Consider the following 55,123-nt stretch of genomic DNA (forward strand, 5'->3'; position numbering starts at 1 on the left):
CGCCGTCTGGAAGGCGAACGCCCCGAACGGGTCGGCCTCCCCCATCAGCACATCCGCCGGCACCTGGAGCTGCCCGGCCCACGGCAACGCCCGGACCACGTCGCCGAGCGCGTCGGGGAAGGCGTTCAGGGGCAGTGTCATGCCCGAGCAGAAGATGCCCGTGACCATCAGGGCCTGCATGACGCCCCTGGCGTCCATGAGCCAGAACACGCTCAAGGCCACCAGATAGCGGATCCCGAAGCTGACGACCGCCGCCAGCAACAGCGCGACCAGGAACGCCGCCCAGGTGCCGACGTCCCTGGGCAGGGCCATCGGGAAGAACAGCGCACCGAAGACGAACGGGATCACACCCCGCCCCGCCAACTGGAACAGCATCCGCCCCAAGTCGCTCGCCAGCCACCACAGTTGGAGATCGGCCGGCCGGTACAGATCGACCGCGATCTCACCGGTGCGGATGCGTTCCATGAGCTCGGTCTCGAAGCCTCCGCCCTGGATGGCCAGCGCCGCGAACAGGGCCTGCCCCAGCCACACATAGGTCACGGCCTGCGCCTGGTCGTACCCGCCCAGATCCGGCCGCTCGTCCCACAGCGCCAGATACGTGTACACGAGGATCAGCCCGAACACGGTATTGGTGAACACCCCGGCCGCCGTGGCCACCCGATACGTCGCGTACCGTCGAAAACTCCCCGCCGCCACGGCCACGTACAACCGCACCGAGCCCACACCCACAGCCCTCCTCGCCCGCGCCCGGCACCGAAGCGCAGGAGCCTAGTGCGCCGGCGACGTGGACTGCCACGTATTTTCCGGGCCAGACGCGTGCCGAGGTCGGGGAACTGATCGGTGAGTGCGACAGTCTTCAACAGGGGGACACAGAAGGCGTACGAGGCGTACGGGAACGTACGACGTAAAACAGGAGTCCGTGCACAACATGAACGACGAGCCGCAGCCGCACCAGCCGGGCCCTGGCAAGAAGCGGCCCAAGCGCACCGGTTGGCGCCGGCTGATCCCGACCTGGCGCATGGTGCTCAGCACCTGCGTCATCGGGACGCTGGTGCTGTTCGGCCTGTTCTTCCTCGGCTACTCCCTGGTCAAGATCCCGCCCGCGAACGCGCTCGCGACCAAGCAGAGCAACATCTACCTCTACGCGGACGGCAGTCAGCTCGCCCGTGACGGCGAGGTCAACCGGGAGAACGTCACCCTCGCGCAGATCTCCAAGGCCGCCCAGCATTCCGTACTGGCCGCCGAGGACCGCGACTTCTACTCCGAGTCCGCGATCGACCCCACGGCCATGGTCCGCGCCGCCTGGAACACGGCGACCGGAAAGGGCAAGCAGTCCGGCTCGACGATCACTCAGCAGTATGTGAAGAACTACTACCTGGCCCAGGAACAGACCGTCACCCGCAAGGTGAAGGAGTTCTTCATCTCGATCAAGCTGGACCAGGAGCAGAGCAAGGACGACATCCTCCAGGGCTACCTCAACACCAGCTACTTCGGCCGCAACGCCTACGGCATCCAGGCCGCCGCCCAGGCCTACTACGGCATGGACGCCGTCGACCTGGACGCCGCCCACGGCGCCTACCTCGCCGCCCTGCTGAACGCGCCCAGCGAGTACGACGTCGTCGCCCACCCCGAGAACAAGGCCGCCGCCGAGGCCCGTTGGAGTTACGTCCTCGACGGCATGGTCAAGGAGGGCTGGCTGAGCAAGGCCGACCGGGCGGGCCTGAAGTTCCCGATGCCGAAGGAACAGACCGTCTCGACCGGCATGTCCGGGCAGCGCGGTTACATCGTCGCCGCGATCAAGGACTACCTCACCCAGAACAAGATCGTCACCGCGGAGGAACTGGACGCCGGCGGCTACCGGATCACGACCACCCTGCAGAAGGGCCGGCAGAACGCCTTCGTGAAGGCCGTCGACGACCAGTTGATGTCCAAGCTCGACAAGAAGAACAACAAGGTCGACACCTACGTCCGCGCGGGCGGCGCCGCCGTCGAGCCCAAGACCGGCAAGGTCGTCGCCATGTACGGCGGCATCGACTACGTGAAGCAGTACACGAACAACGCCACCCGCCGCGACTTCCAGGTCGGCTCCACCTTCAAGCCGTTCGTGTTCACCTCCGCCGTCGAGAACGAGTCCGTCACCCAGGACGGCCGCCTCATCACCCCGAACACGGTCTACGACGGCACCAGCGAACGCCCCGTCCAGGGCTGGAACGGCTCCTACGCCCCCGAGAACGAGGACAAGCACAACTACGGCGACATCACCGTCCGCACCGCCACCGACAAGTCCGTCAACTCGGTGTACGCGCAGATGGCCGTCGACGTAGGCCCCGACAAGGTCCGCCAGACCGCGGTCGACCTCGGCATCCCGGGCACCACCCCCGACCTGACCGCCACCCCGTCCATCGCCCTCGGCCCGGCCACCGCCAGCGTCCTCGACATGGCGGAGGCGTACGCGACCCTCGCCAACCACGGCAAGCACGGCACGTACACCCTGATCGACAAGATCACCAAGGACGGCGCGGACGTCGTGGACCTGCCCAAGCGGTCCACCCGGCAGGTCGTCACCCGCGAGGCCGCCGACACCACGACGTCGATGCTGCAGAGCGTCGTCGACAACGGCACCGCCACCGCCGCCCAGGCCGCCGGCCGGCCGGCGGCGGGCAAGACCGGCACCGCGGAGGAGGACACGGCCGCCTGGTTCGCGGGCTACACCCCCGACCTGGCGACGGTCGTCTCCGTCATGGGCCAGGACCCGGTCACGGCCGCGCACAAGTCCCTGTACGACGCGATGGGCGAGCCCCGTATCAACGGCGGCGGAGCGCCCGCCGACATCTGGGCCCAGTTCACCAAGGACGCCCTGAAGGGCACCCCGGTCAGCGAATTCGACCTCCAGCTCCAGGAGGGCGCGGACGAGCCGCAACAGCCGACGACCGCGCCGTCCGCCGACCCGGACACGGACGCCCCGACCGACGACGCGACCACCGGACAGCCCACGGACGGCACCACCACCGGCGGCCAGAACACCCAGGGCCAGACCGACGGCGGCACGACCACCACGGGCGGCACGACGACCGGTGGCACGACGACCGACGGGGGCACCACCGGAGACACCACCACCGGCGGCGCCACCACCGACGGCGGAACGACGGGCGAGCCGACCACGGGCGGTACGACGGGAGGCGACACGTCGACCGGCGGGACGACCGGCGACACGACGGGCGGCGACACCGGCGGCGATACGACAGAGGGGACGTCGGCGGGCGGAGACCCACCGCTCTTTCAGTGACCGGATAAGCACAGCAAGGTAGCAAGGGGAACGGAAAAGGGGCTGGTGACGATGGTCACCGGCCCCTTTCTCCCTCTGATCTACAGATACAGCCCCGTGGAGTCCTCGGATCCCTCGAAGCGGTCCGCGGCCACGGCATGCAGATCGCGCTCGCGCATGAGCACGTAGGGGATGCCCCGCACCTCCACCTCGGCCCGGTCCTCCGGGTCGTAAAGGACCCGGTCGCCCGGCTCCACGGTCCGTACGTTCTGCCCCACCGCGACGACCTCGGCCCAGGCCAGTCGCCGCCCGACCGCCGCGGTGGCGGGAATCAGGATGCCCCCGCCCGACCGCCGCTCACCCTCACCGGTCTCCTGCCGCACGAGTACACGGTCGTGCAGCATCCGGATCGGCAGCTTGTCGTGCTGGGTGCTGTGCTCGTTTCTGTTGGCGCTCACGCCACGAACCTACCTGCCTTTGACCCGTCCGTAAGCCGCTGGGTCAGCCCTTACGGCGCCGGGTGCCCAGGGCCAGCAGCCCCACGAGCCCGACGGCGACGAGAGCGACGGGCACGATGCGCTCGAGCCGAGGCGCGCCCTCGCCGTCGACGAACTGCCCCTTCACATCGCTCACGACCCGATTGACGCCCACATAGGCCCGGCCGAGGGTCCGGTCCACATTGGAGACGACCTTGGCCTTGGCGTCCCCGACGATCGTCTTCGGATGCACTCGCACCCCGATCTCGTCGAGCGTCTCGGCCAGCACGTCACGGCGATGCTTGATGTCCGCCTCGATCTGCGCCGGGGTTCTGGTGTCCGAGGTGTCCGCCACCGTACGGCCTCCGAAGTCTGGTGCTGCGCTGTTCCGGACAGTCTGTCAGCTCTTACGCCGACCGCACTGTCAGGACCCCCCGTTACTCTGGCGGAATGAGTGAGCGACTGCAGCCCGGGGACACCGCCCCCGCCTTCACCCTCCCCGACGCCGACGGCACCGAGGTCTCCCTGTCCGACCACAAGGGCCGCAAGGTCATCGTCTACTTCTACCCGGCCGCCCTGACCCCCGGCTGCACGAAGCAGGCCTGCGACTTCACGGACAACCTGGAGGTGCTGGCGGGCGCGGGGTACGACGTCATCGGCATTTCCCCCGACGCCCCGGAAAAGCTGGCCAAGTTCCGCGAGAAGGAAAACCTCAAGGTCACGCTGGTCGGGGACCCCGAGAAGACCGTCATCGAGGCGTACGGCGCGTACGGCGAGAAGAAGAACTACGGCAAGACCTACATGGGCGTCATCCGGTCGACGGTGGTCGTGGACGAGGAGGGGAAGGTGGAGCGGGCGCTGTACAACGTGCGGGCCACCGGGCACGTGGCCAAGATCATCAAGGATCTGGGGATCTGAGGGCACGCTTTTCTTGAGCGTGAGCGGCTCGTACCGGGTGATCCGGTACGGGCCGTTCCGCATTTCGGGCGTGACTGTCCGATAAGCGGTTCGTTACTCCGTGCGAGGCCACGAACGGGTGGTCGGGAACGGAGGAACGAACAGGTATGCAGACCGCACCAGTCCCGGCGATGCCGCCTGCGGACCCGTACAGCAAGGAACGGCTCGCACCCGTCGTCGCCGAAGCGCGCAACTGGACGGACCTGATGCGGCGGCTCGGACTCCGGTCCAGTGGAGGGCAACGGCGCGTGCTCCAGGAGAAAGTTGCCGGTCACGGGCTCGACACCAGCCACTTCGTCAAGCGCAGCCCATGGCGCAAGTACCCGGACTCCGCCATCGCCGAGGCTGCCGCCTCGTCGCCCTCGCTGCGCGAAGTAGCGCTGAAGCTGGGTGCCACGCCAGCCACCGGCACCCTGTCACACATTCGCCGCCGCATTCACGCTGCGGGCATCGATATCAGCCACTTCCCCGGCATCAACCTGCCTGACCTGGACCTTCCCTTCACCGCCGAGCAACTCACGGCAGCTGCAGCAGTGGCAACCAGTGTGCGGGGGGTGGCTCGCATCTTGGGAGTACCAGACGACAGCCGCTCGCGCGCAACTCTGAGCCGCATGCTGCGCGCCCAGTGCATCGACACGGGGCACTTCTCACATCGTCGTATGTCGATCCCCGAGGACAGGCTCCGCGACCTCGTACAACACTCCACGAGCTACGCCGACGTGATGCGCGGCCTCGGTCTGGAGGCAAACGACACCAATCACCGGCGTATCCGACGTGTGGCAGCTCGACTCGGCTTGGACACGAGCCACTTCAAGCGCCGGACATGGGGCCGGCCCGAGCGCCCCGCGCCCGCGCCCAGCGCTGACCGAGTACTGATTGTCCTGCCCTCCGACGCCGGACGGACCAACAGATCTCAGCTTCACCGCGCCCTGACCGAGATCGGCGTGCCATACGCATGCGAGGCCTGTGGCAACCTGGGCGAGTGGCTGGGCCAGCCAATCACGTTGCAGATCGACCACGTCAACGGAGATTGGCGCGACAACCGCCGAGAAAATCTGCGGTATCTGTGCCCTAACTGCCACACGTTGACGGAGACCTGGTGTCGCCAGAAGGTGAGGACACCTATCGCCGCCTGACTTGCTCTACCCGTACACTGAACGCTGCCGGTCGAGCATGATGACCGTTTTTGAGCGGCCGTGGCGAAATTTGGTAGCACGCGCGGGCCTTAGAAGCCCGTGGGCGAAAGCCCGTGTGGGTTCGAGTCCCACCGGCCGCACACGCAGAGGGGCCGTCCGGCTGGGCGGCCCCTCTCCCGTGCCTCAGTCCAACAACTCCCGAACCACCGGCACCAACGCCCGAAACGCCTTCCCCCTATGACTGATCGCGTTCTTCTCCTCCGCGCTCAGCTCAGCGCACGTCCGCGTCTCCCCCTCCGGCTGCAGAATCGGGTCGTACCCGAACCCGTTCGTGCCGACCGGCGTATGCCGGAGCACGCCCCGCAGCTGCCCCTCGACCACCCGCTCCGTCCCGTCCGGCAACGCAAGCGCCGCCGCGCACGCGAAGTGGGCGCCTCGGTGTTCGTCGGGGATGTCGGAGAGCTGGGCGAGCAGCAGCTCAAGGTTGGCGCGGTCGTCGCCGTGCTTGCCCGCCCAGCGGGCGGAGAAGATGCCCGGCGCGCCGTTCAGGACGTCGACGCAGAGGCCGGAGTCGTCGGCTACGGCGGGCAAGCCGGTTGCCTGGGCGAGGGCGTGGGCCTTCAGCAGGGCGTTCTCGGCGAACGTGACGCCCGTTTCCTTGACGTCGGGGATGTCGGGGTAGGCGTCCGCGCCGACGAGGTCGTGGGGCAGGCCTGCGTCGGCGAGGATCGCCTTCAGCTCGGTGATTTTTCCGGCGTTGCGGGTGGCGAGGATCAGGCGGGTCATGGCGTCCAGTATCCCGGCCCCGCCGACCGTGTCTTACGGCGTGCAGACCTTCGTCAGTTCGCCGGCCGCGTCGGTGACCGGGCTGATGTCGGGGGTCTCGTCACCGCTCTTGACGGCGTCACGGACGTTGGTGACGGCCTGCTGGAGGTCGTCCACCGCCTTGTTGACGTCGGCGTTGTCCGTCTTGTCGCCGATCTTGTCGAGGTTCTTGTCGATGGAGTCGAGGGACTCCTCGAGCTGGGTCGGGTCGTTGGCGGCGCTCTCCACGGCCTGCTGGAGGTCGGTGACGCTGTCGGCGATGGCATCGGCGGTCTGGACGCAGTCCAGTGCCTTGTTGACGGCGTCGCAGCCGGTGGTCAGTCCGACTGTCAGCCCGACAGCCGCGATGGTGGCGACGATGGCTATGCGCGGACGACGGCTACGGCTCACGGCCATGGTTCGTTTCCTCCCTGGCGCAGGCCTCGGAAGGCCCCCCGTTACTTGGCCGGGCGCACAGTGGCAAACCGTGCGCCCGTACCCCTAGTGACGCGAGGCCGGGCTGTGTGGTTGCCCGCGGCTGCCTGCTGTCTTGGTGCGTCCTTTACTTTTCGAGGACGGTATCAAGTGCCTTGCGCTGGAGGACAGCGAGTTCTGTGCAGCCGGAAACGGCCAGGTCGAGCAGGGCGTTGAGCTCGTCGCGGGCGAAGGGTTCGGCTTCGGCGGTGCCCTGGACCTCGACGAAGCGGCCGTCGCCGGTGCAGACGACGTTCATGTCGGTCTCGGCCTTGACGTCCTCTTCGTAGCAGAGGTCGAGGAGCGGGATGCCGCCGACGATGCCGACGGAGACCGCCGACACCGTACCCGTGAGGGGCTGGCGGCCGGCCTTGATCAGCTTCTTGCCCTGGGCCCAGGAGACCGCGTCGGCCAGGGCCACGTAGGCGCCGGTGATCGCCGCGGTGCGTGTGCCGCCGTCCGCTTGGAGGACGTCGCAGTCGAGGACGATGGTGTTCTCGCCGAGTGCCTTGTAGTCGATGACCGCGCGCAGTGAGCGGCCGATGAGGCGGCTGATCTCGTGCGTACGGCCGCCGATCTTGCCCTTGACGGATTCGCGGTCGCCGCGGGTGTTGGTGGCGCGGGGCAGCATGGAGTATTCGGCGGTGACCCAGCCCTCGCCGCTGCCCTTGCGCCAGCGCGGGACCCCTTCGGTGACGGAGGCGGTGCAGAAGACCTTGGTGTCGCCGAAGGAGACGAGGACGGAGCCCTCGGCGTGCTTGCTCCAGCCACGTTCGATGGTGACGGGGCGGAGCTGTTCAGGGGTGCGGCCGTCGATTCGAGACATGGCGTTGAGCCTAGCCGTACATGCGGAAGGGGCTCCTCCCGCGTCGGGAAGAGCCCCTCGTCAGTGAGCGGGTGTGCGCACACCGGTGAGGGGCGTGCGCACATCGTGTCTTCTCACATCATGTCTTCGATGTCCGCCGCGATCGGGTCCGCGTCGGTGCCGATGACGACCTGGATCGCCGAGCCCATCTTGACGACGCCGTGTGCGCCGGCCGCCTTGAGGGCTGCCTCGTCCACGAGGGAGGGGTCGTTGACCTCGGTGCGCAGGCGGGTGATGCAGCCCTCGACCTCTTCGATGTTGTCGATGCCGCCCAGCCCGGCAACGATCTTCTCAGCCTTGGTGGCCATGTTGTTTCTCCCTGATCCGAACCGGTTTGTCGCAGTAACCCACAGTTGGCCCATCTTTGCGAGCGGTCGTGTCGTAAGTGCCGAATGATGGCGACCACAACAGCGGAACCGTCCGTCAACTGGTCTACACCACCTTACCGAGGGGCGTCCATGAGTTCCGACAGCGCCGCCGTCGGCAGTCCCGTCCGCGCTCGCTGGAACAGTCTGTTCCAGGGGCTGCAGAAGATGGGCCGCAGTCTTCAGTTGCCCATCGCGGTCCTGCCGGCCGCGGGCATCCTCAACCGCCTTGGGCAGCCTGATGTGTTCGGCAAGGGCGGGCTCGGCTGGGACAACGTCTCCAAGGTGATGGGCGGTGCGGGCGGCGCGCTGCTGGACGGCTCGCTGGGGCTGCCGATGCTGTTCTGCGTCGGTGTCGCGATCGGTATGGCGAAGAAGGCGGACGGGTCGACGGCGCTCGCGGCCGTCGTCGGGTTCCTCGTCTACTACAACGTGCTGCGGCAGTTCCCGGAGGGGTGCGGGGACGGGGCGACGAAGGTGGCGACCGGCTGCCAGGCGGCGGACGGGACGGTGACCGCGTTCACGTACCAGAATCCGGGGGTCTTCGGCGGCATCATCATCGGCCTGTTGTCGGCCTACTTCTGGCAGCGCTACCACCGCACCAGGCTGGTCGACTGGCTGGGCTTCTTCAACGGCCGCCGGCTGGTGCCGATCATCATGGCGTTCGTGGCGATCGCGTTCGCGGCGCTGTGTCTGTGGATCTGGCCGCCGATCGGTGACGCGCTGGAGGACTTCAGCGACTGGATGAGCGATCTGGGCGCGTGGGGCGCGGGTATGTTCGGTGTCGCCAACCGGGCGCTGCTGGTGATCGGTCTGCATCAGTTCCTGAACGTGCCCATCTGGTTCCAGTTCGGCACGTACACCAAGCCGGACGGCACGGTGGTGCACGGCGACATCAACATGTTCCTGGCGGGCGACCCGGACGCGGGCCAGTTCACCTCGGGCTTCTTCCCGATCATGATGTTCGCCCTGCCGGCCGCGGCTCTCGCCATCACGCACTGCGCGAGGCCGAGCCGCCGCAAGGAGGTGGGCGGCCTGATGCTGTCGGTGGCGCTGACCTCCTTCGTCACCGGCATCACCGAGCCGATCGAGTACTCGTTCCTCTTCATCGCGCCTCTGCTGTACGTGGTCCACGCCGTGCTGACCGGCGTCTCGATGGCGGTGACCTGGGGCCTGGGCGTCCACGACGGCTTCAGCTTCTCGGCCGGCCTGATCGACTACGTGATCAACTGGAACCTCGCGACGAGACCCTGGGCGATCATTCCGATCGGTTTGTGCTTCGCCCTCGTCTATTACGTCATCTTCCGCTTCGCGATCACGAGGTTCGATTTGAAGACTCCGGGCAGGGAACCGGAGGAGGAGGTGGAAGACGTCACCAAGGTCTGACGCCACCAAGATCTGGCGTCACCAAGGTCTGACGTCACCAAGGTCCGGCGAGAATCGCGGGTTCCTTATGCGCCCTTCACCGTGCTAAAACAGGTCTACACCACTGAGTGGTGTAGACCATGCGGTATTTCCGCGTGGCATCGAGACGCCGCCGTCCCCCTTCCCATGTCCCTGGGCGGCGCCATGCCCAATGGAGGAAGTTGTGACCACGGCCAGCGCCGCTCCTGCGGCCGACAAGAAGAAGGGCGCCGGCGTGATGGCTGTCATGCAGCGCATCGGCCGCAGCCTGATGCTGCCGGTGGCGGTCCTGCCCGCAGCCGCTCTCCTGGTCCGCCTCGGCAACACCGACATGCTGGGGCGCGAGTCCTTCCCGGCGTTCATCACGAAGATCGCCGGCTTCATGGCAGCCGGCGGCAACGCGATCCTCGACAACATGGCACTGCTGTTCGCCGTGGGCATCGCGATCGGCTTCGCCAAGAAGTCGGACGGCTCGACGGCTCTCGCGGCCGTGGTCGGCTACCTGGTCTTCAAGAACGTGCTCGCCACCTTCACCGACAAGAACCTGCCGCAGGTGGCGCAGGCCGTCGACGGCAAGGTCGTCATGGTCGACGCGCCGGTGGACGCCAAGGTCCTCGGCGGTGTGGTGATGGGCATAGTCGTCGCCCTGCTGTACCAGAAGTTCTACCGGACCAAGCTGCCCGACTGGGCGGGCTTCTTCGGCGGCCGGCGCCTCGTCCCGATCCTTTCGGCCTTCGCGGGTCTGCTCATCGGCATCGTCTTCGGCTACATCTGGCCGGTGCTCGGCACGGGTCTGCACAACTTCGGTGAGTGGCTGGTCGGTTCGGGCGCGGTCGGCGCCGGTATCTTCGGTGTCGCCAACCGAGCGCTGATCCCGATCGGCATGCACCACCTGCTGAACTCGTTCCCGTGGTTCCAGGCGGGCGAGTACGAGGGCAAGAGCGGTGACATCGCCCGCTTCCTGGCCGGTGACCCGAGCGCCGGACAGTTCATGACCGGCTTCTTCCCGATCATGATGTTCGCGCTGCCCGCCGCCTGTCTGGCGATCGTGCACTGTGCCCGCCCCGAGCGGCGCAAGGTCGTCGGCGGCATGATGCTCTCTCTCGCGCTGACGTCCTTCGTCACCGGCGTGACCGAGCCCATCGAGTTCACGTTCATGTTCATCGCGCCGGTCCTGTACGCCATCCACGCCGTCCTCACCGGTGTCTCCATGGCGCTGACCTGGGCGCTGGGCATGAAGGACGGCTTCGGCTTCTCGGCCGGCGCGGTCGACTTCTTCCTGAACCTGGGCATCGCGACCAACCCGTGGGGCCTCGCCCTGGTGGGTCTGTGCTTCGCGGCGGTCTACTACGTCGTCTTCCGCTTCGCGATCACCAAGTTCAACCTGCCGACGCCGGGCCGCGAGTCCGACGAGGAACTGGCGGAACTGCAGAAGGCGGAGGCCAAATAGGCCCCTCCAGCCCATGAGAAGGCTCCCGGAGCATCGCGCTCCGGGAGCCTTCTCATGTATCGGAACTCAGATCTCGTACGTCACCCTCGGCGCCGCCAGTTCCACCGGGCCGTCGTACACCGCGCGGGCGTCGGCCAGGTTGATCTGGGGGTCGGTCCACGGGGGGATGTGGGTGAGGACGAGGCGGCGGGCGCCTGCCCGGGCCGCCGTCTCACCCGCCTCGCGGCCGTTGAGGTGCAGGTCGGGGATGTTTTCCTTGCCGTGCGTGAACGCGGCCTCGCACAGGAACAGGTCGGTGTCGCGGGCGAGTTCGTCGAGCGTCGGGGTGACGCCCGTGTCGCCGGAGTACGTCAGGGACTTCCCGTCGTGCTCGACGCGGATGCCGTACGCCTCCACCGGATGGGCCACGCGTTCCGTGTGCACCGTGAACGGGCCGATGTCGAAGGTGGACGGCTTGACCGTGTGGAAGTCGAAGACCTCGCTCATCGAGGAGGCCGAGGGGGTGTCCGCGTAGGCGGTGGTCAGCCGGTGTTCCGTGCCCTCGGGTCCGTAGACGGGGAGCGGGTCGCAGCGGCCACCGTCGTGGCGGTAGTAGCGCGCGACGAAGTACGCGCACATGTCGATGCAGTGGTCGGCGTGCAGATGGCTGAGGAAGATCGCGTCAAGGTCGTAGAGACCGCAGTGGCGCTGCAGCTCGCCCAGGGCACCGTTGCCCAGGTCGAGAAGCAGCCGGAAGCCGTCGGCCTCGACGAGGTAGCTCGAGCAGGCCGATTCCGCGGACGGGAACGACCCCGAGCAGCCGACGACGGTGAGCTTCATGAAGCAGAAACCTCCGCTGGCGGGAATTGACATTTGGGTGCGTCGGGAGTCGTGCGGTCCGTCGAGCGTAAGGCGCAAAACCTCCGGTCGCTCCTCCGCCAAGGGCTGTTGTGGGCGAACTCACCTGCGGTGTCACCGGTTCGGCTCGACGTGGGGAGCGTGTGCCGGGTGAGAAGGGCGCGCGGGTGCGGGTGCGCGCCGGTACCGTCTGTCGTATGGATACGTCCTGGTGGCTCGCGCTCGCGGCGGTGGTACTGCTCGCGCTGGTCGCTGCGCTGGTGGACGGCTGGGGGCGGCGTGGGCCGCGGGGGCGCAGGACGCGGCCGCCGGGGCGGCCCGGCGAGCGGGTGGTGGCGCGGCCGCAGCCCGCGGAGATCTGGTGGGCGAGCGTGCCCTTCGAGGACGGGCCGGGGGGTAAGGACCGGCCGTGCCTGGTGCTCTCGGTGCGGGGGCGGCGGGCGACCGTCGCGAAGATCACCAGCAAGTATCACGATGAGCGGGCCGGGGTGATTCCGTTGCCGCCGGGGGCCGTCGGCGATGCGCAGGGGCGCGCGAGCTTCTTGGAGACGGACGAGTTGCGTGACGTGCCGATGGGGGACTTCCGGCGACGGGTGGGGGTGGTGGACCCGGTCCTTTGGGACCAGGTCCGTCACTTGGCTACGTGAGCAAGCCTTACGCCCAGAGCTGGCCCTGCAACGTCTCGATCGCCGCTTCCGTCGTCGTCGCCGTGTACACGCCCGTCGACAGGTACTTCCAGCCGCCGTCGGCCACGATGAACACGATGTCCGCGCTCTCGCCCGCCTTGACCGCCTTGTTGCCGACGCCGATGGCGGCGTGGAGGGCGGCGCCGGTGGAGACGCCCGCGAAGATGCCCTCCTGCTGGAGGAGTTCGCGGGTGCGGGTGACCGCGTCGGCGGAGCCGACCGAGAAGCGGGTGGTGAGGACGGAGGCGTCGTAGAGCTCGGGTACGAAGCCCTCGTCGAGGTTGCGCAGGCCGTACACGAGGTCGTCGTAGCGCGGTTCGGCGGCGACGATCTTGATGTCCGGCTTGTTCTCGCGGAGGTAGCGGCCGACACCCATCAGGGTGCCGGTGGTGCCGAGGCCCGCGACGAAGTGGGTGATGGAGGGGAGGTCCGTGAGGATCTCGGGCCCGGTCGTCGCGTAGTGCGCGCCCGCGTTGTCCGGGTTGCCGTACTGGTAGAGCATCACCCAGTCGGGGTGCTCGGCCGAGAGTTCCTTGGCGACGCGTACGGCGGTGTTGGAGCCGCCCGCGGCGGGGGACGAGATGATCTCGGCGCCCCACATGCCGAGCAGGTCCCGGCGTTCCTGCGAGGTGTTCTCCGGCATGACGCACACCATGCGGTAGCCCTTGAGCTTGGCGGCCATGGCGAGGGAGATGCCGGTGTTGCCGGAGGTGGGCTCGAGGATGGTGCAGCCCGGGGTGAGGCGGCCGTCCTTCTCCGCCTGCTCGATCATGTGCAGGGCGGGGCGGTCCTTGACGGAGCCGGTGGGGTTGCGGTCCTCCAGCTTGGCCCAGATGCGGACGTCGGCTGACGGCGACAGCCGCGGCAGGCGCACCAACGGGGTGTTGCCCACCGCGGCCAGCGGGGAGTCGTAGCGCATGAGGGATCAGACCATGCCGCCGGCCACGGCCGGCAGGATCGTGACGTTGTCGCCGTCGGTGAGCTTGGTGTTGATGCCGTCGAGGAAGCGGACGTCCTCGTCGTTGAGGTAGACGTTGACGAAGCGGCGCAGCTGGTCGCCGTCCACGATGCGGGCCTGGATGCCGTTGTGCCGGGTCTCGAGGTCGGCGAACAGCGCGGCGAGGGTGTCACCGCTGCCCTCCACCGCCTTCTGACCGTCGGTGTACTGGCGGAGGATGGTCGGGATGCGGACCTCGATGGCCATGGCTCAGGGCTCCTGTCGGGAGAAAGTCTGTCGTTGGACGCGCGGCAGCGCAGATACGGCGTGGTGTGGTGCGTGTGCGGCGCCGCGGCTCACGGCCGTACGGCGGCAGGGGTCGGCGTCAACAGATGGCGCTGGCGAGCCTGCACAGGTCGACGTGCAGCCGCGCCACGAGCAGCGTGCCCGGCGTCTTTTCGCTCACGTCGTGGAAAACCATGGGGTCATCGTATCGATTCCCGGTCCGGCTCCTGGAATGTGATCTCGCATTTCGGACACATTTCATCCGCAGTACGAGATCAGTACGACTCCACCACCTTGACCTCCTCCTCCGTCACCTCGCCCTCGACGATCCGGAACGAGCGGAACTGGAACGGGCCGAGGTCGTCCGTGTCCGCCGTCGAGACGAGGACGTAGTGCGCGCCGGGCTCGTTGGCGTACGAGATGTCCGTGCGGGAGGGGTGGGCCTCGGTCGCCGTGTGGGAGTGGTAGATGACCACCGGCTCCTCGTCGCGGTCGTCCATCTCGCGGTAGAGCTTGAGCAGATCGCCGGAGTCGAACTCGTAGAACGTGGGCGACATGGCTGCGTTCAGCATGGGGATGAAGCGCTCGGGGCGGTCCGAGCCCGCCGGGCCCGCGATCACGCCGCACGCCTCGTCGGGGTGGTCCTTGCGCGCGTGGGCGACGATCCGGTCGACGAGGTCCTGGGTGATGGTCAGCATGTTCAGCAGGATAAGCAGAAGACAGCCCCGTACCGGTGGGTGGTACGGGGCTGCCCATATGCCGGACGTCCGGCGCCGTCAGCCGACCTTCTGCAGGTCCGGCTCGCGGCGCTGCGTGACCTCCGGGTTCCGCGACCTGAGCACGACCCAGCCGATGGCCAGCGCGGCGGCCCAGCCGGCCATCACGTACAGGCAGACGCGGGAGTCGGCGTCGTACGCGATCAGGCCGGTGACGAAGAGCAGGAACGCGATGGCCACGTAGGAGAACACCGCGCCGCCCGGGGCCGGGAAGGAGGAGGCGGGAAGACGGCCCGCGACCACCGCGCGGCGGTAGAGGACGTGGCTGATCAGGATCATCAGCCAGGTCCAGATGCCGGCCGCGGTCGCCACCGAGGTGACGTAGCCGAAGGCCTTCTCCGGGACGATGTAGTTGAGGATCACGCCGATGCCCATGAAGAGCACGGAGATGACGATGCCGAAGGCGGGGGTCTTGGTCGACGACAGCTTGCTGAAGACCTTGGGGGCCTCACCGCTGTCGGCGAGGTTCCGCAGCATACGGCCGGTGGAGTACATGCCGGAGTTGCAGGACGACAGGGCAGCGGTCAGTACGACGAAGTTGACGATGCCGGCGGCGGCCGGGATGCCGATCACCGCGAAGGCCTTCACGAACGGGCTGACGCCCTCCGCGAACTCGGTCCACTTCACCACGCACAGGATGACGGTGAGCGCACCGACGTAGAACAGCGCGATACGCCAGGGCAGGGTGTTGATCGCCTTGGGGAGGGTCTTCTCCGGGTTCTCGGACTCGCCGGCCGTGACACCGACCAGCTCGACCGCGAGGTAGGCGAACATGACGCCCTGCAGGGTCATCAGGGACGAGCCGACGCCCTTGGGGAAGAAGCCGTCGAAGGCCCAGAGGTTGGAGACCGCGGCGGTGTCACCGGCGGCGCTGAAACCGAAGGTGAGCACGCCGAGACCGATCACGATCATGCCGATCAGTGCGGTCACCTTGACCATCGAGAACCAGAACTCGATCTCACCGAACAGCTTGACCGAGATCAGATTGGCCGCGAACAGAACGATCAGGAAGACCAGCGCCGTGACCCATTGCGGGATCGACGGGAACCAGTAGTTCACGTAGATCGCGGCGGCCGTCAGTTCGGCCATGCCGGTGACGACCCACATCAGCCAGTACGTCCAGCCGGTGAAGTAGCCGAAGAACGGGCCGAGGAATTCGCGGGAGTACTCCGCGAAGGAGCCCGAGACCGGGCGGTAGAGCAGGAGCTCGCCGAGCGCCCGCATGATGAAGAAGATGATGACGCCGGCGATGGCGTACATGAGGATGAGGCTGGGTCCGGCCTTGGCGATGTTCGCCCCGGCTCCCAGGAACAGGCCGACGCCGATGGCGCCGCCGATCGCGATCATCTGGACCTGGCGACTGCCGAGCCCGCGCTCGTACCCCTCTTCAGGGGTCTCCGTGCCGACCTGGGCGGAGGTCATGTGTGGTGCGCCTTTCTCCATGCCGACCCGGGCCTTCGTCGGCCTCGGATCGGGTCTCGATCCCCCCGGACTGCTGGAGCGTGGTGCCTGACCGGCGGTCTGCCGATCGGTGGCGCACCCGGCGGAACAATGGGTGGTGTTCGCCGGGCGGTCGTGAAGATCTATCACGGCCGCCATGCTGATCAGCCGTGCGGGATGTGGCACACAGCACAGAGAAAAGCGGACAAAGAGCACTCAGAGGTGCATACAACACCGCTGCGGTGACGGGATCGTTATTCGGATTTGAGCGTCCGATTACCGAACACAACACCGTCACAATCAGGGCATAAGTGTGGAGACAAGCGTCTCCTGGAGCCCGCCCAGCCACAGATACGCCATCACCATCGGCTTGCGCGGATCCTCGTCCGGCAGCCGGTAGAGGAGGTCGGTGTCCTCTTCGTCCGTGATGTCGAGCCGGGAGCCGATCGCCAGGCGCAGGTCGTTGAGGGCGCCGAGCCACTGCCGGGACTCTCCGTCCGACAGCTTGAGGACCGCCCCGCCCTCGTCGACCGGGCGCAGCGCGTCCAGGGAGCGGATCACCGCGAGGGCGTTCTCACGCTTCCCGGCGCGCAGGTCGTTCTCGGTGTAGCGGCGGAACTCGGCGGAGTACGCCTTCTGCTCCGCGGCCTCCTCGGTCTGCGGCGTGCCCTCCGGGTCGCTGTAGGCGTCCGGGAAGAGCCGCTTGAGGACCGGGTCGGCGGGCGGTTCGCTCGGGCCCTCGGCGAACAGCTCGGCCAGCGGGTCCTCAGGGCCGTCCTCGCCGGGACCGGGGCCGATGAGTTCCAGGAGCTGGACGGCCAGCGACCGGATGATGGAGATCTCGACGTCGTCGAGTGCGACGGCCGCGCCGCCGCCGGGGAGCGGTTCGAATTGACCTGGCATGAAGTGAGTTCGCTACTTCCGGTCCTGCGAGCGGGTTCGGATTACTTCCGGTCCTGCCTACGAGTTCGGGTCATTTCCGGTCGTGCTGGAGGGTGGCCCACAGACCGTAGCCGTGCATCGCCTGCACGTCGCGCTCCATCTCCTCGCGGGTCCCGCTGGAGACGACCGCCCGGCCCTTGTGGTGGACGTCGAGCATGAGCTTGGTGGCCTTGTCCTTCGAGTAGCCGAAGTACGTCTGGAAGACATAGGTCACATAGCTCATGAGGTTGACCGGGTCGTTGTGCACGATCGTGACCCAGGGGACGTCCGGCTCGGGTACGGCGAAGACCTCCTCCGCCGACTGGGGGCGTTCGATCTCTACGGGCGCGGGTGACGTCACATGGCCCATGCTGCCACCGGAGGGGGGTGGTCGCACAAATGCGCACCGCGATCGACCCCGATCGACCCCAAATCGTCAGACTGACGAGATGGGGGGTATCATCCTTAGTCATGAACACAGCGGACCTTGGGCTGCCGGTGGATGTTCCCTCGACGGCGCTCTTCACGGACCAGTACGAGCTGACGATGCTGCAGGCCGCGCTGAGGGCGGGCACCGCCGAGCGGCGGAGCGTGTTCGAGGTCTTCACCCGGCGGCTGCCCGACGGGCGGCGCTACGGCGTCGTCGCGGGCACCGGACGGGTGCTGGACGCCGTGGAGAACTTCCGTTTCGACGCGGACGTCCTCGGCTTTCTGCGCGAGCGCGGCATCGTCGACGAGGAGACCCTGACGTGGCTCGCCGGCTACCGCTTCAGCGGTGACATCTGGGGCTACCCCGAGGGCGAGGTGTACTTCCCGGGCTCGCCGATCATGCGGGTCGAGGGCTCCTTCGCCGAGTGCGTACTGCTGGAGACCGTGATCCTGTCCATCCTCAACCACGACTCCGCGGTGGCCGCGGCGGCGTCCCGGATGTCGGCGGCGGCCGGAGACCGGCCCCTGATCGAGATGGGCGCCCGCCGCACCCACGAGCTGTCGGCCGTCGCCGCCGCCCGCGCCGCGTACGTCGGCGGCTTCGCGACCACCTCGGACCTGGCCGCCGGCTTCCGCTACGGCATCCCGACCGTCGGCACGTCCGCGCACGCCTTCACCCTGCTCCACGACCGCGAGCGGGACGCCTTCCAGGCCCAGGTGAACTCGCTGGGCCGGAACACGACGCTGCTGGTGGACACGTACGACGTCGCCGAAGCCGTCCGTACGGCGGTGGAGGTCGCCGGGCCCGAGCTGGGTGCCGTGCGGATCGACTCCGGGGACCTGCTGCTGGTCGCGCACCGGGTGCGGCAGCAGCTGGACGAGCTGGGCGCGAGCGCCACGAAGATCGTCGTCACCTCGGACCTGGACGAGTACGCGATCGCCTCGCTGGCGGCGGCGCCGGTGGACGCGTACGGCGTGGGCACCCAGCTGGTGACGGGATCCGGCCATCCCACGTGCTCGATGGTCTACAAACTGGTCGCCCGCGCCGAGTCCGCCGACCCGAAGGAACCGCTGGTCCCGGTCGCGAAGAAGTCCACCGGCGGTAAAACGTCCATCGGCGGCCGCAAGTGGGCCGCTCGACGGCTGGACGAGGACGGGGTCGCCGAGGCCGAGGTCGTCGGCACCGGACCGGTCCCCGGCGAGCTGGCCGACCGGCAACTGCTCGTGGAGCTGGTCAAGGGCGGTGACGTGGTCGCACGTGAACCGCTGGACGTTCCGCGCGACCGGCACATAGCCGCCCGCGCGAATCTGCCGCTGTCCGCTACGCAGCTGTCCCGGGGGGAACCCGTGATTCCGACCGAGTACGTCCACGGGCGCTCGGGTAGCTAAAGGCGGCGCTCCGGCGCAAGCCCTGAAATGCCCCCTCCCCTAGGGCCCTCCCAGTCTCTAGGCTCGTAACTTCACACCGGCGGGCCCGCACCCTGATCCACCCCGACCCCATAGTCGAAGGACACCGACCATGCGCCGCGCCTTGATCGTCGTAGACGTGCAGAACGATTTCTGCGAGGGGGGCAGCCTCGCGGTGGCCGGGGGTGCCGATGTGGCCGCCGCCATCACCGAGCTGATCGGGCAGGCGCCCGCCGGCTACCGGCATGTGGTGGCCACGCGCGACCACCACATCGCGCCCGGCGGACACTTCGCCAGCAACCCCGACTACGTCCACTCCTGGCCGGCGCACTGTGTCGCCGGCACCGAGGGCGTGGGCTTCCACCCCAACTTCGCGCCCGCCGTCGCCTCGGGCGCCGTCGACGCCGTGTTCGACAAGGGGGCGTACTCGGCGGCGTACAGCGGCTTCGAGGGCGCCGACGAGAACGGCGTCCCGCTGGCCGACTGGCTGCGCGCCCGCGAGGTCACCGAGGTGGACGTGGTCGGGATCGCGACCGACCACTGCGTGCGCGCCACCGCGCTGGATGCGGCGCGTGAGGGGTTCCGTACACAGGTGCTGCTGGACCTGACCGCCGGGGTGGCCGAGGAGACCACCGAGCGGGCACTGGAGGAGATGCGGGAGGCGGGGGTCGAACTTTCGGGCAAGCCGGTCGTCTAGTGCCCCGAAGGGGCGCGGGGAACTGCGCGACCAGCCACGACCAGGCCCGCAGACGATCGACGGCCCCTCGCGGCCCTTCCGGCGGAGCGCTACGCAGGCGTCGCCGGACGCCTTCGCAGTGCCCTGATCGGGTGCCACAGCTCCTGCGACAGGGCCGGTACGCCGTCGTCCGGGGCCGTACGCCATATCAGGCCGTCGGGGTGGTGGAGGACCGCGGTGATCTCGTCCGGGGTCGGCGGGGCCGCGTTGCCGCGGAGGTAGACCGCGCGCATGCCCAGGTTGCGGAGCCTGGTCAGGGCTCGCGCCCGGTTCTGGGCGTGCACCAGGACACGTACACAGCCCGTGCCGTCGACGGTGGGGCTGGGCAGGTTCAACGCCACCACCACGCTGCCCGACGGCAGCCTGCAGAAGCCTCCTACGGCCATTCAGTCACTTCCCCGTTCCCAGTGGTGTCAATAAGAGAATCACAGGACGCACCTAAACACGATCGGCGGCAACCCGCCAGGGGCTACCGCCGAATCGCGCTCTGACCTGCGGAAACGTTGACTACTTCACCGCGGGGCCGACTTCGAGCGAGATCGTCGAGCCGTCCTTGGCCTCCTTGACGATCTTGATCTTGGTGTTGGTGTCAGTGATCTTGAGGCCCGCGAGCGGGGTGCTCTCGTCGTAGTAGGTGCGCCGCCGTCGGAGTAGTAGCGGAAGCGGAGTTGGACGCTCTTGCCCGCGTCCGGGCACGCGGAAGGGGTTCCTGGGTGGGGCCTTACTAACGGGCGCGTGGGTCCGTCCACTTGCTGGACGGTGTGACTCGATGCGCCCCCCATGCACCGATACTGTTGGTTAGGTCACGCTTACCGTTCGTTCCACTCGGGCATCCCTGCGATTAGAGTCGGTTGGCGGCTCGCCCGGAAGCCGACGCAATGCCAGGCCGGCGCCCCTTCTCACCCCCATTTCCGAGGACACGATTGCCATGCCTCGTCCGACTGCGCCTCGACCGACCGCCGCACAGCTCGCCTACGGTTCATGCACCGTGATCTTCTCGACCCTCGCCATGCTGCTGCTGTCACAAACGAGTTCAGGTGTGGGGATCGCGGTCATCGCCGTCGCGGCGCTCGCTCTCGGGCTCCTGGTCGCCATGACGGTTCCCCTGCCGAAGCCGAGCGCGGCCACCGCGCCAACGGCTGAGGCCCCCACCACGCCGGAGCGCGTACCGGTGAATTCCGGCAAGGCTGCCTGAATCTCGCAGCCTGATCTCGTACGTACGACCGGCGGGCCCGCGATGTCGCGGGCCCGCCGGTCGTTCGTCGTGCCCGTCAGGTGGTGACCACGACCGTCTTGGCCGCCTTGTCGTGCAGGCCCTGCTTGTACGGCTTGTCGAAGTAGCTCACGCCGCCCGAGATCGCGGTCCAGATGCAGGCGCAGCAGAAGGCGAACGGGATCCACAGCACCAACGACCGCACCAGCGCCGTCTGCACCGAGGGCGTGGAGCCGTTGTCGAGGTTGGCCACCCGCATCTTCAGCCACTTCTTGCCCAGGGTCTGCCCGGTCTTGGCCATCAGGAAGGTGTCGTAGGCGATGTAGAGCACGGCGGCGACCGCGGACTGCGCGAACGACTTGCCGTACTCGACCTCGTCGGCGCCGACGTCGTACTCGCTGACACCGAAGCCCCAGGTGAGCAGCCAGACGACGATCCCGACGAGGATCATGTCGATGATGCGGGCGAGCGTGCGTTTGCCGCTGTCGGCGAGCGGGGGCATACCGGCGAGCGGATCGCTCGGGTACGAGCCGCCGCCGTAGGGGTCACCGCCGTAGGGCGGGGGCTGGGCGCCGCCGTACGGGGCGCCGTACGGCGAGCCCGATCCCTGTTCTGGCGGGGGCTGCTTCCTGAACGGGTCGTCTTCCGGCGGCTGCTGACCGGAGCCGGGGGGCGGTTCGCTGCTCATGGCCCGAGTCGACCGCGAACCTTCCGGCTCCGCATCCGGCGAGCGGCCGTCCGGAGTACGAAATCAACTGGTCCTTCTGGAGTACACCGTCACCCGGCGACGAACGTATGCGCCGCCTTGTCGTGCCAGCACTGGCGCCAGGGCCGGTCGAACAGGCACCACATGACGCCCACCACACCGACGACGAGCAGCCCGGGCACGCTGTAGACGAGCCAGCGGCGGACGGCCGCGCCGAACGACGGGGGCTCGTGGCCCTCGATGTCGCGCACGTCCAGACCGAGCAGCTTCTTGCCGAGGGTGCGGCCCCATTTGTGGGTGGGCAGCGCCTCGTAGGCGACGCCGAAGAGAAGCAGGACGGCCAGGACGATGCCGAGATACGTCGATGTCGTGCCGTCGAGCAGCCAGACGGTGACGGTCTCGCCGGACAGCTTGGCCGCGTCGATCTTCTCGTTGACGTGGTCCATCGCCTTGGTGCCGAGAGGGACGGCGGCGACGGAGGTGACGGCGGCGAGGACGAGGGTGTCGACGAGCCGGGCGGCGAGCCGCTTGCCGAGCGCGGCCGGACGGGCCGAAGCCTGACGCATGGCAGCCGCCTGGAAGATGTCCTCCACCGGCGGCTTCCAGGGCGCCACGGGCTGGTCCTCGCCGGGCCCTCCGGCGAGCCGGTGCACCTGCTGCGCCCAGGAGGGCTGCCCGCCACCGGGGCCGCTCGTCACGGGCGTGGCGGACTGGGGGGCGCCGGACTGCTGGGGGACGGCGGGGGACGGTTGCTGGGGGGCGGTGGGGGCGGGCGTGGCGGAGGCGGGCGTGGCGGACTGCTGCACGGCGGCGGCACGGGCGGCGGCGGCCTTTCCGGCGCCGAAGCCGGGGCTTCCAGGGGTGCCGGAGGAAGACTCGGCGCCACCACTCGGCGCCCCCGTCCCGGCAGAACCGGTTCCGCTTGGGGTCGTTCCGGCTGTGCTCCCGCTCTGCGCCCCCGCTCCCCTGGTCTGCTGTGGGGTGCGCGGGGAGAGCGCGCGGAACTTCATCGTGCCGTCGGGGGCCTCGTCGGTGCCGGGGCTCGCGGACGCGGGCGACGCGCCGGGCCCGGGTGTCGGCCGGCGGAAGACGAACGTGTTGCCGGAGGCGACGCCGTCCGACTCGGTGGGCGGGATGCTCGCCGTGCCGTCCGTGCGGGCGGTGGCCTGGCCGTCCGGCTGGGCCTGGGGGTCCGCGGGCACCCTCGGGTCGGCGTCCTGCGCGGCGCCCCAGGAGACACGGCGGTCCTGGTCGCCGCCGAAGCCGGTCTGCCGGGAACGGTCGGCGCCCCACGCGGACGCGGGCTCGGGCCGGCTGCCGTACTGGGCGTCGGCCGGGCTGGGGGCGCCCGACGCACCCGCCGGGTCCTCGTCGAAGAAGTGCGGGCCCGTCTCCTCGACCTGCGCCGGAGCCGGGTCGGTGCCGGGCGGCGGGGCGAGCGGCTCGCCGTCCGTCGGGGCCGGACGGCTGGTGCCCGGAACCCAGGAGGCGCCGTTCCAGTACCGGACATATCCGGGAATGGAGGGGTCCGGGTAGTAGCCCTCGCGGGGCCTGTCGTCACCTGGGGCCGGGGTTGGGGCGCTCATGTCCGTCGTCCCGTATCTGCTCGGGGGTCATCTGGGGGCCTCCACATCTACCAGACCGGCGCAACAACCACCGCCAGTCCCGTAGGACCCACCCCTTTCCGGGCAACCTCGTACACGTACTTCACACGACCCGGAGCCAAGCGACACCCGCTCGGCGAAAAAAGTTACGGGAACCCGCGTAATGGTTCCGGCCCCTCCCCTCTCTCCACTCGTACGGGCCCACGCCAGGGCCCACGAGAGCGACATGAGAGAGGAAACACGCCCTATGTACAGCGTGGTAGAGCGGGAGCTGGAGCTGAGGCTCATCCTGTCGCCCGAGCGGAGCATCGCGGTCCCGGCCCGGCTCGGCTTCCGCAGCGACGACCCGTACGCCGTCCACATCTCCTTCCACATCAACTCCGATGCCCCAGTGCACTGGACCTTCGCCCGTGACCTGCTCGTCGAGGGCGTGTTCCGGCCCTGCGGCAACGGGGACGTACGGGTGTGGCCGACGAAGGCCGAGGGGCGCAGCGTCGTCCTGATGGCGCTGAGTTCACCCGACGGGGACGCCCTGCTGGAGGCTCCCGCGGCCCAGGTGTCGGCCTGGCTCGAGCGCACGCTGCGGGTGGTGCCCCCGGGGACTGAGGGCGAGCAGCTGGGGATCGACGACGCGCTCGACCAGCTGCTCGCCCAGTGAGTCATAGAAGACCGCGGTCAGAAGAGCTTGCCCGGGTTCAGGATGCCCAGCGGGTCGAAGACGGACTTCACCGCCCGCTGCATCTCCACCCCCACCGGGCCGATCTCGCGGGCCAGCCACTCCTTCTTCAGCACGCCCACGCCGTGTTCGCCGGTGATCGTGCCGCCGAGTTCCAGGCCGAGGGCCATGATCTCGTCGAAGGACTCGCGGGCGCGCCGGGACTCGTCGGGGTCCTGGGCGTCGAAGCAGACGGTCGGGTGCGTGTTGCCGTCGCCGGCGTGGGCGACGACGCCGATGGTGAGCTGGTACTTCTCGGCGATCCGCTCGGTCCCTTCGAGCATGTCGCCGAGGCGCGAGCGGGGCACGCACACGTCGTCGATCATCGTCGTGCCCTTGACCGCCTCCAGCGCGGTGAGCGACAACCGCCGTGCCTGGAGGAGGAGTTCCGACTCGGCCAAGTCGTCCGCCGGTACGACCTGGGTGGCGCCTGCCGCCTCGCAGAGCGCACCGAGGGCGGCGAGGTCGGCGGCGGGGTCCGGGGTGTCGAAGGCCGCCAGCAGCAGCGCCTCCGTCGACTCGGGCAGTCCCATGTGCGCCAGGTCGTTGACGGCCTTCACCGTCGTACGGTCCATCAGTTCGAGGAGGGACGGCACGTGTCCTCCCTCCATGATCCGGCACACCGCATCGCACGCGGCGGTCCCGGACGCGAACTCGGCGGCCAGCACCAACTGCTGCGGCGGCTGCGGCCTCAGCCCCAGAATCGCCCGTACGACGATGCCCAGCGAGCCCTCCGAACCCACGAACAGGCGGGTCATGTCGTACCCGGCGACACCCTTCGCCGTGCGGCGGCCGGTGGTCATGAGCCGCCCGTCGGCCAGGACGACGTCCAGGCCGAGGACGTACTCGGCGGTGACCCCGTACTTCACACAGCACAGGCCGCCCGACGCCGTCCCGATGTTGCCGCCGATCGTGCACATCTCCCAGCTGGAGGGGTCCGGCGGGTAGTACAGACCGTGTTCGCCGACCGCGCGGGACAGGGCGGCGTTGATGACGCCGGGTTCGACGACGGCGATACGGTCGACCGGGTTGATCTCGAGGATGCGGTCCATCTTGGTGAGGGACAGCACGATGCAGCCGTCGGAGGCGTTCGCCGCGCCCGACAGGCCGGTGCGGGCGCCCTGCGGGACGACCGGGACGCGCAGCTCGGTGGCGATGCGCATGACGTGCTGCACCTCTTCGACCGTGCGCGGCAGTACGACCACGGCGGGGACGCCGGCCGGGCAGAAGCTGGCCATGTCGTTGGCGTAGGACGCCGTGACGCCGGGGTCGGTGAGGACGGCCTCGGCGGGCAGGCCGCTGAGCAGGCGGTCGACGAGGTTGGACGTTACTTCGTCGCGAGGCGCTTCGATACGGCTCATGATCACAGGTTCGCACCCGGGGCCATCGGTGTGAACCCCGTCCGCACAAGGCTTCGGGTGCGGGAATGCGGTCGTCGTGTTGACGCACAGTGAGCGCCATGGGGAACCAAGAGGAAGCGCCGGCCGAGGTGCGCAAGCCTGTTGCCCGGTGGGTGCCGATCGCGGCCGTCGCCGCATGCGCCGTACTCGGCGTGGTGCTGATGCTGCTGCCCTCGGAACGGCCGGAGTCGCGGGCGCCCGCTCCGGCGCCGGGGGCGCAGGCGCTGACGGCGGTCGGTTCCGGGGTGCCGGCCGCGCTGCCCGACCTGGCGGCGCTGATCGGCGAGCGCGAGGCACGGGTGCGGGCGCATCCCCAGGACGCGCGGTCGTGGGCGGTGCTCGGGACGGCGTACGTCGAACAGGGGCGGCGGATCGCGGATCCGTCCTACTTCCCGCGGGCCGAGCAGGCGCTGCGCACCTCGCTGCGGACGCGGGCGCAGGGGAATGTGCGGGCGCTGACCGGGATGGCGGCGCTGGCGAACGCCCGACGTGACTTTCCGGCGGCCCGGAAGTGGGGGCAGGACGCGCTGCGGCTGGACGCGAAGCGCTGGACGACGTACCCGGTGCTCATCGACGCCTATACAGGGCTGGGCGATCACAAGGCGGCCAAGCGGACGCTGGACCGGATGCTGGAGCTGCACTCCGGGCCTGCCGCCCTCGCGCGGGCCGGGGCCGTCTACCGCGACCACGGCTGGCGCGAGGACGCCGCCGCCGCGCTGGCCGACGCGGCGGCCGGAGCCGAGGCGCCCGCCGAGAAGGCCGCGTATCTGGAGCGGGGCGGGCAGCTGGCGTTCGAGCGCGGGGACCTCGACGTCGCGCTGCGGCACTTCCAGGAGGCGGTCCGTATCGACCCCGACCAGCGGGCCGCGCAGGCCGGGCAGGGGCGGGCGCTGGCGGCGCTGGGGCGGACGTCGGAGGCGCTGAACTCGTACCGGATGGCCCTCGCCAAGCAGACGCTGCCGCAATACGCCCTGGAACTGGGCGAGTTGTACGAGTCGCTGGGGCTCGATCAGGCGGCGCGTGTGCAGTACGGCCTGCTGCGGGAGCGGGTGCGCGGTGCGGCGGCGGGCGGGGCCGACGAGGAGCTGGTCCTCGGGCAGTTCGAGGCGGACCACGGGGACCCGGAGGCGGCGGTACGGCGACTGCGCGCCGAGTGGCAACGCCAGCCCGGGATCGCCGTGGCCGACGCGCTGGGGTGGGCGCTGCACCGGGCCGGGCAGCACGAGGAGGCGCTGAAGTTCGCGGCACGGGCGACGGACAAGGAGCATGGGGGCGGGGTGCGCAGTGCCCTGTACGCGTTTCACCGGGGCATGATCGAGGGCGAGTTGGAGCTGTACGGGCTCGCCCGGCGGCACCTTCAGGAGGCGCTGCGGATCAACCCGCACTTCTCGCCGTGGCGGGCTCCCACGGCACGGGAGGCGTTGCGGGGACTCGGCGACCTGCCGGCCGACGAGCCCCTCCCTGGCGAGTCTTCCTAGCTGTTCTTCCTGGCTACAGGGTGCCCTGGCTACAGGTTGCCGCGCTTGGCCTGCTCCCGCTCGATCGCCTCGAACAGGGCCTTGAAGTTGCCCTTTCCGAAGCCCATGGAGCCGTGGCGTTCGATCAGCTCGAAGAAGACGGTCGGGCGGTCCTGGACCGGCTTGGTGAAGATCTGCAGCAGGTAGCCGTCCTCGTCGCGGTCGGCGAGGATCTTCAGTTCGCGGAGGGTCTCGACGGGGACGCGGGTGTCGCCGACCCACTCGCCGAGGGTGTCGTAGTACGAGTCGGGGGTGTCGAGGAACTGCACGCCGGCCGCCCGCATCGTCCGTACCGTCGCCACGATGTCGTTGGTGTTGAGCGCGATGTGCTGGACGCCCGCGCCGCCGTAGAACTCCAGGTACTCATCGATCTGGGACTTCTTCTTGGCGAGGGCGGGCTCGTTGATCGGGAACTTGACCTTCAGCGTGCCGTCCGCGACCACCTTGGACATGAGCGCGCTGTACTCGGTGGCGATGTCGTCGCCCACGAACTCCTTCATGTTCGTGAAGCCCATGACCTTGTTGTAGAAGCCGACCCATTCGTTCATGCGGCCGAGTTCGACGTTGCCGACGCAGTGGTCGATGGCCTGGAAGGTGCGCTGCGCGGGCGGCTGGACGAGCGGGGCGGCGGCGGTGAAGCCGGGGAGGTGCGGGCCGTCGTAGCCACCGCGTTCGACGAGGGTGTGGCGGGTCTGGCCGTACGTGGCGATGGCGGCGAGTACGACCGTGCCGTGCTCGTCCTTCAGCTCGTACGGCTCGGTGATCGAGCGCGCGCCGTGCTCGACGGCGTACGTGTACGCGGCGCGGGCGTCCGGGACCTCGATGGCGAGGTCGATGACACCGTCGCCGTGCTCGGCCACGTGCTCGGCGAGGAAGTGGCCCCAGGTGGTCGCGGGCTTGATCACCGAGGTGAGGACGAAGCGGGCGGAGCCGTTGGTGAGGACGTAGCTCGCGGTCTCGCGGCTGCCGGTCTCCGGTCCGGAGTAGGCGACGAGCCGCATGCCGAAGGCGGTGGAGTAGTAGTGCGCCGCCTGCTTGGCGTTGCCCACGGCGAAGACGACCGCGTCCATTCCCTTGACCGGGAAGGGGTCACCTTCGGTTCCGGTGTGTCGGGGTTTGTGAGTCAGGGTTTCTGCCATACCGGCAGCCTGCAACGCATCGATCAGCGGATGCAATAGCAGAGCGGCCGCGAAATCCTTCAAAGTTACAGAGGATTCACTCGATCAGGTGCTCTGCCGCAAGAACTGCACTTGCGGCACTGGGTGCCCGGCAATCTGGTGGTCCCCGCACGCGAGCTACCGAAGGCACAGATTCGGCTCCGGCCGATGGACCCGGTTGACATGGAGCGCTGACCGTGTGAGGCGCGGGGCCCAGTCGATGGCCCCTGTCCCTCCTGGGGCTGGACGCAGGTGCGGCGGCAAGCCGGGACGCACCGGCAAGCTCGCCACGGCCAGTGGCGCGGCAGTCGACTCGAACGGAGTCGTCCTCCAGGGGCCGTGGACCGACAGTCCACGGCCCTCTTCGCGCCACCCCTACCGCCGCTCCAGCGCGCGATCGACCCGACTGTCGGTTTTGATGGCATCGTCCGGGCCTCCACCGCGATCGTCATGGAGAACCCTGTTCCGCTGCGGATCATCCCGCTGGTGGAGCAGGCGGCGGAGGGCTTGGACGGACGGGAGTGACCGAGCCACTGGGGTGACCGCGGGTGAACTTCTGGGAGTACCTGGGCAACCGGCATCAGCAGTTGCTCGCGGATGCCGGGCAACACGCCAGCGCGGTCTTCCAGTGCATGGTCGTGGCGACCGTGCTGGGCGTCCTGATCGGGATCGTGACCTACCGGAGCGAGTGGGCCGGAAGCCTCGCCACGACGACCACCTCGACCATTCTGACCATCCCGTCGCTCGCCATGATCGGTCTGCTCATCCCGATCGTCGGGCTGGGAGTGCCGCCCACGGTGATCGCGCTGACGCTGTACGGGCTGCTGCCGATCGTGCGCAACGCGATCGTCGGGCTGCGCGGGGTCGATCCGACGCTGGTGGACGCGGCGGCCGGCATCGGGATGTCGCGCGTGGCCCGGCTGGTGCGGATCGAGCTGCCGCTGGCCTGGCCGCCGATCCTGACCGGGATCCGGGTCTCCACGCAGATGCTGATGGGCATCGCGGCGATCGCGGCGTACGCCTCCGGGCCCGGCCTCGGCAATGTGATCTTCCGCGGGCTGGCCTCGCTGGGCAGCAAGAACGCGATCAACCAGGTGCTCGCGGGAACGCTCGGGATCATCATCCTGGCGCTGTTGTTCGATGCCGCGTACGTCCTCATCGGACGGCTGACCATCCCCAGGGGGATCCGTGCCTGAGACCTCCGTGCCTGAGACCTCCGTGCCTGAGACCTCCGTAGCCGAGACCTCCGTAGCCGAGACCTCCGTAGCCGAGAAGACGACCTCCGGTGCCTCCATCGAGCTGGAGAACCTCACCAAGCGGTATCCGGGGAGCCCACAGCCGGCCGTGGACAGCGTGAACATGGAGATCAAGGCGGGCGAGATCGTCATCTTCGTCGGGCCCTCCGGCTGCGGAAAGTCCACGACGCTCAAGATGATCAACCGGCTGATCGAACCGACCGGCGGGCGCATCCGCATCAACGGCGAGGACGTCACCGACATGGACCCGGTGAAGCTGCGCCGCAACGTCGGGTACGCCATCCAGGCGTCCGGTCTCTTCCCGCACATGACAGTCGCCCAGAACATCGCGCTGGTGCCGAAGATGATCGGCTGGCCGAAGGCGCGGATCAGATCGCGGGTGGAGGAGATGCTGGACCTCGTCGGGCTCGACCCGGGCGAGTTCCACGGCCGCTATCCGCGCCAGCTCTCCGGCGGTCAGCAGCAACGCGTGGGCGTGGCACGGGCGTTGGCCGCCGATCCGCCGGTGTTGTTGATGGACGAGCCGTTCGGCGCGGTCGACCCGATCACCCGCGATCACCTCCAGGACGAGCTGATCAGGCTGCAGCACGAACTGCACAAGACGATCGTCTTCGTCACCCATGACTTCGACGAGGCGATCAAGCTCGGTGATCGCATCGCCGTGCTGCGCGAACGGTCCCACATCGCTCAGTTCGACACCCCGGAGGCGATCCTCACCAACCCGGCCGACGACTTCGTATCGGGGTTCGTCGGAGCCGGGGCGGCGCTGAAGCGGCTGAACCTCACCCGCGTACGGGATGTGGAGATCACCGACTATCCGACGGTCACCGTCGACGACCCGCTCCAGCAGATCTTCAACAAGCTGCGCGCCAGCGGCACCAACGAGATCCTCCTGCTCGACAAGCGCGGACGGCCGTACAAGTGGCTCCGGCGCGGCGACATGATGCGCGCCCGGGGCTCGCTGGCCCGCGCGGGCACGCTCGTGCACGACACGGTGACCCGGGACGCGACCCTCCGCGACGCGCTGGAGGCGGTCCTCACCGACAACGCGGGGCGGGTCGCGGTGACCGGGCGACGCGGCGAGTACACGGGCGTCGTCGACATGGAGACGCTGATGAACTCCGTGCACGAGCTGCTGGAGGCCGACCGGCTGGACGCCATGGAGCACCAGCACGAACTGGAGGAGACCCGGGCCCTGCAGACGCACGCCGAGCAGGAGGGCGTCGGAGGGGAGAAGAAGGCGTGACCACCTCTTCCGACCAGCGCCCCCAAGGCGAGCACGAGGTCAAGGGGCACGCCTTCCGGGACGAGGGCGAGGCCAACGGCGACCAGGAACCGCCGCCGCCACGGGCGGTGGCACAGCGCCGGATCGGCTGGCAGAAGCTCACCTTCCTGCCGGTCGTCCTCATCGCCGTGCTGCTGGCGACCTGGCTGTGGTTCGAGCAGGCCGACCTGGACCCCCTCTCCGAGAACGCGCTGTCGGACGGCCAGGTGTCCAAGGCCCTGTGGCAGCACATCGAACTCACGGTGATCTCCACCTTCTTCGTGCTGATCATCGCGATCCCGCTGGGCATCCTGCTGACCCGCAAGGCCATGAGGAAGGCGACCCCGGTGGCGATGGCGGTCGCCAACATGGGTCAGGCGACGCCCGCGATCGGCCTGCTCGCCCTGCTGGTGATCTGGCTGGGCATCGGCCGGAAGGCGGCCCTGATCGGCATCATCGTCTACGCCATCCTGCCGGTGCTGTCGAACACGATCGCCGGCCTGAAGGCCAATGACCCGACCCTGCTGGAGGCCGCCCGCGGCATCGGCATGTCCCCGCTCGGCGTGCTCTCCCGCGTCGAACTGCCGCTGGCGGTCCCGCTGATCCTGGCGGGCGTGCGGACGGCGCTCGTCCTGAACGTCGGTACGGCGACGCTGGCGACGTTCGGCGGGGGCGGCGGGCTGGGCGTACTGATCACGACCGGTATCACCAACCAGCGGATGCCCGTGCTGATGCTGGGTTCGGTCCTCACGGTCGTACTCGCCCTGCTGGTGGACTGGCTGGCCTCACTGGCCGAACTGCTGCTGCGGCCGCGGGGGTTGGAGGTGGGGACATGAGGCGGCGGCTGTGCGCGGTGCTGGCTATGGCCGTCATGGTGAGTGGCTGCGGTCTGACCAGCGGGTCGCCGATGGTGGACGACGTCCGTCCCGGTTCGATCGGACAGGGCGAGCCCCTCAAGGGCGCCGACCTCACCGTCACCTCCAAGGAGTTCACCGAACAGCTCATCCTCGGCGCGATCATGGGCATCGCCTTCGAAGCGGCCGGCGCGGACGTGCTCGACCGCACCGGCATCCAGGGCTCCGTCGGCGCCCGCGAGGCGGTCAAGGGCGGCGACGCGGACGGGATGTACGAGTACACGGGCACCGCCTGGATCACCTACCTCGGCAACAGCGAGCCCATCGCCGACCCGCAGAAGCAGTGGGAGGCGGTGCGGGACGCGGACGCGAAGAACGGGCTGACCTGGCTGCCGCCGGCGTCGCTCAACAACACGTACGCCCTCGCCATGAACCAGGCCAACTTCAAGAAGTACGGCACGAAGACCCTCTTCGACGTGGCCGCCCTGTCGAAGTCCGACCCGAGCGCGGTGACGCTCTGCGTGGAGGGCGAGTTCGCCAACCGGGCGGACGGATTGCCGGGCATGCAGAAGGCGTACGGCATGGACGTACCGGCGGGCAACATCACGCAGATGGACACCGGGATCATCTACACGCAGGCGGCGAAGGGCAGTTGCACCTACGGGGAGGTCTTCACCACCGACGGGCGCATCAAGTCGATGAACCTCGAGGTGATGCGGGACGACAAGAAGTTCTTCCCCAACTACAACGCGGCGCCCGAGATCAACTCCAAGACGCTGAAGAAGTATCCGGCGATCGCGGACGTCCTCGACCCGGTCACCAGGCGGTTGGACAACGCGGTGGCGCAGGAGCTGAACGCGAAGGTGGATGTCGAGGGGGAGGATCCGCATCAGGTGGCGTTGGACTGGATGGTGGAGGAGGGGTTTGTCAGGGAGGGGTGAGGGGGCTGGACCTGCTTACAAAGGACCCGTTGCAAAGGTCTCTTTGCAACGCTACCTTTGCATGCATGACCGAGCCCGAAGAGCCCAAGGTGCGCACACTGGATGCCCGCTCACTGCGCGGGCTGGCGCATCCGCTGCGCATTCAGCTGCTGGTCGCGTTGCGGCGGCATGGACCGGCCACGGCGTCGATGCTCGCGGAGCGGCTGGGTGAGTCGAGCGGCGCCACCAGCTACCACCTGCGCCAGCTCGCCGCGCACGGCTTCGTGGAGGACGCGCCGGAGCGAGGCAAGGGGCGGGAGCGGTGGTGGCAGGCGGCCGACGATGGCGTGCGGTTCGACGAGACGCTGCGCCGGGACCCGGATCCGAGCGTGCGCGGTGCGGCAGCCGTGTTCATGCACGAGGTTTCGAACGTGCACACCCAGGAGCTCGCGACCTGGCTCGGCAATCCGAGCGACTGGTCGGTGGAGTGGGACCGCGCGAGCGATCTGAGCGACTTCACGCTGCGGCTCACGCCCGAGCTCGCCGAGGAACTCATCGAGAAGATGCACGACCTGGTGCAGAGCTATGCGTCACTGCCATCTCTGTCCGAGGACACCCCGGACGCGGAGACGGTACGCGTCCACACGCACGTCTTTCCCAGCCCGACGCATTGAGAGGCGACCACCCGATGCACCCCGACATCCATCTCGCCCTGCATCACGCCCGTGCCGCCGAGCTGCGTGCCGAGGCAGCGGCACACCGTCTCGCGGGCGCCACGGCGAAGCCCGGCCGTCCCTTGCGGACCCGCGTCGGCTGGACCCTCGTAGAAGTGGGCCTGCGACTGGCCACCCCCAGACCGTCGGCCCCGGCGCCCAGCCCTAGCAGCTAGGCACGGAACCCTTCCCGCTCTCCAACGCCACCAGCGCACTGACCGCGCCCTTGAGGTTGGTCACCGGAATCAGCCGCAGCCCCTTCGGCAGCTCCGACTTCGCGTCGCCGCACTCGTCCTTCGGGACCAGGAACACGGTCGCCCCGTCGCGCCGCGCGGCCTGCGTCTTCAGGGCGACGCCGCCGACCGCGCCGACCGTTCCGTCGGCCTCGATCGTCCCCGTGCCGGCGACGCTACGACCGCCGGTGAGGTCGCCGCCGCTGCCGTTGCCGTTGAGCTTGTCGATGATGCCGAGGGAGAAGAGGAGCCCGGCGCTGGGGCCGCCGACGTCGGCGAGCCTCAGGGTGACCTTGACGTTCTTGTCGCTGAGGTCGAGATAGTTCAGCGCGGCCTCGGTCGCCGCGTCCTGCGACGCGCGCATCTGCTCCGTGTTGTGCCGCTCGATCTCCTTGACGCTCTTACCGCTCGGATAGACGGAGTCGCGCGGCATGACCGCCCGATCCGTACGGAACCAGGAGTCGATCACGTCCCCGAGCGAAACGTCCGTATCCGGGTTGGTCGCCTCGATCGTCGTCATTCGCAGCTGCCCGCTCGTGTCACGGGTCGACGCCCCGGAAATCGTGATCACCGGCGTCCCCCGGTTCTCCCCGAGCACATCCGCGGTCAGCCCCGGCTGCGTCAACGAAAACGGCAGCGGCGCGAACACCGCCGCCCCGATCAGACCGACGACGGGCAGAGCACAGACGACCAGGGCCTGCGGGCGCGTGAGACGAGAGAGGAACACGGGATCAATCTAACGGGCGAGGTTCGGGGTGGTGACCGAGGGCAGCACGTAGAGCTGCGGGCATGCGTGCCGCAAGGGCGGCGCCCACCCAGCAGCCTGCACCCGCGGGCCACACAGCCTGCGGGCAGTCGTGCCGCCTGGGGCGGCACGGGTGGGCGCAGGCGGCACCCCGTCAGCGCCGGGCTGCGCGACCCACCCCCGCCCAGCCCTCACGCACGGCAACTGCTCAGCGCAGCGCCTCCGCAACCTCCCGCGCCGCATCGACGACCCTCGGCCCCACCCGCTCCGGCACCGCATCCGCCAGCATCACGACCCCCACACTCCCCTCGACCCCGGTCACCCCGATCAACGGCGCCGCAGCCCCACTCGCCCCCGCCTCCAGCTCACCGTGCGTCAGGGTGTACCCCGGCTCCGCCACCGCCCGCTGTCGCGCGGAGAGGATCGCCTTGCCCGCGGCGCCCCGGTCCAGCGGATGCCGGAACCCCGCCCGATACGCCACGTGATAGTCGGTCCACGTCGGCTCGACGACCGCGACGGCCAACGCCTCCGCCCCGTCCACCAGCGTGAGATGCGCGGTCGCACCTATGTCCTCGGCCAGCGACCGCAGAGCGGGCAACGCCGCCTCCCGCACCAAGGGATGCACCTGACGCCCCAGCCGCAGCACTCCGAGCCCGACCCGGGCACGTCCGCCCAGGTCACGTCGTACCAGTGCATGCTGCTCAAGCGTGGCGAGCAACCGGTACACCACGGTCCGGTTGACGCCCAGTTTGTGGGAAAGCTCGGTGACGGTCAGCCCGTGGTCCGTGTCGGCCAGCAGTTTGAGGACACGCAGTCCCCGGTCGAGCGTCTGGGAGGTCTCCGCGGTCACGACGCCCACTCCTTAGTGGTGAGGTCGACGGCCCCCTCGCGGCGGATGCGTCACCGAGTCCCGTCGGTGACGCGTTTCAGAGGCCGACGATCGGTCGGCGGCCCGGCTTTCCGGGCCGCGACGCTTCACGGCTGCGCTCCGCGGCGGCGCTGCCACGGGGCGTGTGCGTAGCGGGACAGTAGCGAAGGGAGTTCGCTGAGCGGAAGGCTCCGTCCAGAATCCGGTCAGTTGCCGGTACGGACTACTTTGATTTGCGGCGGTATGCGCGCCCCAGAGGGGCGCGGGGCTGTAACATATGCGGCTCCGCCGCGTGGGCGCGACCAGCCACGGACGGCCCGCAGCCGAAAACACGACAGGTCCGCCCCGGAAAACCGGCTCAGGCACAGCGCCCAGCGTCACCGCATGCGCGTGGCCCACTCCTGCACCTTGGCGATCCGCTGCCGCAGCTGACCCGCCGTGGCCTCCGCGCTCGGCGGCCCACCGCACACGCGTCGCAGCTCCGTATGAATCACCCCGTGCGGCTTGCCGCTCTGGTGGACGTACGCGCTCACCATGGTGTTGAGCTGCTTGCGCAGCTCCATCATCTCCTTGTGGCTGACCACCGGCCGCCGCTCGGCGGGCAGTTCGAGCAGGTCGGCCTCGGAGTCCGGCTTCTTGCGGCTGTGCGCGATCTGCCGGGCCTGCCGCTTCTGCAGCAGCATTTGCACCTGGTCGGGCTCCAGCAGCCCAGGAATACCGAGGTAGTCCTGCTCCTCCTCGCTGCCGGGGTGGGCCTGCATGCCGAACTCGGCGCCGTCGTACAGGACTCGGTCGAAGACGGCGTTGGACTCCAGCGCCTCGAAGGGCAGTTGGTCCTGTTCGCCGGTGTCCTCGTCCTGCTGCTGCTCGGCCTCCTGGAGGAGCTTCTCCTCCCCGGCGTACGGGTCCTCCTCGCCCTCCTTCTTGGGCTTGTCGAGGGCGTGGTCGCGCTCGACCTCCATCTCGTTGGCGAAAGTGAGGAGGTCGGGGATGGTGGGGAGGAAGACCGAGGCCGTCTCGCCGCGCCGCCGGGACCGTACGAAACGGCCGACGGCCTGCGCGAAGAACAGCGGCGTGGAGATGGTCGTGGCGTACACGCCGACCGCGAGCCGCGGCACGTCGACGCCTTCCGACACCATCCGGACCGCGACCATCCACCGGTCGTTGCTGCCGCTGAACTCGTCGATCCGGCCGGACGCGCCGGCGTCGTCGGACAGGACGAGCGTGGCCTTCGTGCCCGTGATCTCGCGGATGAGCTTGGCGTACGCACGTGCCGAGTCCTGGTCGGACGCGATGACGAGCGCGCCCGCGTCCGGGATGGCCTTGCGGACCTCGGTCAGCCGCTGGTCGGCGGCGCGCAGCACGCTCGGCATCCACTCGCCGCGCGGGTCGAGGGCGGTGCGCCAGGCCTGGCTGATCGCGTCCTTGGTCATGGGCTCGCCGAGCCGGGCGGCGACCTCGTCACCGGCCTTCGTACGCCACCGCATGTTCCCGCTGTAGGAAAGGAAGATGACGGGGCGGACGACGCCGTCGGAGAGGGCGGAGCCGTAGCCGTACGTGTAGTCGGCGGCGGAGCGCCGGATTCCGTCGTTGCCCTCCTCGTAGGCCACGAACGGGATGGGGTTGGTGTCGGACCGGAACGGCGTACCGGTGAGCGCGAGCCGGCGCGTGGCCGGTTCGAAGGCCTCCAGGCAGGCCTCGCCCCAGGACTTGGAGTCACCGGCGTGATGGATCTCGTCGAGGATGACGAGGGTCTTGCGCTGCTCGACGCGGTTGCGGTGCAGCATGGGGCGCACGCCGACACCGGCGTACGTGACCGCGACGCCCTGGTAGTCCTTGCCGAGCGGCCCCGCGCTGTACTCCGGGTCGAGCTTGATCCCGATGCGCGCCGCCGCCTCCGCCCACTGCTTCTTCAGATGCTCGGTCGGCGCGACGACGGTCACCTGCTGCACGACGTGGTGGTGCAGCAGCCAGGACGCCAGCGTCAGCGCGAACGTCGTCTTTCCGGCGCCGGGCGTCGCCACGGCCAGGAAGTCACGCGGCTGTTCCTGGATGTACTTCTCCATCGCCCCTTGCTGCCAGGCACGCAGCTTGCTGGCGGTACCCCAGGGGGCGCGGCCGGGGAACGCGGGTGACAGGTGATGCGACGAGCTGCTGGCGGCGGTGGTAGTCACGGTCTCCGTTGGGGGTTGGGCGGCCGGGTATGACAACCGGGCCACCCTACCGGCGCCGGGTTTCCGTCAACGGGCGGACTGTGCCGGGGCGCCCTTGGATGGGACTGAGGTCACAGTGGGCCTTGGGGTCAGCGTGCGAAGCGCGGCAACTGAGCCGCGATCTTCGGTACGTCCGATGCCCCCTGACAGACGTCGAGCACAAACGCCTCGGCCTCGTCCACGTCGAAGTCGGCGTCGAGGGGGTGCCCGTTCATGTGCAGGAAGACCCAGGTCGCGTACCAGGCGATGCGCTTGTTCCCGTCGACGAGGGCGTGGTTGCGGGCGAGGGACTCCATCAGGGCCGCGGCCTTCTGCCAGACGTCCGGATACGCGTCCTGCCCGAACACGCTTGATTGGGGACGCGCCAGTGCCGAGTCCAGGAGCCCGTAATCGCGCACCTCGTCCGCCCCGAGCCGCTTTGCGAGGTTCAGCAGCTCGGGCAGCGTGAGGTAGTGCATCAGGCGAGCCTCCGGTTCAGCTCGGCACTGGCCTTCAGCACGTGCTCGGCAGCCTCGTTGAACAGGCGCGAGTGCTCGTTTATTGCCGCGATCACGGCATCATGCGCGAAGGCCTGCATGCTGCGCCCTTCCGCTGCCGCACGCTCACGCAGCGCGTCGAGCTCATCGTCCGTAAACCGCAGGTTCAGTCCAGCCATGCATCGACGGTACTACGCGGTACCACTCGGTGTCACCGCACAGCATCCATCAGCGGGCTCCGCCCTCGGGGCCCGCAGCCGCGTAGTCACCCAAGCCCCCACCAACGCCACCCCCGCCATCGGCAGGAACACCGCGGCGAACGCGGCAGGATGCGAACCCGCGCCGGCCGCCTCCGTCGCGGCGTGCGCCACCGTGCCGCCACCCAGTGCCGCGAAGGCCGCGCCGCCCGCCGCGAGGAGGAGGACGTTGGAGAGGCCGTCGGATATCTGGAGGGCGGCGGAGTTGGTGCCGGCGTCCTCGGGGGCGGAGAGCTTCAGCAGCAGCACGCTGGTGGAGGAGATCACCAGCCCCATGCCGAAGCAGCCCACGGCCCAGGCGACGGCAACGATCCAGGCCGGCACCGCCTCGATCAGCACGCTCGGCGCGGCGGCGATCGCGGCCGCGACCAACACCATCCCGAGCGTCATCAGCCGCTCCCGGTACGGCGCCACCCGCGCCCGCGACTGCACCCACGACCCCAGCGCCCACGTCCCACCGCCCGCCGCGAGCGAGAACCCGGCCAGCGTCGGCGACAGCCCCCGCTGGGTGACCAGCATCAACGGCACAAAGGACTCGGCGGCGATGAAGGAGCCCGCGGCCACCCCGCGCAACAACACGACGGACGGCAGCCCACGGGCCGCCCGGTACGTACCCCGCGGCAGCAGCCCCAGAGCGGCCGGCACCATCAGCGCGGCACCCACCACGCCGGGCACCAGCGACAGCCACCGCAGATCCTGCGCGGCGTACTGCAGCAGCCCCGCGCCGAGCGAGATCCCGAGTGCGAGCCGGATACGACGCCGGTCGAAGGAGGCCCGGCGCACCCGCACAGGCTCGTCGGACATCGAACCGTCCACGGGGTCGCCCACCGAGCCGCCGGGCCGACCACCCCCCGAACCATCCACCGGCCCCGCCGCCCGCCGCCGTATCTGCGGCAGCGCGAGCGCCAGTGGGAAGACGACGAGGACCGGGATGCCGACGAACACCCAGCGCCAGCCGAGGTGTTCGGTCACCGCGCCCGACGCCAGCGGGCCGACGATGGACGGCACGACCCAGCTCGCCGCGAACGCCGCCATGATCGCGGGCTGCAGTCGCCCCGGGTAGGCGCGGCCCACGACGACGTACAGCGCGACGATCACCAGCCCGCCGCCGAACCCCTGCACGGCCCGCCCCAGGATGAACAGCCACATCGCGCCCGCCGTGCCGGACAGCAGCAGACCGGCCGCGAAGGAGGCGATGCCTGTCGTCAACGCCCCGAGCGGCCCTCGCCGGTCCGACCACTGACCGGAGAGCACCATGCCGAACAGGCTCGTCGTGAAGAATCCCGAGAACGCGAACGCGTACAGCGACACCCCGTCCAACTCCCGCGCCGCCACCGGCATCGCCGTCCCGACAGCGGTCGCCTCGAAGGCGATCAGCAGCACGACGGAGACGATCCCGACACTGAGCGCACGGTAGGAACGGCTCAGGACGGTCTCGTCGCGCTCGCCGGCCGAGGAGGCGCCGTCGGGATCAGCAACGTCGGTGTCACTCGGTTCGAGGGCGGTCATGGTCGCCAGCGTAAGGGCCACAACCCACGTTGACCCCTGTCGAGAGAACGGCCCCACCTCCGCCCTAGGTCGTACGACCGCCCCCACGCCCCCGTTTCATGAACGCGGTATGGCAGTCCCGTTGCACCACCCCCGCTTCCCTTGAGCCCCTCCCCCACAGCGCCCTACGGTCAATACACGAAGCAAGGCCGTGTGCCCGAGTGGTTGAGGGGCTCGCCTGCAAAGCGAGTTACGCGGGTTCGATTCCCGCCACGGCCTCTACCGTCCCTCTCCCGTTCTCCTCCCGGCGAAGCAGCCACAGCGTGAACGCCAGCGTGGAGAGGTCCGTGTTGAGTGGGCGCGGCAGTTCGTCCCGCTCGCTCCAGTACAGGACCATCCCTGTCGCGCCGTCGATCACGAGGCTGGTGTCGGTGGTGAGGTGGCCGAGGCGTATCAGGTGGTCGGAGCCGGGTGGGAGGGCGAGGTTGCCGTCCCGCTCGTCCGTTGCGTACTCGGCGAGGGTCCGTGGTGGGACGTCCGTGTCCAGTGTGAACCGGGCGGCCTCTTCCGGCAGGCCCACGTCGCGCAGGAAGCGGCGGGTGGGTTCGTGGGTGAGGGTCGCGGGGAAGTCGACGTCCTCGAAGCGGACGATCGCTGCGGTGCCGAACTCCTCGTCCAGCAGCCGCGGCGGCAGGTCGAGGGCGAGGCCGCTGCCGGGCTCGGCGATCCAGGCGAGTGGGCGGATCAGTGCGCCCATGCTGCGGAACGCCGGCATCGCAGCGCCCGTCCCCTCCTCCCAGACGGCCAGCAGCCGACGGGAGGCCTCCGCCACCGCGCCCGGCCCGAAGCGTCCCGCGTAGGCCGCGAACTCGTGGCGCAGTCGGGCCAGTTCATCGGCCGCCGACGCGAACCGCACCAGCGTGCGCAGCCGGCCCTCCTGGCGCAGCTCGGCGAGCGACAGCAGCTCATCGCCGCCCGGCTGCCGCAGGCACAGCGCCGGCTCCGCTTCACGCCAGACCCCATGGCCCGGCGGCGCATCCACCCCGAACGGTTCCGGCCCGCCCTCGGTCAGGCCGGTCACCGCGATACAAGTCCCGCTGGTCGTGCTCATGGAATCCCCCGTGCATGAATGGTCGCTCAGTCCCCGAGCGGGGCGCGGTTCGGCACCACGGCCGTCGTACGAGCGCGCTCACAGCCCCGCCGTCCCCACGTCCAGAACACTACGCCGCACCACTGACAACGGCCCGCAGCCCGGCAACGCCAAGGCTGTTGCGTCGCACACAGCCGGTCACGCGAAGTAGATACCGCCGAGCACGACCACTACCGCCGCGAACACGAACACCAGCGCCCAGACCAGCAATTTCCCTACGCTGGGCGGTGGTTCGTACCGCGGCGGACCGGGGTCGGGGGCGGTCACTGGCCGGTCACCACCGCAGCCTGCGGGCGGATCGGGAGGCGGTTGACGGGGCGGCCCGTCGCGGCGCGGACCGCGGAGGCGATGGCCGCCGGGGACGTCACCACCGGTACCGCGCTGGCGGCCTTCGCGCCGAAGGGGGCGACCACGTCGCGCTCCTCGACCAGTTTCACGATGCGGATGTCCGGCGCGTCCAACGCCGTGGGCAAGGCATAGCCCGTGAGGTCGGGGTGGCGGATCAGCCCGCGTGCCGTGCGCAGGTTCTCCGTCAGCGCGACGCCCACGCCCTGTGTGACACCGGCCTCGATACGTGCCGTCAGCTGGGCGGGGTTCAGCACACGCCCCACGTCCTGGGCGACGGCCAGTTCGACGACCCGTACCGAGCCGAGTTCGATGTCGACGTCCACGACCGCGCGGATCGCGCAGAAGGCGAGACCCACGAAGGCGTCGCCCTGTCCGGCTTCGTTCAGGGGTTCCGTCGGGTGCGGGCGGCACTGGGCGGTGGCCCACAGTTCCTTGCCGTCCATCGCCTCGGTGACGGTGGTCGACAGGACTCCGTCGTACGACGTGATCTTGCCGTCGGTGATCTGCAGCAGCTCCGTGGACATGCCGAACTTGTGCGCCAGGGGCTGGAGCAGCTGCGTGCGGACCATCTTCGCCGCGCGCTCCACCGCGCCGCCGGACACCCAGGTGTGACGGCCCCGGCAGCCCGCGCCCGCCGGTGGCTGGTCGGTGTCGACCGGGGCGACGTGCACCTCGTCGATGCCGAGTGTCTCCTGGACGATCTGCCGGGCGAGGGTGGTGAAGCCCTGGCCGGTCTCGACGGCCGCGCACAGGACGGTGGCGACTCCGTCATGGACCTTGACGGTCGCCGTCGAGACCTCGTCCGCGCCCTCCGCGCCGAGCATGTGGACCATGCCGAGGCCGTAGCCGACTCCCCGGCGCACCGCGCCCGGTTCGCCCGCGCCCTCGGGGCCGCCGGGCAGCAGCCAGTCCTCCTCGGGCGTGTCCTTGGGGAGCGCCGGAAGGGGGAAGTCCCGTACGGCCTGCAACAACTCCGCCACCGGTGCGGGGCATGTCACCGTCTGGCCGGTCGGCAGGACGTCGCCCGTGGCGAGCGCGTTGCGCAGGCGCAGCTCCGCCGGGTCGACGCCGAGCTTCTTCGCCAGCTTGTCCATCTGGGCTTCGTAGGCGGCGGCGACCTGCATGGCGCCCTCTCCGCGTACGTGGCCGGAGGGGGGGTTGTTGGTGCGTACGGCCCAGCCCTCGATGAACGCGTTCGGGACGACGTACGGGCCGCAGGCGAAGGACACCGCGGCGGCCAGCGCCTCCGAGGAGGTGTCCGCGTAGGCGCCCGCGTCAAGGAGGACCTGTGCCTCGACCTTGACCAACTTGCCCTCCGCGTCCGCGTGGTGGCGGTACCGCAGCAGGGTCGGGTGGCGGTGGGTGTGGCCCAGGAAGGACTCTTCGCGCGTGGCGGTCAGTTTGACCGGGCAGCCGGTCTTCAACGCCAGCAGGCCCAGCGGGAGTTGGAAGCCCTGGTCCTCGCGGTCGGCGGTCGCGCCGGGCACACCGGTGACGACGACCTTCACGCGGTCGGGCTCCAGGCCGTAGCAGGCGGCGGCCGTGTCGCGGTCGCTGTGCGGGTCCGTGGACGCCAGATACAGCTCGACGCCGCCGTCCGGACGCGGCACCGCGAGACCCGCCTCGGCTCCTATGGGCGCCGGGTCCTGGCGGCCGATGCGGTACTGGCCCTCGACGACGATGTCGCCGGCCGCGTCCGGGTCGCCGTGGCGCAGCGGGATGTGGCGGATCAGGTTGCCGTCGGGGTGCAGCGCCTCGGCCTCGAAGGCCTGTTCCGGGTCGGTCACCGGGTCGAGTACTTCGTACTCGACGATGACGGCCGCCGCGGCCATCCGCGCGGTGTCGGGGTGGTCGGCGGCGACGGCGGCGATGGGTTCGCCGTGGTGGCGTACGACCTCGGAGGCGAACACCGGGCGGTCGGCGCTGCCCCGGCCGTACCGGGGGGCGCCGGGCACGTCCTCGTGGGTGACGACGGCGCGGACGCCGGGCATCTCGCGCGCGTGGGACGTGTCGATCGACACAATGCGCGCGTGCGGGTGCGGTGAGCGCAGGACGGCCGCCCAGAGCAGGCCCTCGGCCCACAGGTCGGCCGCGTACGGGAACGTGCCCTCGGTCTTGGCGCCCGCGTCGGCGGGGTGCAAGGACACGCCGAGGCCGTGCGGGATCTCCTCGGGGGCGGGGGCTGCCTCCGCGGCCGTGGTCGCGGTGGCGGCTTCGTTGCTCACGCCGGGCCTCCGTCCTGTCCGTACGCCTGGTCGTGCGGCTCGAACGCCGACGGGTTGACGCCGCCGGCTCCCGGGCCCGCCTGGTGCGGGATACGTGCCTCGTCCGCGTCCGTCTCAGCGTCGGCCGCGCGGTGCGACTCGCGTTCGCCGACGACCTCCTTGACGGCGTCCAGGACGCCGCGGTAGCCGGAGCAGCGGCACAGGTTGCCGCACAGCGCCTGGCGGGCCTCGAGTTCGGTCGGCGCCGGGTTGCCCTCCAGCAGGTCGTGCACGGTCATCGCCATGCCCGGCACGCAGAAGCCGCACTGCACCGCGCCGCACCGGGCGAGCGCCCGTTGCACGTCGGAGGGGTGTCCGTCCTCCGCGAGGCCCTCGACCGTACGGACCTCGCTGCCGGCCGCGGTGACTCCGGGCACCAGGCAGGAGGCGACGAGCCGGCCGTCGACCTGGACGTTGCACGCGCCGCACTCGCCCTGCGAGCAGCCGTCCTTGGCGCCGGCGAGGCCGAGCCGTTCGCGCAGTACGTAGAGCAGCGATTCGCCGATCCAGGCGTCGGTGACGGGCCGGTCGACGCCGTTGACGCGCAGCACGTACGAGGCGAGCGGGTGTTCGTCGCCGGGCGGCGTGGGCGCCTCGTCCGGGGTCTCGGACCCGGGGGACTCCGCACCGGCCTCCGTGTCGGCACGCGACTGCGGTTCCGGCCCTCGCTCCGGCTCCGCGGAACGCTCCACGGCCCCCTCAGCGGCCTCTCCGGCCCCCTGGGCGCCCTCGGACACCTCGGCTGCCTCACGGGCCCTCTGAGCGGGCTGTGGGGCGGCTACGGCGGTCTCGAGCGCGTTCGTCTCGTGCGCGTTCGGTGAGTCCGCTACGGCGGTTCCGTCCGCGGGCTGTTGGGCGTGGGCTCCGTCGGATGCCGGACGGACCGGTGCCTCGCCATGCTGCGGGGCGTGGGCCTGCGCGTGCTGCGCGGCGGCCTCTCCGTGAGCGTCCGCGTGCGGCTGGGCGGGCGCCCCCGGGTGCTGCGGCGGGCGGTCCTCCGAGTGCTGCGAGGTGTGGACTTCCGGGTGCTGCGAGGCGTGGACTTCCGGGTGCTGCTGGGGGCGAGCGTCCGGGTGCGGCTGTGCTGCGCGCTCTCCGGGCCCCTCCGCGTGCGGCCGGGCGGGAGCGCCCCCGTGCTGCTGCGCCGGAGTCCCCGGGTGTGGCCTCGTGTACGCCTGCGCGGACACCTCGCCGTGTGTCTGGCCGGGTGCGTCCACCGCGGCGTCGGCGGGAGCCGCGGTGTTCGCCGCATCCTGCGCCCACGGCTGCCCGGCGGCCTCCGTCGCCCAGGGAGCGGGCGCGCCGCCGGGGAGTGTGGCCGGCGGTGTGCCGCCGCCCCACTGCTCGACCAGGGACGATGAGGTGAACTCGCCCGATTCGTCCGGAAGATCCCCTCCGGCGACGGGGATCGACCACTGCCCGGTCACATCGTGGCCCGGCGCCGCTGCCGTGTGCTCCGCCGCCGATCCCGCCGATCCCTCGACGGTCTCGAAGTTCCACTGCCCGGTCGCCCCCGGGTTGTACGTGAACCGGTCGTTCCCGGTGTCCTGGGGCACCGCGTTCGGGTCGGGCCACTGCACCGCTTCGGCGGGCGCCGGCCAGCCGCCGGTGGCGGAGGGGTCGGCCCCGGCGGGGTTGACCGTTATCTGCGGAGGCACATAGCCGTGGCCGGGCGCCGCCAGCGGGCTGTCGGCGGAGGCCAGGAGGGCGTCGATGCCCCCTTCGGGCAGTTTCACGAAGGCGGTGGCGCCGTCGTCGTAGTCGCCCTGGGGCAGCGGGTCCCAGCGGCTGCCGCCCTGGGGCGTGCCCTCTCCGTGCTGGTCGTCGGTCACGACAGCGCCCTCCCCAGTGCTCGTCGGGCCAGCGCGGCGACGGTGCGCCGCAGGTGCAGTACGGCGGGCGGAAGCTGTTGTACGGAGCCGTCCTCGGCCGGGACCGGATCGGGGATGCAGGCCGCGGCGACGTACTCCCCGAAGGCGGCCAGCGCCTCGGGGACGATCGCGCGGCTGTTGTCCCAGTCGATCAGCCCGGCGACCCACTGCTCGGCGTCCAGGGGCCTGAGCGGCATCGGCGCTATGGCACCGACGGCGCACCGCACTCCGCGCCGGGCGGGGTCGAGGACCAGCGCGACCGACGCGACCGCGCGGCCGGGACCGGTGCGGCCGGTGGCCTTGAGGAAGACCTGCGGGGCGTGCAGCAGCGGCACGCGCACGTACCCGATGAGTTCGCCGCCGCGCAGCATCTCCACGCCGGCCAGCAGGTGCGACACCGGAATCTCCCGGCGGGCTCCGCCCGGACCCGCGATGATCACCGTCGCCTCCAGGGCGGCCAGTACGGGCAGCGCGTCCCCGGTGGGGGCGGCCGTGGCGATGTTGCCGCCCAGGGTGCCCGCGTTGCGGATCTGCGGCGGGCCCGCCGCGCGCGCCGCCGCAGCGAGCGCCGGGATCAGGGCGGCGAAGTCGGGACGGCCCATGCGCGCGTGCGTGAGACCCGCGCCGAGCAGTGCGTGCCCGTCCTGGTACTGCCAGCCGCGGATCTCGCTGATCTTGCCGAGGCCGACCAGTGCGGCGGGCCTGAGCTGCCCGGAGTTGACGGCGGCCATGAGGTCGGTGCCGCCGGCCACGGGAACGGCGGCGGGCATGGCCGTGAGGGCCGCCACCGCCTCGTCCAGCGTCGTAGGCAGCGTGACGGCCTGCGCCGCCTGCGGTGCGCTCGTGGTCAAACCGGCTGCCCCTTCCCGCTGCCCCACCTGGTCCCACCTGTGTTGCCGTACGGTACGTGCTGACAGGGCGGACGTGGCAACTCTGGCACATCTTCGCAGGGCCCGAACGCGGGGGTCCGCTAGGAGGCATTCGCCCCCCTCACCAGCGAGATGGTCCGTTTTCGCACGACATCAACCGTGCGCGCGAATTGCCACTCTTCGGTGACACTTAGGGGCTTTTTCCATGACCTGTTCCCATGCGTGTTCCCATACCTGATCCCTTACCTGTTCGGCGGCGCCCCCTCGATGGGACGGCCCAGCACACCCGGCCGCTGCTGCCACGGCAACGGCCCTGTAGGCGGCCGGTAGGCGACTCCCAGGGCGTCAAGTCGCCGGTAGTGGACGGCCATCCGCCGCTCGAAATCGGCGAAGTCCCGTTCCGCGGGGGCGGGCAGGCCGAGGCTCCACGCCACCTCGGCGAAGGCCGCCAGCCTGGGGAACGTCTGGTAGTCCACGCGCGCGTGGTCCTCCATCGCCTCGGTCCACACGTTGGCCTGCGTCCCGATGACGCGCCGGGCCTGTTCCGGCGTCAGCTCGGGTGGAACGGGTTCGAACCGGTAGACGTCCTCCAGGGTGCGGACGTAGCCGATGGGGACCGGCTCGTCCGCGCCCGCGTCCTGGCGGTGGTCCAAGTACACCTGCTGTTCAGGGCACATGACGACGTCGTGACCGGCCCGGGCGGCGGCGATTCCGCCCGCGTACCCGCGCCACGAGGACACCGCGGCGCCCGGCGCCAGACCGCCCTCCAGGATCTCGTCCCAGCCGATGAGCCTGCGCCCGCGCGCGGAGAGCCACCGGTCGAAGTGGCCGATGAACCACGACTGCAGTCCGTCCTCGTCCGCGAGCCCGAGTTCCTTGATGCGGGCCTGCGCGGTCGGCGACTGCTTCCACTGGTCCTTCAGGCATTCGTCGCCGCCGACGTGAATGAACTCCGAGGGGAACAGTTCCAGGACTTCCTCGAAGACCCCCTCGTAGAAGCGCAGGGTGTTGTCAGTGGGTGCGAGTACGTTCGGATTGATCCCCCAGGTGTCCCACACGGAGAGCGCGGAGGTGTCGATGACGTCGGTGTTGCCGAGTTCCGGGTACGCGGCGATGGCGGCCTGCGAGTGTCCCGGTACGTCGATTTCGGGGACGACGGTGATATGCCGCTCGGCGGCGTACGCGACGATCTCCCGGATGTCGTCCTGGGTGTAGAAGCCCCCGTGCGGCTTCTCCTCCCACAGCGGCGAGGCACGGTGGCCGAATTTCGTGCGGGCCCGCCAGGAGCCGACCTCCGTCAGCCGGGGGTACTTCCTGATCTCGATGCGCCAGCCCTGGTCGTCCGTCAGATGGAAGTGGAAGACGTTGAGTTTGTGGGCGGCCATCAGGTCCAGGTAGCGCAGGACACCGTCCTTGGGCATGAAGTGCCGGGCCACGTCGAGCATGAGGCCGCGCCAGCGGAATCGGGGGGAGTCCCGGATCTCCGTCAGGGGCAGCCGCCACGTACGGCCGGGAAGGGGTGCTCTCCGGAAGGCGTCGGGGCCGAGAAGCTGGCGCAGCGTCTGGGCGCCCCAGAAGACACCGGCGGGCGAGCCGCCCTGGATGTGGACGCCATGGGGGGCGATGACGAGGCGGTAGGCCTCGGCGTCGAGGCCGGGCCGGACGGACAGATGGAGGACGTCGTACTCGTCCCCCTTCTTGGGCGGCAGCGCGAGCCCGGTCGCCGCGCCGAGCGTCGCGCGCAGCCATTGCGCGGTGTCCTCGGTGCCCGGCCCGGCCTCGATCCCGAAGCCGTCGCCGAGTTCGAAGAAGCGCTCGGTCCGCTCCATCTGGTGAGGTACCGGAATCAGTTCAGTCACGTCAGTCCTTTACCGCTCCGCCCAGCCCCGACACCAGCCGTCGCTGCACGAGCACGAAGAAGATCAGCACCGGAGTCGTCATCACCGTGGACGCCGCCATCACACCACCCCGGTCCGGCTCGTCCGGCTTGTAGAAGACCAGCAGGGCCATCGGCAGGGTCGGCTGGGAGGTGTCGCTGATGATGAAGGACTTGGCGAACAGGAAGTCGTTCCAGGCCGAGATGAAGGAAAACACGCTGGTGGCCACCAACCCCGGGAAGACCAGCGGGAAAAGGATCTGCCACAGGAATCACGTCCGGCTCGCCCCGTCGATGTACGCGGCCTCCTCCAGCGCCTCCGGAACGGCTTTCACGAACCCCCGCAGCATCCAGATCGCGAAGGGCAGCGAGAAGGCGATGTGCGGCAGGAACAGCGGGATCGTCAGCGCCTCCACGGGCACCATCTGGGCCACCAGAAACATGATCAGCAGGGTGGTCCGGAAACGGAAGCGGAATCGTGTCACCGCGGTGGCGGCGAGAAACGCGATGAGCGCCGGGGCGACCACGACCGTGCAGGCCACCACAAGGCTGTTGACGAAGTAGCGGCCGAATTCCTGCTGCCCGAAGACTCGCCGGAAGGAATCCAGCGAGGGCGCCGGCGTCCACGGCCGCGGCTCGGTCGACTCGATCTCTCCGGCCGGTTTGAAGGCGCTGAGCACCAACCAGTGCAGCTCCTCCCCCTGTCTGCGCAACAACCCCAAGTACACGAGCGTGACCGCCAGCAGGATCAGCAGCATCACCACGCCGATCGCCGAGCCGAGGCTGTACTGCGAGGACGCAAAGGCCTTTTGATACGCGTACAGCGTTCAGCACGAGGTTCTGGCCTGCGATGCCGCCACCGTTCGTCATCACGTAGATCTGGGTGAAGACCTTGAAGTCCCAGATCACCGATGACGTCGGGAGCGGACTTGGGGTCGTTGAAGGCGGCCTTGACACGCTGGGCGCGGGTTTCGATCGGGATGTACTCGACCTCGACCTTCGCACCCTCATGCTCCTTCTCGAAGGCGTTGACGACGGAGTCGACGACCTTCTCCTTCGGCTGGTTGCCGACCTCCCGGAAGAGCCAGACCCGCAGCATACGCAATGAAGGTTTCGCTCTACGCAACGCATAGACAGCACAAAGGCCCCCAGGGCACGCAAAACGTGCTGGGGGCCTTACTTACCTACGACTGGCCGGAGAGCTACTTGTCGCCCTTGCCGCCCTTGCCCTTGTCGTCGCCGCCGGCGCCCATGGACTCGTAGATCTCCTTGCACATGGGACACACCGGGTACTTCTTCGGGTCGCGGCCCGGTACCCAGACCTTGCCGCACAGCGCCACGACGGGGGTGCCGTCGAGGGCGCTCGCCATGATCTTGTCCTTCTGGACGTAGTGGGCGAAGCGCTCGTGGTCACCGTCGCCGTGGGACACCTGCGGCGTCGGCTCTACGAGGGTCCCCGTACCAGTCCCGCGCTGCGGCTGGGTCTCAGGCTCAAGAGTGCTCATAGGCCCAAGGGTACTGAAGCTCACATGTCTCAGTTGAGCGAAGGGTCGTCCGGATAGGTGGCGACCATCGCGAGCTCGTTGCGCTGGCGGCGCAGGACCTCGCGCCAGAGTCTTTCCGGGGACGGGGAGGACACGTCGCCGGGCTCCGACTCCACGACGTACCAGGCGCCCTCCACCAGCTCGTCCTCCAGCTGGCCGGGGCCCCAGCCGGCGTAACCGGCGAAGATGCGCAGGGAGCCGAGGGCCGAGGCGAGCAGTTCCGGCGGGGCCTCCAGGTCCACGAGCCCGATCGCGCCGTGCACCCGGCGCCAGCCCAGCGGCACGTACCCGCCCGCGGGCTCGCCCGGGATGACGGCCACGCCGAGGGCCGAGTCCAGGGACACCGGGCCGCCCTGGAAGACGACACCGGGCTCCCCGGCGAGATCCGCCCAGCCCTCCAGGATGTCGCCCACGTCCACCGGGGTGGGGCGGTTGAGGACGACACCGAGCGAGCCCTCCTCGTCGTGGTCGAGAAGGAGCACCACCGCGCGGTCGAAGTTCGGGTCCGCCAGGGCGGGTGTTGCCACGAGCAACCGCCCTGTGAGCGAGGACACCTCGGTCATGCCAGACATGATCCCGCATCTTCCCTTCGCGCGGGGAGGCAATGCGGGTTCGGGAGTGAATGCAGCTCAGGGCTCAGCGGTGCGTCCCAGGCGCACGACTCGGCCAGTGACCCCATGTGCCCGTGTACGAACGGTTCGTGTTGTGACAGAGCTATGACGGAGCTGGGTGGTACTTGGACTTACGGAAGGGGGGTCGGCGGCGATTACTCTGTCTGTCCGGCCCTGCCCAACTCATCGGAACGCGAGATACATGACCGTCAACGACGATGTCCTGCTTGTCCACGGCGGAACTCCGCTGGAGGGCGAGATTCGTGTCCGCGGTGCGAAGAACCTCGTACCGAAGGCCATGGTCGCCGCCCTGCTGGGCAGCGCGCCGAGTCGACTGCGCAACGTTCCGGACATCCGTGACGTGCGTGTCGTACGCGGCCTGCTGCAACTGCACGGGGTGACGGTCCGTCCGGGTGAGGAGCCGGGCGAACTGGTCCTGGACCCGTCGCACGTGGAGAGCGCGAATGTCGCCGACATCGATGCCCACGCGGGTTCTTCGCGCATCCCCATCCTGTTCTGCGGTCCGCTGCTGCACCGCCTCGGGCATGCGTTCATCCCCGGCCTCGGCGGCTGCGACATCGGCGGCCGGCCCATCGACTTCCACTTCGAGGTGCTGCGGCAGTTCGGCGCGAAGATCGAGAAGCGGGCGGACGGGCAGTACCTGGAGGCTCCGCAGCGGCTGCGCGGTACCAAGATCCAGCTGCCGTACCCGTCTGTCGGCGCGACCGAGCAGGTGCTGCTGACGGCGGTGCTCGCGGAGGGCGTGACGGAACTCTCCAACGCCGCCGTGGAACCGGAGATCGAGGACCTGATCTGCGTCCTGCAGAAAATGGGCGCGATCATCGCGATGGACACCGACCGCACCATCCGCATCACCGGTGTGGACAAGCTCGGCGGCTACACCCACCGCGCCCTCCCGGACCGCCTGGAGGCCGCCTCCTGGGCGTCCGCGGCGCTGGCGACCGAGGGCAACATCTACGTCCGTGGCGCCCTGCAGCGCTCGATGATGACGTTCCTCAACACCTACCGGAAGGTGGGCGGGGCCTTCGAGATCGACGACGAGGGCATCCGCTTCTGGCATCCCGGCGGCCAGTTGAAGTCCATCGCGCTCGAAACGGACGTCCACCCCGGCTTCCAGACGGACTGGCAGCAGCCGCTCGTCGTGGCGCTGACGCAGGCGACGGGCCTCTCGATCATCCACGAGACGGTCTACGAGTCCCGCCTGGGCTTCACCTCCGCGCTCAACCAGATGGGCGCCCACATCCAGCTCTACCGCGAGTGCCTCGGCGGCTCGAACTGCCGCTTCGGCCAGCGCAACTTCCTCCACTCTGCGGTCGTCAGCGGCCCCACCAAGCTCCAGGGCGCCGACCTGGTCATCCCCGACCTCCGCGGCGGCTTCTCGTACCTCATCGCGGCGCTGGCGGCCCAGGGCACGTCCCGCGTCCACGGCATCGACCTCATCAACCGCGGCTACGAGAACTTCATGGAGAAGCTGATCGAGCTCGGCGCGAAGGTGGAACTGCCGGGCAAGGCGCTCGGATAACCGCGGCTCTTGGCTCCGGCCCGGGGCAGCGCCGCTCTCGGCTGGGGGTCCGGGGGTTAGCCCCCGGATAGACACAGCATGGAGAAGCTGATCGAGCTCGGCGCGAAGGTGGAACTGCTCGGCAAGGCGCTCGGCTAAGCGGCCTTGGTGAAGTCGACTGCGGTTCGGCAGCGCCCCGAAGGGGCGCGGGGAACTGCGCGACCGGCCACAACGGGCCCGCGGACGATCGACGGACTATCGCGGCACTGCCCGCGGAGCGCTTAGCAGTCGTTCGTACGACGATGGGGCGGCCCCTGGTGAAGGGGCCGCCCCATTGGCGTTACTCAGGCGCCGTACACCGTCCCGTGGTGCACAGGCAAGGTCACTGGCCCTTGGCCGCTTCCTTGAGCTTGGAGCCCGCGGAGACCTTCACGCTGTAGCCGGCCGGGATCTGGATGGGGTCGCCGGTCTGCGGGTTGCGCGCGGTGCGAGCGGCACGGTGGGTGCGCTCGAAGGTCAGGAAGCCGGGGATGGTGACCTTCTCGTCGCCCTTGGCGACGATCTCGCCGACGGTCTCGGCGAACGCGGCCAGAACGGCGTCGGCGTCCTTGCGGGTCACCTCGGCGCGGTCGGCCAGCGCGGCCACCAGCTCACTGCGGTTCATGTTGTTACTCCCGTGTTCTTCTTGCCGTATGAGGCGTGCCACGCGGCGGAGCCGCATATCGGGCACTGCGAAGTCGATGCTGCCAGGGCCCTCGGACATTCCCCGGACCCGGGTCCGCCATCGGACCCTCGCGCCCAGGGAGGCATCCTGCCCCTACCTGCGGCGGGAAAGCCAATCCGGCACCCGTAGGAGTCGTGAGAACACCCTTGGGAGTCACACGAAAAGAGGGCTGAGCCTGGCCGCAACGATAAACGGCGGCCAAAGGCCCTGCGTTCCGCGACGCGCCGGGTTAAGGCCCGTCGTGGCGATCCTCACAGCAGGCCACACACCGACGAGCCTACGACGCCGTCGCGCCCGCCGCCTTGGCGGCCTCCCGCACCGCGCCCGCCACCGCACCCGCGACCTTGTCGTTGAAGACGCTGGGCACGATGTAGTTCGGGTTGAGCTCGTCCTCGGTCACCACGTCCGCCAGGGCCTTCGCCGCCGCGAGCATCATGTCGGTGTTGACCGTGCGGGACTGGGCGTCGAGGAGGCCGCGGAAGACGCCCGGGAAGACCAGCACGTTGTTGATCTGGTTCGGGAAGTCGGAGCGGCCGGTGGCCACAACAGCCGCCGTCTGACGGGCGATTGCCGGGTCGACCTCGGGGTCGGGGTTCGCGAGCGCGAACACGATGGCACCGTCGGCCATGGCGGCCACGTCGTCGGCGTCGAGGACGTTCGGGGCGGAGACGCCGATGAAGACGTCGGCGCCGCGCACGGCCTCCTTGAGGGTGCCGGTGATGCCCTCGGGGTTGGTGTTGTCGGCGATCCAGCGCAGCGGCGAGTCGGGGGCGGCGGCCATCAGGTCCTCGCGTCCGGCGTGCACGACACCGTGGATGTCGGCGACGACGGCGTGCTTCACGCCCGCGGCGATGAGCAGCTTCAGGATCGCCGTACCGGCCGCGCCGGCGCCCGACATGACGACCCGTACGTTCTCAACTCCCTTGTCCACCACGCGAAGTGCGTTGGTGAGCGCGGCCAGCACGACGATCGCGGTGCCGTGCTGGTCGTCGTGGAAGACGGGGATGTCGAGGGCCTCGCGCAGCCGTGCCTCGATCTCGAAGCAGCGGGGTGCGGAGATGTCCTCGAGGTTGATGCCGGCGAACCCGGGGGCGATCGCCTTGACGATCTCGACGATCGCGTCGGTGTCCTGGGTGTCCAGGCAGATCGGCCAGGCGTCGATGTCGGCGAAGCGCTTGAAGAGGGCCGCCTTGCCTTCCATGACCGGCATGGCGGCCATCGGGCCGATGTTGCCGAGGCCGAGGACCGCAGAGCCGTCCGTCACGACCGCAACCGTGTTGCGCTTGATGGTCAGGCGCCGGGCGTCCTCGGGGTTCTCGGCGATCGCCATGCAGACGCGGGCCACACCCGGCGTGTAGACCATGGAGAGGTCGTCACGGTTGCGGATGGGGTGCTTGGACTGCATCTCGATCTTGCCGCCGAGGTGCATGAGGAACGTACGGTCGGAGACCTTGCCGAGGGTGACGCCCTCGATGCCGCGCAGCTGCTCGACGATCTCGTCGGCGTGTGTCGTGGAGGTCGCCGCGATGGTGACGTCGATGCGGAGCTTCTCATGGCCGGAAGCCGTCACGTCGAGGCCGGTCACCGAGCCTCCGTGGGACTCGACGGCCGTGGTGAGCTGGGAGACCGCGGTACCGCTCGCGGGCACCTCCAGCCGGACCGTCATCGAGTAGGAGACGCTGGGCGCCGTTGCCATGGCCGACTTCCTCTGCTTTCACCGTGTGACGCTGGATGCCGTCCGATCGTCGCACCTACTGCCGGGTAGCTGGTAGCCGCCCCGGATTGCGGACTTTTTGTTCACAGCGAAAGAGGCTCACGTCACAGGGTGACGTGAGCCTCTCGCATGTTCAGTGACACCGACCCGCCATGCTCGCCTCGCGGCAAGTGGTCGCTCGTAGCGACGAAGGTTGGGCCCGGGGGCTTGGATCGGGCCGGTGCCACACCCAGGCTAACAAACAGATCCCGTAAGCCCATTCCCGTCGCTGGAGTCCATCTGGATCAATCCCGGAGAAGGTCCGGGACCCCGGTCGAGTCCGGCTCGTCCCGCTCCCCCGACACCACCGTCAGCTGCTGGGTGGCCCGGGTCAGTGCGACGTACAGCACACGCAGGCCCGCCGGGCTCTCGTCGGCGATCTCCGCGGGCGAGACGACCACTGTCGCGTCGTACTCCAGGCCCTTCGCCTCCAGGCTGCCGAGCGCCACGACCCGGTCGCCGAGGCCGGTGAGCCAGCGGCGGGCCTCCTCGCGCCGGTTCATGGCGACGACGACGCCGACCGTGCCGTCGACGCGGTCGAGCAGCCGGGCGGCCTCCTCTCGGACGGTCCGGCCGAGGGAGTCGCGGACAGCGGTGAAGCGTGGCTCGACGCCGGTGGAGCGGACCGCCTTCGGTGACTCGGAGCCGGGCATGGCCAGTGCCAGTACCTTCGCCGCCAGCTCGGCGATCTCGGCCGGGTTGCGGTAGTTCACGGTGAGCTGGAAGCGGCGGCGCGGGCGGGTGCCTAGTGCCTCGTCGCGGGCCTGGGCGGCCTCGTCGGGGTCGGACCAGGAGGACTGGGCGGGGTCGCCTACGACCGTCCAGGTGGCGTGCCGGCCGCGGCGGCCGACCATGCGCCACTGCATGGGCGTGAGGTCCTGGGCCTCGTCGACGATGACGTGCGCGTACTCGACACGCTCCTGCGCCAGCCGCTCGGCCCGCTCGCGCTGCGACTCCTCGCGTACGGGCATCAGCTCGTCGAGCCCGGTGAGCTGGTCGAGCGGGTCCAGCTCGCGCTTCTTGCGGGGGCGGGCGGGGGTGCCGAGGATCGCCTGGAGCTCGTCGAGCATGGCGATGTCGTGCACGCTGTGGCCGTCCCGCTTGAGCGAGCGGGCCACCTTGCGGATCTCCCCGGGGTTGAGGATCCGCCGGGCCCAGCGGCCCAGGCGGCGTTCGTCGGCCATGGCGGCCAGGACGTGCTTCGGTGTGAGCTCCGGCCACCAGGCGTCGAGGAAGGCGATGAAGGCGTCCTCGGACGTGATGTCCTCGTCGAACGACGACCGCAGCTCGGCGGCCAGCTCGGGGTCGGTGTGCCGGGCCGCGGCGCCCGACTGCTCCCACA

54 protein-coding genes, 2 tRNA genes and 6 pseudogenes (2 of these 62 running past the window's edge) are annotated in these 55,123 nt (G+C 69.6%); 21 read left to right on the forward strand and 41 right to left on the reverse strand.

Annotated features, from left to right (window positions below):
* Nucleotides 1-729 carry the 5' portion of an ABC-2 family transporter protein gene (locus tag QQY66_RS18095; RefSeq protein WP_301981393.1) on the reverse strand. Its footprint begins 78 nt before the window's first position, so only the first 729 of its 807 coding nucleotides appear in the window; it begins with the start codon at nucleotides 727-729; its stop codon lies off the left edge, out of view.
* Between the two features lie 199 nt (nucleotides 730-928).
* On the opposite strand from QQY66_RS18095, the gene QQY66_RS18100 reads away from it, so the two are divergent.
* A complete protein-coding gene (locus QQY66_RS18100) occupies nucleotides 929-3,286 on the forward strand; it encodes a transglycosylase domain-containing protein (protein WP_301981394.1) in 2,358 nt (785 codons plus the stop codon).
* An 80-nt stretch (nucleotides 3,287-3,366) separates the two neighbouring features.
* On the opposite strand, the gene QQY66_RS18105 is transcribed toward QQY66_RS18100, so the two are convergent.
* Together QQY66_RS18105 and QQY66_RS18110 are read right to left on the reverse strand one after the other, a co-directional pair.
* Entirely contained in the window at nucleotides 3,367-3,723 is a 357-nt protein-coding gene (locus QQY66_RS18105; RefSeq protein WP_301981395.1) for a co-chaperone GroES, read from the reverse strand.
* A gap of 43 nt (nucleotides 3,724-3,766) precedes the next feature.
* Nucleotides 3,767-4,096, reverse strand: a complete 330-nt coding sequence (locus QQY66_RS18110) for a DUF3618 domain-containing protein (RefSeq protein WP_301981396.1) — start codon at nucleotides 4,094-4,096, stop codon at nucleotides 3,767-3,769.
* Nucleotides 4,097-4,191: 95 nt separating this feature from the next.
* Here QQY66_RS18110 and bcp point away from each other — a divergent pair, with 95 nt between their 5' ends.
* The 3 genes from bcp to QQY66_RS18125 all read left to right on the forward strand — a co-directional run bounded on the left by bcp (nucleotide 4,192) and on the right by QQY66_RS18125 (nucleotide 5,974).
* Nucleotides 4,192-4,659 carry a thioredoxin-dependent thiol peroxidase gene (bcp, locus tag QQY66_RS18115; protein ID WP_301981397.1) on the forward strand — a complete coding sequence of 156 codons (468 nt, stop codon included), beginning with the start codon at nucleotides 4,192-4,194 and terminating at the stop codon, nucleotides 4,657-4,659.
* Nucleotides 4,660-4,805: 146 nt separating this feature from the next.
* Nucleotides 4,806-5,834: an HNH endonuclease signature motif containing protein gene (locus QQY66_RS18120; RefSeq protein WP_301981398.1), complete on the forward strand. Its 1,029-nt coding sequence runs from the start codon at nucleotides 4,806-4,808 to the stop codon at nucleotides 5,832-5,834.
* Between the two features lie 54 nt (nucleotides 5,835-5,888).
* Nucleotides 5,889-5,974, forward strand: a tRNA-Leu gene (locus QQY66_RS18125).
* A gap of 43 nt (nucleotides 5,975-6,017) precedes the next feature.
* Here the strand turns inward: QQY66_RS18125 and QQY66_RS18130 are convergent.
* The 4 genes from QQY66_RS18130 to QQY66_RS18145 form a co-directional block, all read right to left on the reverse strand.
* Nucleotides 6,018-6,620 (reverse strand): XTP/dITP diphosphatase, encoded by a 603-nt coding sequence (locus QQY66_RS18130; RefSeq protein WP_301981399.1) that lies wholly within the window; start codon nucleotides 6,618-6,620, stop codon nucleotides 6,018-6,020.
* Between the two features lie 33 nt (nucleotides 6,621-6,653).
* Nucleotides 6,654-7,055, reverse strand: a complete 402-nt coding sequence (locus QQY66_RS18135; RefSeq protein WP_301981400.1) for a hypothetical protein — start codon at nucleotides 7,053-7,055, stop codon at nucleotides 6,654-6,656.
* Between the two features lie 145 nt (nucleotides 7,056-7,200).
* On the reverse strand, nucleotides 7,201-7,938 hold the full coding sequence (rph, locus tag QQY66_RS18140; RefSeq protein WP_301981401.1) for a ribonuclease PH: 738 nt from the start codon (nucleotides 7,936-7,938) through the stop codon (nucleotides 7,201-7,203).
* 113 nt (nucleotides 7,939-8,051) lie between these two features.
* The gene (locus tag QQY66_RS18145) at nucleotides 8,052-8,285 is read right to left on the reverse strand and encodes a PTS glucose/sucrose transporter subunit IIB (protein ID WP_301981402.1); all 234 of its coding nucleotides are present in this window, start codon (nucleotides 8,283-8,285) and stop codon (nucleotides 8,052-8,054) included.
* Nucleotides 8,286-8,435: 150 nt separating this feature from the next.
* Between QQY66_RS18145 and QQY66_RS18150 the strand changes: the two genes are divergently transcribed.
* The gene (locus QQY66_RS18150) at nucleotides 8,436-9,728 is read left to right on the forward strand and encodes a PTS transporter subunit EIIC (RefSeq protein WP_301981403.1); all 1,293 of its coding nucleotides are present in this window, start codon (nucleotides 8,436-8,438) and stop codon (nucleotides 9,726-9,728) included.
* A gap of 202 nt (nucleotides 9,729-9,930) precedes the next feature.
* Nucleotides 9,931-11,196, forward strand: coding sequence for a PTS transporter subunit EIIC (locus QQY66_RS18155; protein ID WP_301981404.1), 1,266 nt, complete (start codon nucleotides 9,931-9,933; stop codon nucleotides 11,194-11,196).
* 66 nt (nucleotides 11,197-11,262) lie between these two features.
* Here QQY66_RS18155 and QQY66_RS18160 read toward each other — a convergent pair whose 3' ends face one another.
* Entirely contained in the window at nucleotides 11,263-12,015 is a 753-nt protein-coding gene (locus QQY66_RS18160; protein ID WP_301981405.1) for an MBL fold metallo-hydrolase, read from the reverse strand.
* A gap of 215 nt (nucleotides 12,016-12,230) precedes the next feature.
* Here QQY66_RS18160 and QQY66_RS18165 point away from each other — a divergent pair, with 215 nt between their 5' ends.
* Entirely contained in the window at nucleotides 12,231-12,680 is a 450-nt protein-coding gene (locus QQY66_RS18165; protein ID WP_301981406.1) for a type II toxin-antitoxin system PemK/MazF family toxin, read from the forward strand.
* A gap of 7 nt (nucleotides 12,681-12,687) precedes the next feature.
* On the opposite strand, the gene QQY66_RS18170 is transcribed toward QQY66_RS18165, so the two are convergent.
* The 7 genes from QQY66_RS18170 to clpS all read right to left on the reverse strand — a co-directional run bounded on the left by QQY66_RS18170 (nucleotide 12,688) and on the right by clpS (nucleotide 17,448).
* Nucleotides 12,688-13,638: a PLP-dependent cysteine synthase family protein gene (locus tag QQY66_RS18170; protein ID WP_301981407.1), complete on the reverse strand. Its 951-nt coding sequence runs from the start codon at nucleotides 13,636-13,638 to the stop codon at nucleotides 12,688-12,690.
* Nucleotides 13,639-13,644: 6 nt separating this feature from the next.
* On the reverse strand, nucleotides 13,645-13,923 hold the full coding sequence (locus tag QQY66_RS18175; RefSeq protein WP_155054671.1) for a MoaD/ThiS family protein: 279 nt from the start codon (nucleotides 13,921-13,923) through the stop codon (nucleotides 13,645-13,647).
* A gap of 118 nt (nucleotides 13,924-14,041) precedes the next feature.
* Nucleotides 14,042-14,137 (reverse strand): putative leader peptide, encoded by a 96-nt coding sequence (locus QQY66_RS50415; protein ID WP_328363763.1) that lies wholly within the window; start codon nucleotides 14,135-14,137, stop codon nucleotides 14,042-14,044.
* A 79-nt stretch (nucleotides 14,138-14,216) separates the two neighbouring features.
* The gene (locus QQY66_RS18180) at nucleotides 14,217-14,639 is read right to left on the reverse strand and encodes a Mov34/MPN/PAD-1 family protein (RefSeq protein WP_155054669.1); all 423 of its coding nucleotides are present in this window, start codon (nucleotides 14,637-14,639) and stop codon (nucleotides 14,217-14,219) included.
* 78 nt (nucleotides 14,640-14,717) lie between these two features.
* On the reverse strand, nucleotides 14,718-16,139 hold the full coding sequence (locus QQY66_RS18185; RefSeq protein ID WP_301981408.1) for an amino acid permease: 1,422 nt from the start codon (nucleotides 16,137-16,139) through the stop codon (nucleotides 14,718-14,720).
* A 318-nt stretch (nucleotides 16,140-16,457) separates the two neighbouring features.
* Nucleotides 16,458-17,060, reverse strand: coding sequence for a DUF2017 domain-containing protein (locus tag QQY66_RS18190; protein ID WP_301981409.1), 603 nt, complete (start codon nucleotides 17,058-17,060; stop codon nucleotides 16,458-16,460).
* 70 nt (nucleotides 17,061-17,130) lie between these two features.
* Complete coding sequence (gene clpS, locus QQY66_RS18195) at nucleotides 17,131-17,448, reverse strand: ATP-dependent Clp protease adapter ClpS (RefSeq protein ID WP_301981410.1); 318 nt, start codon at nucleotides 17,446-17,448, stop codon at nucleotides 17,131-17,133.
* Between the two features lie 101 nt (nucleotides 17,449-17,549).
* On the opposite strand from clpS, the gene QQY66_RS18200 reads away from it, so the two are divergent.
* Nucleotides 17,550-18,896, forward strand: a complete 1,347-nt coding sequence (locus QQY66_RS18200) for a nicotinate phosphoribosyltransferase (protein WP_301981411.1) — start codon at nucleotides 17,550-17,552, stop codon at nucleotides 18,894-18,896.
* A gap of 130 nt (nucleotides 18,897-19,026) precedes the next feature.
* Entirely contained in the window at nucleotides 19,027-19,611 is a 585-nt protein-coding gene (locus QQY66_RS18205; RefSeq protein WP_301981412.1) for a nicotinamidase, read from the forward strand.
* An 89-nt stretch (nucleotides 19,612-19,700) separates the two neighbouring features.
* On the opposite strand, the gene QQY66_RS18210 is transcribed toward QQY66_RS18205, so the two are convergent.
* Nucleotides 19,701-20,036 (reverse strand): hypothetical protein, encoded by a 336-nt coding sequence (locus tag QQY66_RS18210; protein ID WP_301981413.1) that lies wholly within the window; start codon nucleotides 20,034-20,036, stop codon nucleotides 19,701-19,703.
* A gap of 121 nt (nucleotides 20,037-20,157) precedes the next feature.
* Nucleotides 20,158-20,286, reverse strand: a pseudogene (locus QQY66_RS18215) (hypothetical protein); the annotation flags it as partial.
* Between the two features lie 292 nt (nucleotides 20,287-20,578).
* On the opposite strand from QQY66_RS18215, the gene QQY66_RS18220 reads away from it, so the two are divergent.
* Nucleotides 20,579-20,845 carry a hypothetical protein gene (locus QQY66_RS18220; protein ID WP_301981414.1) on the forward strand — a complete coding sequence of 89 codons (267 nt, stop codon included), beginning with the start codon at nucleotides 20,579-20,581 and terminating at the stop codon, nucleotides 20,843-20,845.
* Nucleotides 20,846-20,921: 76 nt separating this feature from the next.
* Here QQY66_RS18220 and QQY66_RS18225 read toward each other — a convergent pair whose 3' ends face one another.
* Nucleotides 20,922-21,551, reverse strand: a complete 630-nt coding sequence (locus QQY66_RS18225) for an RDD family protein (protein WP_301981415.1) — start codon at nucleotides 21,549-21,551, stop codon at nucleotides 20,922-20,924.
* Between the two features lie 89 nt (nucleotides 21,552-21,640).
* Entirely contained in the window at nucleotides 21,641-23,155 is a 1,515-nt protein-coding gene (locus tag QQY66_RS18230) for an RDD family protein (protein WP_301981416.1), read from the reverse strand.
* 265 nt (nucleotides 23,156-23,420) lie between these two features.
* Between QQY66_RS18230 and QQY66_RS18235 the strand changes: the two genes are divergently transcribed.
* Nucleotides 23,421-23,831: an SsgA family sporulation/cell division regulator gene (locus QQY66_RS18235; RefSeq protein ID WP_301981417.1), complete on the forward strand. Its 411-nt coding sequence runs from the start codon at nucleotides 23,421-23,423 to the stop codon at nucleotides 23,829-23,831.
* A gap of 17 nt (nucleotides 23,832-23,848) precedes the next feature.
* Here QQY66_RS18235 and QQY66_RS18240 read toward each other — a convergent pair whose 3' ends face one another.
* Nucleotides 23,849-25,255: an FAD-binding oxidoreductase gene (locus QQY66_RS18240; RefSeq protein ID WP_301981418.1), complete on the reverse strand. Its 1,407-nt coding sequence runs from the start codon at nucleotides 25,253-25,255 to the stop codon at nucleotides 23,849-23,851.
* 92 nt (nucleotides 25,256-25,347) lie between these two features.
* Here QQY66_RS18240 and QQY66_RS18245 point away from each other — a divergent pair, with 92 nt between their 5' ends.
* Nucleotides 25,348-26,766: a tetratricopeptide repeat protein gene (locus tag QQY66_RS18245; protein ID WP_301981419.1), complete on the forward strand. Its 1,419-nt coding sequence runs from the start codon at nucleotides 25,348-25,350 to the stop codon at nucleotides 26,764-26,766.
* A gap of 29 nt (nucleotides 26,767-26,795) precedes the next feature.
* On the opposite strand, the gene hppD is transcribed toward QQY66_RS18245, so the two are convergent.
* Nucleotides 26,796-27,944, reverse strand: coding sequence for a 4-hydroxyphenylpyruvate dioxygenase (gene hppD, locus QQY66_RS18250; RefSeq protein WP_301981420.1), 1,149 nt, complete (start codon nucleotides 27,942-27,944; stop codon nucleotides 26,796-26,798).
* Nucleotides 27,945-28,346: 402 nt separating this feature from the next.
* Here hppD and QQY66_RS18255 point away from each other — a divergent pair.
* The 7 genes and pseudogenes from QQY66_RS18255 to QQY66_RS18285 form a co-directional block, all read left to right on the forward strand.
* Nucleotides 28,347-28,487 (forward strand): annotated as a pseudogene (locus QQY66_RS18255) (Lrp/AsnC family transcriptional regulator); the annotation flags it as partial.
* Between the two features lie 23 nt (nucleotides 28,488-28,510).
* The gene (locus QQY66_RS18260; RefSeq protein ID WP_301981421.1) at nucleotides 28,511-29,158 is read left to right on the forward strand and encodes an ABC transporter permease; all 648 of its coding nucleotides are present in this window, start codon (nucleotides 28,511-28,513) and stop codon (nucleotides 29,156-29,158) included.
* Nucleotides 29,151-30,464, forward strand: a complete 1,314-nt coding sequence (locus QQY66_RS18265) for a betaine/proline/choline family ABC transporter ATP-binding protein (RefSeq protein ID WP_301981422.1) — start codon at nucleotides 29,151-29,153, stop codon at nucleotides 30,462-30,464. Before QQY66_RS18260 ends, QQY66_RS18265 begins: the two co-directional genes overlap by 8 nt.
* Nucleotides 30,461-31,318 (forward strand): ABC transporter permease, encoded by an 858-nt coding sequence (locus tag QQY66_RS18270; protein WP_301981423.1) that lies wholly within the window; start codon nucleotides 30,461-30,463, stop codon nucleotides 31,316-31,318. Before QQY66_RS18265 ends, QQY66_RS18270 begins: the two co-directional genes overlap by 4 nt.
* Nucleotides 31,315-32,277: a glycine betaine ABC transporter substrate-binding protein gene (locus tag QQY66_RS18275; protein ID WP_301981424.1), complete on the forward strand. Its 963-nt coding sequence runs from the start codon at nucleotides 31,315-31,317 to the stop codon at nucleotides 32,275-32,277. The genes QQY66_RS18270 and QQY66_RS18275 overlap by 4 nt, the downstream gene beginning before the upstream one ends.
* Nucleotides 32,278-32,342: 65 nt before the next feature.
* Nucleotides 32,343-32,930, forward strand: coding sequence for a transcriptional regulator (locus QQY66_RS18280; RefSeq protein ID WP_301981425.1), 588 nt, complete (start codon nucleotides 32,343-32,345; stop codon nucleotides 32,928-32,930).
* Nucleotides 32,931-32,944: 14 nt separating this feature from the next.
* Nucleotides 32,945-33,145: a hypothetical protein gene (locus tag QQY66_RS18285; protein WP_301981426.1), complete on the forward strand. Its 201-nt coding sequence runs from the start codon at nucleotides 32,945-32,947 to the stop codon at nucleotides 33,143-33,145.
* Here the strand turns inward: QQY66_RS18285 and QQY66_RS18290 are convergent.
* From QQY66_RS18290 to QQY66_RS18315, 6 genes are all read right to left on the reverse strand, one after another.
* Complete coding sequence (locus QQY66_RS18290; RefSeq protein WP_301981427.1) at nucleotides 33,135-33,929, reverse strand: S16 family serine protease; 795 nt, start codon at nucleotides 33,927-33,929, stop codon at nucleotides 33,135-33,137. The genes QQY66_RS18285 and QQY66_RS18290 overlap by 11 nt on opposite strands.
* 226 nt (nucleotides 33,930-34,155) lie before the next feature.
* Complete coding sequence (locus tag QQY66_RS18295) at nucleotides 34,156-34,797, reverse strand: IclR family transcriptional regulator (RefSeq protein WP_301981428.1); 642 nt, start codon at nucleotides 34,795-34,797, stop codon at nucleotides 34,156-34,158.
* A 395-nt stretch (nucleotides 34,798-35,192) separates the two neighbouring features.
* Complete coding sequence (locus tag QQY66_RS18300) at nucleotides 35,193-36,989, reverse strand: DEAD/DEAH box helicase (RefSeq protein ID WP_301981429.1); 1,797 nt, start codon at nucleotides 36,987-36,989, stop codon at nucleotides 35,193-35,195.
* A gap of 128 nt (nucleotides 36,990-37,117) precedes the next feature.
* Complete coding sequence (locus QQY66_RS18305) at nucleotides 37,118-37,486, reverse strand: type II toxin-antitoxin system death-on-curing family toxin (RefSeq protein ID WP_301981430.1); 369 nt, start codon at nucleotides 37,484-37,486, stop codon at nucleotides 37,118-37,120.
* Nucleotides 37,486-37,683, reverse strand: coding sequence for a hypothetical protein (locus tag QQY66_RS18310; protein WP_301981431.1), 198 nt, complete (start codon nucleotides 37,681-37,683; stop codon nucleotides 37,486-37,488). The genes QQY66_RS18305 and QQY66_RS18310 overlap by 1 nt, the downstream gene beginning before the upstream one ends.
* Nucleotides 37,684-37,695: 12 nt before the next feature.
* The gene (locus tag QQY66_RS18315; RefSeq protein WP_301981432.1) at nucleotides 37,696-39,270 is read right to left on the reverse strand and encodes an MFS transporter; all 1,575 of its coding nucleotides are present in this window, start codon (nucleotides 39,268-39,270) and stop codon (nucleotides 37,696-37,698) included.
* 186 nt (nucleotides 39,271-39,456) lie between these two features.
* Between QQY66_RS18315 and QQY66_RS18320 the strand changes: the two genes are divergently transcribed.
* A tRNA-Cys gene (locus tag QQY66_RS18320) sits at nucleotides 39,457-39,528 on the forward strand.
* 19 nt (nucleotides 39,529-39,547) lie between these two features.
* On the opposite strand, the pseudogene QQY66_RS18325 reads toward QQY66_RS18320, so the two are convergent.
* The 11 genes and pseudogenes from QQY66_RS18325 to QQY66_RS18375 form a co-directional block, all read right to left on the reverse strand.
* Nucleotides 39,548-40,177: pseudogene (locus tag QQY66_RS18325) on the reverse strand (SUKH-4 family immunity protein); the annotation flags it as partial.
* A 360-nt stretch (nucleotides 40,178-40,537) separates the two neighbouring features.
* Nucleotides 40,538-40,666, reverse strand: a complete 129-nt coding sequence (locus QQY66_RS18330; protein WP_301981433.1) for a hypothetical protein — start codon at nucleotides 40,664-40,666, stop codon at nucleotides 40,538-40,540.
* Nucleotides 40,663-42,972, reverse strand: coding sequence for a xanthine dehydrogenase family protein molybdopterin-binding subunit (locus tag QQY66_RS18335; protein WP_301981434.1), 2,310 nt, complete (start codon nucleotides 42,970-42,972; stop codon nucleotides 40,663-40,665). Before QQY66_RS18335 ends, QQY66_RS18330 begins: the two co-directional genes overlap by 4 nt.
* Nucleotides 42,969-44,843: a 2Fe-2S iron-sulfur cluster-binding protein gene (locus QQY66_RS18340; protein WP_301981435.1), complete on the reverse strand. Its 1,875-nt coding sequence runs from the start codon at nucleotides 44,841-44,843 to the stop codon at nucleotides 42,969-42,971. Before QQY66_RS18340 ends, QQY66_RS18335 begins: the two co-directional genes overlap by 4 nt.
* On the reverse strand, nucleotides 44,840-45,733 hold the full coding sequence (locus tag QQY66_RS18345; RefSeq protein ID WP_301981436.1) for a xanthine dehydrogenase family protein subunit M: 894 nt from the start codon (nucleotides 45,731-45,733) through the stop codon (nucleotides 44,840-44,842). Before QQY66_RS18345 ends, QQY66_RS18340 begins: the two co-directional genes overlap by 4 nt.
* Nucleotides 45,734-45,993: 260 nt before the next feature.
* Nucleotides 45,994-47,610 (reverse strand): beta-N-acetylhexosaminidase, encoded by a 1,617-nt coding sequence (locus QQY66_RS18350; protein WP_301981437.1) that lies wholly within the window; start codon nucleotides 47,608-47,610, stop codon nucleotides 45,994-45,996.
* Between the two features lies 1 nt (nucleotide 47,611).
* Nucleotides 47,612-48,319, reverse strand: a pseudogene (locus QQY66_RS18355) (carbohydrate ABC transporter permease); the annotation flags it as partial.
* Nucleotides 48,317-48,539, reverse strand: a pseudogene (locus tag QQY66_RS18360) (sugar ABC transporter permease); the annotation flags it as partial. The pseudogenes QQY66_RS18360 and QQY66_RS18355, both read right to left, overlap by 3 nt.
* Nucleotides 48,538-48,723: pseudogene (locus tag QQY66_RS18365) on the reverse strand (ABC transporter substrate-binding protein); the annotation flags it as partial. The pseudogenes QQY66_RS18365 and QQY66_RS18360, both read right to left, overlap by 2 nt.
* Before the next feature lie 106 nt (nucleotides 48,724-48,829).
* Nucleotides 48,830-49,132: a DUF3039 domain-containing protein gene (locus QQY66_RS18370; protein WP_210580022.1), complete on the reverse strand. Its 303-nt coding sequence runs from the start codon at nucleotides 49,130-49,132 to the stop codon at nucleotides 48,830-48,832.
* A 29-nt stretch (nucleotides 49,133-49,161) separates the two neighbouring features.
* A complete protein-coding gene (locus QQY66_RS18375) occupies nucleotides 49,162-49,734 on the reverse strand; it encodes a YqgE/AlgH family protein (RefSeq protein ID WP_301981438.1) in 573 nt (190 codons plus the stop codon).
* 250 nt (nucleotides 49,735-49,984) lie between these two features.
* Between QQY66_RS18375 and murA the strand changes: the two genes are divergently transcribed.
* Nucleotides 49,985-51,325, forward strand: a complete 1,341-nt coding sequence (murA, locus tag QQY66_RS18380) for a UDP-N-acetylglucosamine 1-carboxyvinyltransferase (RefSeq protein WP_301981439.1) — start codon at nucleotides 49,985-49,987, stop codon at nucleotides 51,323-51,325.
* Nucleotides 51,326-51,686: 361 nt separating this feature from the next.
* Here the strand turns inward: murA and QQY66_RS18385 are convergent, their stop codons facing one another.
* The 3 genes from QQY66_RS18385 to QQY66_RS18395 all read right to left on the reverse strand — a co-directional run.
* Nucleotides 51,687-51,968: an HU family DNA-binding protein gene (locus QQY66_RS18385; RefSeq protein WP_054220032.1), complete on the reverse strand. Its 282-nt coding sequence runs from the start codon at nucleotides 51,966-51,968 to the stop codon at nucleotides 51,687-51,689.
* 337 nt (nucleotides 51,969-52,305) lie between these two features.
* Nucleotides 52,306-53,724, reverse strand: a complete 1,419-nt coding sequence (locus tag QQY66_RS18390; protein WP_301981440.1) for an NAD-dependent malic enzyme — start codon at nucleotides 53,722-53,724, stop codon at nucleotides 52,306-52,308.
* Between the two features lie 302 nt (nucleotides 53,725-54,026).
* Nucleotides 54,027-55,123: the final stretch of a UvrD-helicase domain-containing protein gene (locus tag QQY66_RS18395; RefSeq protein WP_301981441.1), read on the reverse strand. It continues 1,372 nt past the right edge of the window; the window shows 1,097 of its 2,469 coding nt (coding positions 1,373-2,469); its start codon lies beyond the right edge, outside the window — the gene reads right to left on this strand; it ends in the stop codon at nucleotides 54,027-54,029.

The organism is Streptomyces sp. DG2A-72, assembly GCF_030499575.1.
Lineage (GTDB): Bacteria > Actinomycetota > Actinomycetes > Streptomycetales > Streptomycetaceae > Streptomyces.

Excerpts from the sequence above, each read along its gene's own strand:
- QQY66_RS18135 (WP_301981400.1), bottom strand. The coding sequence starts at position 7,055 with ATGGCCGTGAGCCGTAGCCGTCGTCCGCGCATAGCCATCGTCGCCACC.
- QQY66_RS18275 (WP_301981424.1), top strand. The coding sequence starts at position 31,315 with ATGAGGCGGCGGCTGTGCGCGGTGCTGGCTATGGCCGTCATGGTGAGT.
- QQY66_RS18225 (WP_301981415.1), bottom strand. The coding sequence starts at position 21,551 with ATGAGCAGCGAACCGCCCCCCGGCTCCGGTCAGCAGCCGCCGGAAGAC.
- QQY66_RS18285 (WP_301981426.1), top strand. The coding sequence starts at position 32,945 with ATGCACCCCGACATCCATCTCGCCCTGCATCACGCCCGTGCCGCCGAG.
- QQY66_RS18220 (WP_301981414.1), top strand. The coding sequence starts at position 20,579 with ATGCCTCGTCCGACTGCGCCTCGACCGACCGCCGCACAGCTCGCCTAC.
- QQY66_RS18230 (WP_301981416.1), bottom strand. The coding sequence starts at position 23,155 with ATGAGCGCCCCAACCCCGGCCCCAGGTGACGACAGGCCCCGCGAGGGC.
- clpS (WP_301981410.1), bottom strand. The coding sequence starts at position 17,448 with ATGGGCCATGTGACGTCACCCGCGCCCGTAGAGATCGAACGCCCCCAG.
- hppD (WP_301981420.1), bottom strand. The coding sequence starts at position 27,944 with ATGGCAGAAACCCTGACTCACAAACCCCGACACACCGGAACCGAAGGT.
- QQY66_RS18100 (WP_301981394.1), top strand. The coding sequence starts at position 929 with ATGAACGACGAGCCGCAGCCGCACCAGCCGGGCCCTGGCAAGAAGCGG.
- QQY66_RS18370 (WP_210580022.1), bottom strand. The coding sequence starts at position 49,132 with ATGAGCACTCTTGAGCCTGAGACCCAGCCGCAGCGCGGGACTGGTACG.
- QQY66_RS18385 (WP_054220032.1), bottom strand. The coding sequence starts at position 51,968 with ATGAACCGCAGTGAGCTGGTGGCCGCGCTGGCCGACCGCGCCGAGGTG.
- QQY66_RS18200 (WP_301981411.1), top strand. The coding sequence starts at position 17,550 with ATGAACACAGCGGACCTTGGGCTGCCGGTGGATGTTCCCTCGACGGCG.
- QQY66_RS18120 (WP_301981398.1), top strand. The coding sequence starts at position 4,806 with ATGCAGACCGCACCAGTCCCGGCGATGCCGCCTGCGGACCCGTACAGC.
- QQY66_RS18245 (WP_301981419.1), top strand. The coding sequence starts at position 25,348 with ATGGGGAACCAAGAGGAAGCGCCGGCCGAGGTGCGCAAGCCTGTTGCC.
- QQY66_RS18185 (WP_301981408.1), bottom strand. The coding sequence starts at position 16,139 with ATGACCTCCGCCCAGGTCGGCACGGAGACCCCTGAAGAGGGGTACGAG.
- QQY66_RS18190 (WP_301981409.1), bottom strand. The coding sequence starts at position 17,060 with ATGCCAGGTCAATTCGAACCGCTCCCCGGCGGCGGCGCGGCCGTCGCA.
- QQY66_RS18145 (WP_301981402.1), bottom strand. The coding sequence starts at position 8,285 with ATGGCCACCAAGGCTGAGAAGATCGTTGCCGGGCTGGGCGGCATCGAC.
- QQY66_RS18170 (WP_301981407.1), bottom strand. The coding sequence starts at position 13,638 with ATGCGCTACGACTCCCCGCTGGCCGCGGTGGGCAACACCCCGTTGGTG.
- QQY66_RS50415 (WP_328363763.1), bottom strand. The coding sequence starts at position 14,137 with ATGGTTTTCCACGACGTGAGCGAAAAGACGCCGGGCACGCTGCTCGTG.
- QQY66_RS18235 (WP_301981417.1), top strand. The coding sequence starts at position 23,421 with ATGTACAGCGTGGTAGAGCGGGAGCTGGAGCTGAGGCTCATCCTGTCG.
- QQY66_RS18150 (WP_301981403.1), top strand. The coding sequence starts at position 8,436 with ATGAGTTCCGACAGCGCCGCCGTCGGCAGTCCCGTCCGCGCTCGCTGG.
- murA (WP_301981439.1), top strand. The coding sequence starts at position 49,985 with ATGACCGTCAACGACGATGTCCTGCTTGTCCACGGCGGAACTCCGCTG.
- QQY66_RS18390 (WP_301981440.1), bottom strand. The coding sequence starts at position 53,724 with ATGGCAACGGCGCCCAGCGTCTCCTACTCGATGACGGTCCGGCTGGAG.
- QQY66_RS18305 (WP_301981430.1), bottom strand. The coding sequence starts at position 37,486 with ATGCACTACCTCACGCTGCCCGAGCTGCTGAACCTCGCAAAGCGGCTC.
- QQY66_RS18280 (WP_301981425.1), top strand. The coding sequence starts at position 32,343 with ATGACCGAGCCCGAAGAGCCCAAGGTGCGCACACTGGATGCCCGCTCA.
- rph (WP_301981401.1), bottom strand. The coding sequence starts at position 7,938 with ATGTCTCGAATCGACGGCCGCACCCCTGAACAGCTCCGCCCCGTCACC.
- QQY66_RS18175 (WP_155054671.1), bottom strand. The coding sequence starts at position 13,923 with ATGGCCATCGAGGTCCGCATCCCGACCATCCTCCGCCAGTACACCGAC.
- QQY66_RS18210 (WP_301981413.1), bottom strand. The coding sequence starts at position 20,036 with ATGGCCGTAGGAGGCTTCTGCAGGCTGCCGTCGGGCAGCGTGGTGGTG.
- QQY66_RS18375 (WP_301981438.1), bottom strand. The coding sequence starts at position 49,734 with ATGACCGAGGTGTCCTCGCTCACAGGGCGGTTGCTCGTGGCAACACCC.
- QQY66_RS18165 (WP_301981406.1), top strand. The coding sequence starts at position 12,231 with ATGGATACGTCCTGGTGGCTCGCGCTCGCGGCGGTGGTACTGCTCGCG.
- QQY66_RS18205 (WP_301981412.1), top strand. The coding sequence starts at position 19,027 with ATGCGCCGCGCCTTGATCGTCGTAGACGTGCAGAACGATTTCTGCGAG.
- QQY66_RS18130 (WP_301981399.1), bottom strand. The coding sequence starts at position 6,620 with ATGACCCGCCTGATCCTCGCCACCCGCAACGCCGGAAAAATCACCGAG.
- QQY66_RS18180 (WP_155054669.1), bottom strand. The coding sequence starts at position 14,639 with ATGCTGACCATCACCCAGGACCTCGTCGACCGGATCGTCGCCCACGCG.
- QQY66_RS18310 (WP_301981431.1), bottom strand. The coding sequence starts at position 37,683 with ATGGCTGGACTGAACCTGCGGTTTACGGACGATGAGCTCGACGCGCTG.
- QQY66_RS18315 (WP_301981432.1), bottom strand. The coding sequence starts at position 39,270 with ATGACCGCCCTCGAACCGAGTGACACCGACGTTGCTGATCCCGACGGC.
- QQY66_RS18160 (WP_301981405.1), bottom strand. The coding sequence starts at position 12,015 with ATGAAGCTCACCGTCGTCGGCTGCTCGGGGTCGTTCCCGTCCGCGGAA.
- bcp (WP_301981397.1), top strand. The coding sequence starts at position 4,192 with ATGAGTGAGCGACTGCAGCCCGGGGACACCGCCCCCGCCTTCACCCTC.